The organism is Ideonella sp. WA131b (assembly GCA_023657425.1).
Lineage (GTDB): Bacteria > Pseudomonadota > Gammaproteobacteria > Burkholderiales > Burkholderiaceae_C > Rubrivivax.
The window spans coordinates 457853-513599 of sequence record JAGTJW010000002.1; the positions used below are offsets into that span (position 1 = coordinate 457853).

Below are 55747 nucleotides of genomic sequence, written 5' to 3' on the forward strand. Positions count from 1 at the left end.
GCGGTGCAGGCAGCCGCGCATCTGGTCGAGCGCATCTACGGTGCAGCGCCAATGACCGCAGCACAAGCCGAAGCACATGCCGAACAGGCGATCGATGCGCTGTTCCATGGCATGTTGGCGCGCTGATCCGCACGCCCAGCCATCACCGGCCAGCCCGTCGAACATGCCGCTGCAGACACCGCGGCAGCTTCAGGGCGGGCATCGGTTCCAAACAGGCCGTTGCAGAAGACGAAGCGGAGCATGCAGCCGTCGGGCGGTGCTGGTCGAAGAGGAGGGTTCGACCTGCATGGCCGACAACGACAGCGACTCGGAGGAAGCCCGCTCGCTCAGACCACAGCGGGCGGCGGCCTGTACCAATCGGATCGCCTTCGGTCCTCGGGCCGGCCAGAAGCTGCTGACGGTGCAGGGCGTCATGCCCCGGGCCAGGTCGTGCATGTGCGCGCTGGCCGCCTTCGCCGCCCAGCGCCAGGCGCGCGAGATCGCGCTGCGCCGCCTCATGGGCGCCAGCATCCCGCAGGTCGCCGGCCTGCTGCTGTGGCGGCTGACCCGGCCCGTGCTCCTCGCCGCGCTGATCGCCTGCCCGCTGGCCTGGTGGACGCTGGCGCTGGGGGCGGCACGCCGTCCGATCACCCCCAGGGCCGGCTCCTAGAATCCGGCGCCACTCCGCCCGCCGCCAAGGACGCCCCCGATGGATACCCGCACATCCCCGATCCGCCTGCGCCTCACCCAGCTGCGCGAGGTCATGGCAGAGGCCGGTGTACGGGCGGTGCTGGTGCCCAGCGCCGACCCCCACCTGAGCGAGTACCTGCCCGCGCGCTGGCAGGCGCGCGAGTGGCTCTCGGGCTTCACCGGCAGCATGGGCACGCTGGTGGTGGCGGCCGATGCGGCGGTACTGTTTGCCGACAGCCGCTACTGGACGCAAGCCGAGGCCGAGCTCGCCGGCACCGGCATTGCGCTGGAGAAAATCGCCACCGGGACCTCGACCGCGCATGTGGACTGGCTGGCGCGCGAGCTGCCGCGCAACGCCACGGTCGCCGTCGACGCTCAGGTGCTGGGCCTGGGCCACCACACCGCGCTGCAGCGCGCGCTGGCTGCGGCCGGTGTGCTGCTGCGCACCGACCTCGACCTCGTCGACCGCATCTGGCCCGAGCGCGCGGCGCTGCCGCCGCAGCCCGTGTTCGAGCATCGGGCGCCGCACGCCACCACGCCGCGCAGCGCCAAGCTGGCCGCCATGCAGCAGGCGCTGCACGCCCACGGCGCCACGCACCACCTGGTGAGCACGGTCGACGACCTCGCCTGGATCACCAACCTGCGCGGCAGCGACGTCAACTACAACCCGGTGTTCCTGGGCCACCTGCTGCTCGACGCCACGGCCGCGGCGCCCAGGGGCACCTTGTTCATCGGAGAAGGCAAGGTCGACGCGGCGCTCGCGGCAACGCTGGTGGCCGACGGCATCGCGCTGGCGCCCTACGCGGCGGCCGCGGCGGCGCTGGCGGGCTTGCCCGAGGGCAGCACGCTGCTCGTTGACCCCAAGCGGGTGACGCTGGGCCTGCGGCAGGCGGTGGCGGCGGGCGTGAGCGTCACGGAAGCCGTCAACCCGAGCACGCTGCTCAAGAGCCGCAAGAACGCCGCCGAGGCCGCCCACGTGCGCGAGGCCATGATCGAGGACGGCGTGGCGATGTGCGCCTTCTACGCCTGGTTCGAGGCGGCACGGTCCCGCGGCGAACACATCACCGAGCTCACGGTCGACGAGCGCCTGAGCGCCGAGCGCGCCCGGCGCCCGGGCTACATGGGCCTGAGCTTCGCGGTCATCGCCGGCTTCAACGCCAACGGCGCGATGCCGCATTACCGGGCCACGGCCGAGCACCACGCCGTCATCGAAGGCGATGGACTGCTGCTGATCGACAGCGGCGGCCAGTACCTCGGCGGCACCACCGACATCACCCGGGTGTGGCCGATCGGCACCGTGAGCGCAGCGATGAAGCGCGACTACACCCTGGTGCTCAAGGGCACCATGAACCTCAGCCGGGCACGCTTCCCGCGCGGCACGCCCAGCCCCATGCTCGACAGCCTGGCGCGCGCGCCGCTGTGGGCCGAGGGCATCGAGTTCGGTCACGGCACCGGCCACGGCGTGGGCTACTTCCTGGCCGTCCACGAGGGCCCGCAGAGCATCAGCAAGGCCGTGCCCACGCCGGAGATGGCGATGGAGCCGGGCATGATCACCAGCATCGAGCCCGGCGTGTACCGCGAGGGCCGCTGGGGCGTGCGCATCGAGAACCTGGTGCTCAACGTGCCGGCGAGCACCCCCGAAAGCACGGAAGGCGGCCCCGGCTTCGGCGAGTTTCTCGAATTCGAGACGCTCACGCTGTGCCCGATCGACACGCGCTGCATCGACCGCAGCCTGCTGCGCGCCGACGAGCGGGACTGGCTCAACGGCTACCACGCCACCGTGCGCGAGCGCCTGGCGCCGCGGCTGGCGGCGGCCGAGCACGCCGCGGCACGGGCCTGGCTGCTCGAGCGCACGCAGCCGATCTGACGGGCCGCGGGCCGGCAGGGCCGGCCCCGGACGGCCTCAGCCGCGGCCGTGCTTGGCGATCAGCGCCTTGGCGCTGGACAGCAGCTGCGCGCCCTTGAAGCCGCGCTTGTCCATGTCGGCCACCCACTCGTCGTCGATGGCGGCGGAGCGCCGGATGAAGTCCTCCGCCTCGGCCCGGGTGAAGGTGTGGATGGTGTTGCCGCGGTCGCTGGCTGCCTTGCGGCCGATGGGATCGTTGCCCTGCTGCGTGCGCCCGAGGAAGGCCGAGGCCCCCATGCCGGAGTTGGCGTCGATCACGCGCTTCAGGTCGGCCGGCAGGCCGTCGTACCGGGCCTTGTTCATGGCCATCACGAAGGTGGTGGTGTAGATCGCCGGCATGTCGGTCGGGAACTCGCTGTGGAACTTGGTGAGCTCGTGGACCTTGACCGACGGCACCACTTCCCAGGGGATGACGGCGCCGTCGATGGTGCCTTTGCTCAGCGCGTCGGGAATGCCCGGCAGCGGCATGCCCACCGGCGTGGCGCCCAGCGAGGCCAGCAGCTTGGTCACCTGGCGGGTGGGACCCCGCATCTTCAGCCCGCGCAGGTCGGCGGCGCTGTTGACCGCCTTGCCGGCGGTATGGATGACGCCCGGGCCGTGCACCTGCAGCGCGATGACCTGCGTCTCCTTGAACTCGTCCGGGCACTGGGTCTGGAAGTACTCCCAGTAGGCCTTGGACGTGGCCTCGGCGTTGTTCATCATGAACGGCAGCTCGAAGACCTCGACGCGCGGGAAGCGGCCCGCGGTGTTGCCCGGCAGCGTCCAGACGATGTCCACCACGCCGTCGCGCGCCTGGTCGTACAGCTGCACCGGCGTGCCGCCGAGCTGCATGGCCGGGTAGGCCTCGAACTTGATGCGGCCGCCGGAGTCCTTTTCGACCTTGTCCATCCACGGCTTGTGCATCGTGAGCCAGACGTTGCTCATCGGGGCCATGAAGGTGTGGAACTTCAGCGTCACGGTCTGCTGGCCGAAGGCGGCCAGCGGTGCGCCGAGCGTCGCCACCGTGGCGGCGGCGCCTTGCACGAGGGTGCGGCGTTGGATCATGGGGTCTCCTGGGCTTGGGTGATGGAGGCGGCTTGCCTGCCGGGGAAAGTTAACGCGGAGCCCTGCGCCGGGTGCTCAGGGTTCACCCGACAAAGGGCAGCACCCACAGGGCGATGGCGGGCACGAACAACACCAGCAGCGCACGCAGCGTGTCGGCCAGCAGGAAGGGCACGACGCCGCGGTAGCTCTCGGCGATGGGCACGTCGCGGGCGAGGCTGTTGACGATGTACACGTTCAGGCCCACCGGCGGCGCCAGCAGGCCAAAACCCACGGTCATGAGCACCATCACACCGAACCAGATGGCCACGCTCTCGCTCGGCAGGCCGAAGTCCAGGCCCATCACCACCGGGAAGAAGATCGGGATCGTCAGCAGGATCATGCTGAGCTCGTCCATCACCGCGCCGAGCACGACGTAGAACAGCAGGATCAAACCCACCACCGCCACCGGCGGGATGCTCCAGCCCTTGACGATCTCAGCGAGCTGCCCCGGCACCTGCGTGAGCGCCAGCGCGGCGTTCATGAGATCGGCGCCCAGGAAGATGAGGAAGATCATGCCCGAGGCCGCCGCGGTGGCGGTGAAGCAGTGCGCAAACTTGGCCCAGGTGAGTTCGCGCTTGGCCAGCGCCGCCACGAAGGTGGCCGCCACGCCCACGCCCGCGCCCTCGGCGGGCGTGAACACGCCGCCGTAGATGCCGCCGAACACGACGAGGAAGATGAGCGCGATCGGCACGATGCCCGACAGCGCCTTCAGCGTGAGCGCGGGCGCCTCGTCGTGCTCGGGCGCATGGCCGGGCACGACGCGCACGTAGATCGCGATGGCCACCATGTACATCAGCATCGCGATCAGCCCCGGCACCATCGCCGCGGCAAACAGCTTGGCGATGTTCTGCTCGGTGAGGATGGCGTAGATCACCAGCGGCACCGAAGGCGGGATCAGGATGCCCAGCGTGCCGCCGGCGGCCAGCGTGCCGGTGGCCAGGCGGCCGGAGTAGCCGTGTCTCTTCATCTCCGGCAGCGCCACCTGGGTGATGGTGGCCGCCGTGGCCACGCTCGATCCGCAGATGGCCCCGAAGGCCGCGCAGGCCAGCACCGAGGCCATCGCCAGGCCGCCCTTGAAGCGCGCCATGACGGCGGCGGCGAACACGAACAGCGCGCGGCTCAAGCCCCCCTGCGTGGCAAAGTTGCCCATCAGGATGAACAGCGGGATCACGCTGAGGTCATAACTCGCAAAGCGCGCGAAGGCCTGCGTGTTGAGGAAATTGGCCAACGGCAGCCAGCCGGCCTGCAACAGGTAACCCAGGCCGCCCGCCACGAACATCGAGGCCGCAATCGGCACGCGGATGGCCATCAGCACCAGCATCAGACCGAAGATCAGCAGCGTCAGCGCCAAAGGGCTCACGGCGCGGCCTCCGCCGCGGGCGCGCAGCCCCGCAGGCCTTGCGCCAACGCGATCACGCTGGCCAGGCCGAGGCCGGGCACGATGCCGGCATAGACGATCCACTCCGGAAAGCCCAGCATCATCGAGCCGCTCTGGGTATCCCAGGCGTTCAGGCCGCCGACGGCGCTGCGCCAGGTCATGAAGCCCAGCACCGCGGCCAGCACAAAGGCGCCGAGGCGGTCGAGCCGCTCGCGCGTGGCCTCGCTGGCGCGGGTGGTGAAGAAGTCCACGATGATGTGCCCGCGCTCCCACTGGCACCAGGGCAGGAAGAGCGCAATGGCCGCGCCGGCGGCCGAGCCGGCGAGCTCGAAGTCGCCCAGCAGCGTCCAGCCCGTGGTGTTGCGGCCGATCACGCTGACCACGGTCATCAGCGTGATCGCGGTCAGCAACAGGCCGGCGAACACGGCGCAGGCCTTGGCGAGAAGCTCGAGCACACGCATGGCGCTGGGGGCTTCAGTACTGCCGCGCCGGCAGACGCGCGACGAGCCCGTTGAGCGCAGCGTCGAGCACGATCTGGCACGACAGCCGGCTGCCGGCCTCGCGCGGGGTGGCGGTGAGTTCGAGCATGGCGTCTTCGTCGGCCGAAGGCGCGGGCAGCCGGCTGCGCCAGGGCTCGTCGAGCAAAACGTGGCAGGTGGCGCAGCTCAGCGTGCCGCCGCAGTCGGCGGCGATGGCCTCGACGCCGCCCGCCACCGCCGCCCTCATCAGGCTGCGGCCGCTGGCGTCCTCGACCGTGACGCGGTGGCCGTCGGCGTGGACGAAGTGGATCGTGGGCATCGGCGGGTGGGCTCTCGGGCTGCGGCGGATTGTCGTGGCGCCCGGCACACCGCCACCCTGCGGCATTCCCGACTAGCTGTCATGCCGCAGGGGCATGGCTGGGCGAAGGCGGCTTCAGAAACGGCCGAAGAGCTCGCGGCGGTCCCAGGCCCCGGGGTCGTCGGCCGCGGCGCGGCGCGCGATCTCGGCCCGGCGCACCGCCTCGTGCACCCGCAGCATCGTGGGGCCCAGGGCCTCGGTCAGCACGGCATCGGCGGCCAGCGCGTCCAGCGCGGCGCTGGGCGTGGCCGGAACCGGCGCGGGCTGCGGCCCGTACGGGGCGCGCACCGCGGGGCCGGGTTCGAGCTGCCGGGTCAGACCGTCCAGGCCCGCGGCCACCTGCCCGGCCAGGCACAGGTAGGGGTTGGCCAGCGGCTCGCCGAGTCGGTTCTCGATGCGCGTGGCCGCGTCGCCGGGGCCGCCGATCACGCGCAGCATCGCGCCGCGGTTGTCGAAGCCCCAATGCGCGGCCGTGGGCGCCATCGGGCTGCCCTTGAAGCGCTCGAAGCCCACCGCCGTGGGCACGCTCAGACCGGCCAAGCCCGGCGCATGCGCCAGCAGCCCGGCGAGCCAGTGCGCGCCGGCATCGGACAGCACCGCGCGCGCCTCGTGCGCCCCACCACCGGCCTGGCGCCGCACGAAGGCGTTGCTGCCGGCATGTGGGCCGCCGGCCGTGGCCAGGCTCTGGTGCACGTGCCAGCCGCTGGCCATGGCGCCGGGCAGCGGCGGCCTGGCCATGAAGGTGGCGTGCCAGCCCTCGCGCGCCAGCGCCTGGCGCACGCCATTGCGGAAGGCCAGCAGGTGGTCGGCCGCGGTGAGCGCGTCGGTGGCCGAGAACACGGCCTCGACCTGGCTGGGGCCGAACTCGACCTCCAGGCTGGTGAGCGGCAGGCCCAGGCCCGCGGCCACGCGGCGCACGGTGGCGAAGACGGCATCGCAGCGGTCGGCCCAGGCCTCGTTGAGCAGCCCGTGGCCCGGGTGCAGCGCGTGCACCGCCGCGGGCTCGGCGGGCCAGCCGTCCACGGCCGCGGGCAGCGGATCGGCGCCCTGCCGGTAGACGTGGAACTCCAGCTCCAGCCCCACACGCAGCGTGTAGCCCGCGGCGGCGAGCCGCTCGAGCGCACGGATGAGCACCTGCCGCGGATCGGCCTCCACGGCACGCCCGTCGGTCCAGCGCGGCGTGGCGCGCAGCCAGCCGGTGCGCGGCGCCCAGGGCAGCACGACGAAGCTGGCCGGTTCGGGCCACAGCAGCAGGTTGTTGGCGGCGCCGAAGCCGGCGAGCCCGTCGAGCGCGCCAGGCTCGAACACCGGCAGCGCGGTGCGGTCGGCGCTGTCCTTCAGCAGCAGCGTGCTGACCATGCCGACGCCGTGCTTCAGCGCCGCGGCCAGCGCGCGCGTGCCGAAGGCACCGCCCACCACCAGCGTCTTGCAGCGGTGGGTGCCCTGCAGATCGGCCCAGGCCACGCGCACCTGCTCCAGGCCCGCGGCCTCCACGCGGGCGAACAGCTCGCCCGCGTTCGTGGGCGCCTCGTGGGCCCGCAGATCGGCCGGCCTCATGCCGGCGCGGCCGGGGCGGGGGACGGCTCGGCCAACCAGGGCGCGGCCTCGCGCAGCGCGCGGGCCTTGTCGGCCCAGTGCGCCTCCCAGCCCTGCGCGGGCGCGATGCAGTCGATGGTGACCGGGCCCGTCAGCGCCGCCGCAGAGGCGGCGTCCAGCGCCATCGGCGGCGCGCCGCCGGCGGCCACCGTGTCGATGGCGGCCAGCAGCGTGCGCCGGTTGGCCATGATGACCTTGTCGCTGGTGCCCAGGTGCTCGCGCGTGCGGTCCTGGATCGGGCCCATGCTCTCCACAGCCCACTGATCGTGGCGGTTGATGTCGTCCTCGCCCAGGCCGAGGAAGGTGCGCGTGCGCTGCTCCTCGGGGTTGAAGCCCCAGTCGTCGTGGTGGCCGTGGCGCGGCACGTAGTCGGGCAGGGTCAGGTGTGGCAGGCGCTGCGCGCGCATCGTCTCGTGATCCAGCGGCGCGCCGAAGCTGGTGAAGAAGCTGTACCAGTAAGTGTGCGTGTCGTCCACGGGCACGTGCCACTGCGTGATGGTGAGCGTGTCCGACAGCGGGATCACGAAGGTCTGCGGGAACAGCGCGTTCGTCACGCGCACATGGGTGTGGCGTTCGTCGATATGGCGCAACGTGGTGATGCGCGTGAGCCCTGGCGAGATCTCCGGCATGACGGCCTCGTGACGGATCTCGGGGCTGCAGCGCTCGCGCATCACCCGTGTCATCGGCCAGCGCTGACCGTCGACGTCGCCCACGCTGGCACTGCGGAACTGGCGGCCGTAGGCGTCGGTGCCGGGGGCGTCGTCGAGCATGCGGTGCAGGAAGCTCGGGTGCGCGGGGTCGATGCCCACCTCCACGGCCTGCAGCCAGTTGCAGTGCCACTGGCCCTTGAAGGCAAAGGCGTGGCTGGCCGGCGCCACGAAGGCATCGAGCGCCGGCAGCGCCGGGGGCTCGCCGCCTTCGGGCCCCAGGTACGCCCACACCACGCCCGCCACCACCTGCGTGGGGTAGCGGCGCTGGCGCACGCGCTGGCACAAGGTGCTGCCGATGGGCTCGGCCGGCGTCTCCAGGCAGCGACCCTCGGCGTCGAAGGCCCAGCCGTGGAACGGGCAGCGGATGCGGTCGCCCTCGTGGCGGGCGAAGGCCAGATCGGCGCCGCGGTGCGGGCAGTCGCGGTCGAGCAGGCCCCAGCGGCCTTCGTCGTCCCGGAACAGCACGAGGTCCTGCCCCAGCAGCCGCACGGCCTTCAGCGGGCGTTGGGCCATGCGCGGATCGAAGCGCGGCTCGAATTCGTCGAGCAGCGCCGCGGGCTGCCAGTAGCGCCGCAGCAGCTCGCCACAGGGCGTGCCGGGGCCGACGCGGGTGATGCGGTCGTTGAGTTGCGCTTGCATGTTGGCGGCCAGTCTAGGAGCGTGGGCGGCACCACGGTGTGATCCGCGATGTCGGACGCTCGCCAGCGGGTGCGGGTGCCGCGGGGCGTGGACACGCGGCTGGGCGGGGGCTCGCCGCTGCGGGCGCGGATCAGCCGGGCGCCCGCAGCAGCGGGCGCAGGGCCGGCCAGACGTTGTCCAGCATCCGCGGCTGCGCCTCGGCCGTGGGGTGGATGCGGTCGGGCTGGAAGTAGCGCTCGGCATCGGGCACGTCGGCCACGCCAGCCAGGAAAAACGGCACCAGCGCCGCGCCCTCAATCCGGGCCACGGAGGCGAACAGCTGCGTGAACTGCTCGCCGTAGCGGCGGCCGTAGTTGGGCGGCACCTGCATGCCGGCGATCAGCACACGCGCGCCGGCGGCCTTGGCGGCCTGCGTCATGGCGGTGAGGTTGGCCTGGGTCATGTCCAGCGGCAGGCCACGCAGCGCGTCGTTGCCGCCGAGTTCGATCAGCACCACGCGCGGCCGGTGCTCGCGCAGCAGCGCCGCAAGCCGCGTGCGACCACCCGAGGTGGTGTCACCGCTGATGCTGGCGTTGACCACGCGCCACGGCAGCTTCTCGCGGGCCAGGCGCTGCGTGAGCAGGTTCACCCAGCCGGTGCCGCGCGCCAGGCCGTACTCGGCCGATAGGCTGTCGCCCACGACCAGGATCACCGGCTGCGTGGCCGCGGACGGTGCCGCCGCGGGTGCCCCTGGCGCCTGGGCGGCCGTCGCGGGCAGCGCCAGCCCCGCCAGGAGCAGCGCGCTACAGTGCCGCACCGCAGCAACCACCCAGCGCCGCCGCGCAGCCTGCGCCGGCCGGCACGACCCCTTCATGTCTGAACCCATCATCGCGGTGGACCGTCTCACCAAGCAGGTGGCCGACGCCACCGGGACGCTCACCATACTGCATGAGGTCGATTTCCGGCTCGTGGCGCGGGAATCCGTGGCCATCGTCGGTGCTTCGGGCTCGGGCAAGAGCACGCTGCTGTCCATCCTGGCGGGCCTGGACGTGCCCAGCTCGGGCACCGTGCGCCTGGCCGGCATCGACCTCTTTGCGATGGACGAGGACGCCCGCGCCGCCGGGCGCGCCGAACGAGTGGGCTTCGTGTTCCAGAGTTTCCAGCTGCTGGCCAACCTCACGGCGCTCGAGAACGTGATGCTGCCGCTGGAGCTCAAGGGCGACCCCGCCGCCCGCGCACAGGCCACCGAGATGCTGCAGCGCGTGGGCCTGGGCGAGCGCCTCGGCCACTACCCGCGCGTGATGAGCGGCGGCGAGCAGCAGCGCGTGGCGCTGGCGCGCGCCTTCGTCACGAAGCCCGCGCTGCTGCTGGCCGACGAGCCCACGGGCAGCCTGGACTTCGCCACCGGCGCCAAGGTGATGGACCTCATGTTCGACATGAACCGCGAGGCCGGCACGACGCTCGTGCTGGTGACGCACGACCGCGCCATCGCCGCGCGCTGCGACCGCCAGCTGCGCATGGAGGCCGGCCGCCTGAGCGAGCAGCCGCGCGCCGAGGCGCCGGCCGCCGCCTGAGCCCGGCTCAGACGCCCAGGAACTCCGCCAGCGCTGCGTCTTCGCGCAGCGCGCTGCTGCCGCCTTGCAGCACCACGGCGCCCTTCTGCAGCACCAGCGCGCGGTCGGCGTGCTCCAGCACCTTGCGGTAGTTGCGGTCGACGATGAGCGTGGCGATGCCATCGGCCCGGATCTCGCCAATCACGCGCCAGATCTCGGCCACGATCAGCGGCGCCAGGCCCTCTGTGGCCTCGTCGAGGATGATGAGCTCGGGCTGCGTCATCAGCGCGCGGCCGATGGACAGCATCTGCTGCTCGCCGCCCGAGAGCTGTGCGCCCGGGTGGCCGATGCGCTCGGCCAGCCGCGGAAAGGTGGCCAGCACGCGCTCGAGGCTCCAGCCCTGGCCGCGCGGCGCCACCTTGGCCGGCCGGGCGGCCATCACCAGGTTCTCGCGCACGCTGAGGTTGGGAAAGACGCCGCGGCCCTCGGGCACGTAGGCCACGCCGCGGCGCGCCACCTCGTGCGGGCGGCCGCGGGAGAAGTCTTCGCCGAAGAGGCGGATCTGGCCCTCGCGCTGCGCCACATGGCCCAGCAGCGTGCGGATCAGCGTGCTCTTGCCCATGCCGTTGCGGCCGAGCAGGCCCACGGTCTCGCCGCGGGCAATCTGCAAGTCCACGCCGTGCAGCACGTGGCTGCTGCCGTACCAGGCATGGATCTCGCGGGCGTCCAGGATGGGGTCGCTGGGGTGGCTCATGCTCAATGCCCGCCGAGGTAGGCCGCCTGCACCTGCGCGTCGCTGCGCACGGCCTCGGGCGTGCCGTGTGCGATGACGCCGCCGTTGACCATCACCGTGATGCGGTCGGCGACGCGGAAGACGGCATCCATGTCGTGCTCCACCAGCAGGATCGCGTGGTCGGCCTTCAACTCGACGAGCAGCGCCAGCATGCGCTCGGTCTCCTCGGCACCCATGCCGGCCAGCGGCTCGTCGAGCAGCAGCACTTGCGGCGCGGTGGCCAGGCACATCGCGATTTCCAACTGCCGCTTCTGGCCGTGGCTCAGCAGGCCGGCCGGGCGTTCGAGAAAGTCCGCCAGGCCGGTGCGTGCCGCGGCCTCGCGCGCGGCCGCCGTGCTGGGCTGGCAGCGCCCGGCGGGCTCCCACAAAGCCCACGGTCGCGGCGTGCGCGACTGCGCCGCCAGGCGGCAGTTCTCGAGCACCGAGAAGCTCGGGAAGATGGTGGTGCGCTGGTAGCTGCGGCCCAGGCCGGCACGCGCGCGCCGGGGCTGCGACCAGGCGGTGATGTCCTGGCCCAGCAGCGCCACCGTGCCGGCCGAGGGCGGGAACTCACCCGAGAGGATGTTGATCAGCGTGCTCTTGCCGGCGCCGTTGGTGCCGATGACGGCGTGCACGGCGCCGCGCCAGAGCTCGAGCGAGACCTCGTTGACGGCCACCAGCCCGCCCCAGCGGCGCGTGATGCCGCGGCCGCGGAGCAGGACCTCGCCGGGCAGACCCTCGCCGGGCGTTGGCATCGTCGCGCTCATCGCTGCTCCTTCAGGCCCGGGTTGGCCTCGGCACGCCGTGAGGCACGCCCGGCCAGCCGCGCCGCCAGCTGCCCCGGGATGCCCACCAGCCCGCGCGGCAGCAGCGCCACGCTGGCGATGATGGTCAGGCCCATGCCCAGGTGCCAGTGCCGGGCGAAGCCGCCGAAGATGGCCTCGCTCTTGAAGAACTCCTGCAGCAGCACATAGGCAAAGGCCCCGATGAGCGCGCCGCGCAGGTGGCCGATGCCGCCGAGGATGACCATGATGAGCACCGAGCCCGAGAGGTGCCAGCTCATCAGCTCGGGGTTCACGTAGCCGTCCTTCACCGCATACAGGAAGCCCGCCAGACCGGCGATGGCGCCGCTGAGCGTGAAGGCCGCCAGCTTGTACGGGTAGGTGGCAAAGCCGGTGGCGCGCATGCGCTGCTCGTTGACGCGGATGCCCGCCAGCGCGCGCCCGAAGCGCGAGCGCGACACCACCGCCAGCAGCGCAAACGTGGCCAGCAGCGCCACCCACGCGAAGCCGTACATCACCACGCCGCCCTGGAGCTCGAACACGCCGGGGATGGTCGGCTTGGCATTGAGATAGATGCCGTCGGTGCCGCCGCCCAGCGGCGTGTCGTGCACCACGTAGTAGGCCATCTGCGCGAAGGCCAGCGTCACCATGATGAAGTACACGCCCTTGGTGCGCAGGCTGAGCGCGCCCACGGCCAGCGCGTACAGCGCCGCCGCGGCCACGCAGGCCGGCAGCAGCCACAGCAGGTTGGCGGGCTCAAAGCCCGGGCTCAGCAGCACCGCGGCGTAGGCGCCGATGCCGAAGAAGGCCGCGTGGCCAAAGCACACGAGGCCGGTGCCGCCCACGAGCAGCTCCAGGCTCAGCGCAAAGATCGCGAAGATCATGATCTTGGCGACGAGGTCGAGGCCATAGCTGCCGGCGAACAGCGGGTAGACCGCCAGCGCGGCAAAGGCTCCGACAACGAAGCCGATCTGTCCACGATTCACCGTCATGGCTTGGAGTTCCAGTCAGGCGGCCGCCGCGGATCCGGCTTGGCCGGGCCGATGGCGGCGCCCCCTCGAGGGGGAGCGCCGAAGGCGCTGCGGGGGTGGTCCATCACCCCGCCTTGAACAGGCCGTCGGGCCGCCACAACAGGATCAGCGCCATCAGCACATACACCAGCACGCCGGCCGCCGAGGGCAGCAGCACCTTGCCGAAGGTGTCGACAAAACCGATCAGCAGCGCCGCCACCAGCGCGCCGCGGATCGAGCCGATGCCGCCGATGACCACCACCACGAAGCAGATGATGAGCACCGACTGCCCCATGCCGGGGTAGACGCTGCTGACGGGCGCCGCCACCATGCCCGCGAAGGCCGCCAGCGCCACGCCGGCCGCAAACACCACGCGGTACAGGAAGGAGACATCCACGCCCAGCGACTGCACCATCTCGCGGTTGGTGCTGCCGGCGCGGATCATCATGCCCAGCCGCGTGCGCGTGAAGACGACGTACATGCCGACGGCCAGCAGGATGCACACGCCCGAGATGAACAGGCGGTACACCGGGTAGGTCATCATCTCGCCCAGCGGCAGCGCCGCGCTCAGCAGCGGCGGCACGGGCACGCCGTGCACGTCGTCACCAACGATGAGGCTGCGCACCTCCTCGAATACCAGGATGAGGCCGTAGGTCATGAGCACCTGCTGCAGGTGCTCGCGCTCGTAGAGGTAGCTGTAGAAGGCCCACTCGAGCACGTAGCCCAGGAGCACCGCGAGCACCACGCCCACGGCAAGCACCGAGAAGAAGCCGCCGCCGAAGGTGGCGGCCACCGGCGGCGACAGTGCGAACGCCATGTAGGCGCCGATCATGTAGAAGCTGCCGTGGGCCAGGTTGATGACGCCCATGATCCCGAAGATCAGCGTCAACCCGCTGGCCACCAGGAACAGCAGCAACCCGTACTGCACCGCGTTCAGGCACTGGATGAGGAAGGTGGCGAGGTCCATGCGGCGCAGGGGTCGTTGGCGGAGTGCGGTGCCTCAGCGCAAGTTGCAGCCGCGCGCCGGATCGGGCAGCACCTTGACGGCGATGCCCGTCATGGCGTTTTCGCGACCCTTGGCCTCGCGGATGTAGAAGTCCTGCACCGGGTTGCCGGCGGCGGCGAGCGTGTACTTGCCGCGCGGGCTGTCGACGCTGGCCTTGCGCATGGCCGTCAGCATGGCCTCGCGCTTGGCCAGGTCGCCCTTCACGGCGTTCAGGCCGGCGGCGAGGATCTGCGCCGCGTCGTAGCCCTGCACGGCATAGACGTCGGGCTGAAGCTTGTAGCGGATGGCGTAGGCGGAGCGGAACTTGTTGTCGCGGGGCGTGTTCAGGCCGTCGGCGTAGTGCAGCGCAGTCAGCAGGCCCTGCGCCGAGGTGCCTTGCGCCTCGAGCACGCCGTCGGTCAGGAAGCCCGACCCGATCAGCGGTGTCGTCTTGCGCAGGCCGGCGGCGTCGTAGTCCTTGACGAACTTGGCCGCGCCGGCGCCGGCGAAGAACGCAAACACGACATCGGGCTTCTGTGCGGCGATCTCGGTCAGCAGCGCCTGGAACTCGACGTTCGGGAAGGGCAGCGCCAAGTCCTTGATGACCTTGCCGCCGCCCTTCTCGAAGGCCTCGGTGAAGCCCTTGGCCGACTCCTGGCCGGCGGCGTAGTTCCAGTAGATGGTGACGGCGCGCTTGTAGCCCTTCTGGGCCGCCATCACGCCCGTGGCAAAGCCCGGCTGCCAGTTGCTGAAGCTGCTGCGCACGATGTTCAGCGCGCACAGCGGACCTGTGATGGCGTCGGCCCCGGCGTTGGGCACGATCAGCGGCGTGCCGCTCTCGCGCACCGCGCGCGCCATGGCCAGCGCCACGCCCGAGTGCACGGTGCCGACGATGACGTCGACGTTGTCGCGCTTGATCAGCTTGTTGACGTTGTCGGTGGCCTTGGACGGGTCACTCTCGTCGTCCACCCGCACGAACTCGATCTCGCGGCCGGCGAGCTTGCCGCCCTGCTCGGCCACGTAGAGCCGGAAGCCGTTCTCGATGGCGGTGCCCAGCGCCGCGAAGGTGCCGGTGGCCGGCAGCATGAGGCCGACCTTGACTTTGGCCTGCGCCTGGGCGGCCAGCGGCGTGGCCAGGGCGATGGCGGCGGCCAGGGCGATGCGGGTGATGTTCAAGGTGTCGTCTCCGGGTGGTGGTGTGGGAAAAACGCGCCGCAGGCGGCGATGAGGCGCTCGGGCTGGTCGCGGTGCGGCGAGTGACCGCACCCGGGCAGCTCGAGCAGCTGCGTCTGCGGCACCCGTTCCCGGATGCCGCGGATCTGCGCCAGCGTGCCGTACTCGTCGTCCAGGCCCTGCACCGCCAGCAGCGGACACGCGATGGTGCCGATCTCGGCCGTGATGTTCCAGCCGCGAAAACGCGCATCCAGCCAGATGTCGTTCCAGCCGCGGAAGGCCGAGTCGGGGTCGTCGTGGTGGCGGGCCAGGCGCTGGCGCAGGTCGGTCGTCAGGTAGGCGGTGCGGGCCTGCTCGATGCTGGTGATCGACAGGTCCTCCACCAGGATGTGCGGCGCCAGCACGACGCAGCGGCTCACGCGCTCAGGAAAGCGGGCAGCGTGCAGCAGCGCGATCGAGCCGCCGTCGCTGTGGCCGAACAACGCGAACGGCGCCGGCATCTCCAAGGCCGCCAGCAGCGCCGGCAGCACCTCGAAGGCCTGGCGGTGCATGAAGTCGGGCGCCCAGCGCTCGTCCACCGCCCGCGGCGTGCTGCGGCCATAGCCTGGGCGCGAGTAGACGAGCCCGCGGCAGCCCAGCGCCGCGCACAGGCGCGCCGGGAAGTCGCGCCACATCGATACCGAGCCCAGGCCCTCGTGCAGGAAGACCATCGTCTCGGCGCCCTCGCCCACCCAGGCGTGCTCGATGCTCACCGGGCGGCCGGCCCATTGAACATCGACGAACGCGGGGCTCAAGCGCGGGCCTCACGTTCTCGCAGCTTGAAGCGCTGGATCTTGCCGGTGGCCGTCTTGGGCAGCTCGGTCACGAACGCGATGAGCCGCGGGTACTTGTAGGGCGCGAGCTTGTCCTTCACGAAGGCCTTGAGCTCGGCCTCGCTCGCCTCGGCGCCGGCCTTGAGCACGACGTAGGCCTTGGTCTTGGTCAGGCCCTCGGCGTCGGGCACGCCGATCACGGCCGCCTCGAGCACCGCCGGGTGCTGAACCAGTGTGGCCTCCACCTCGAAAGGGCTGACGTAGATGCCGCTGACCTTGAGCATGTCGTCGCTGCGGCCGGCGTAGGTGTAGGTGCCGTCGGCGTTGCGGATGTACTTGTCGCCGCTCTTGGTCCAGCCGCCCTGGAAGGTGTCGCGCGTCTTGGCGGCGTTGCCCCAGTACATCATCGCGGCGCTCGGGCCGTGGATGTACAGGTCACCCGGTTCGCCGTCGGGCACGGGGCCACCATCGTCACCGCGCAACTGGATCTCGTAGCCCGGCACCGGCCAGCCGGTGGTGCCGTAGCGGCAGTCGCCGGGCTTGTTGCTGATGAAGATGTGCAGCATCTCGGTGCTGCCGATGCCGTCGACGATGTCGACGCCGAAGTGCGCCTTGAAGCGCTGGCCGATGTCGGCCGGCAGCGCCTCGCCGGCGCTGCTGCAAAGGCGCAGGCTCACGTCGCCCCGCGCGGGCAGCGCGGGCGAGGCCAGCATGCCGGCAAAGCCCGTGGGCGCGCCGAAAAAGACCGTGGGCTTGAAGCCCGAAGGGCGGTCCTCGCCGCCCGGGCCGTGCACCTGGCCCTTCCAGCGCCGGAAGGTGGCCTCGGGCGTGGGCCGCTCACCCATCAGCAGCACGGTGGCGCCCACGCTCAGCGGGAAGCTCAGCCCGTTGCCCAGGCCGTAGGCGAAGAACAGCTTGGCGGCCGAGAAACACACGTCGTCCTCGCGCAGGGCGAGGACCGCGCGGCCATACAGCTCGGCCGTCCAGTAGGGGTTGGCGTGCGAGTGCACCGTGCCTTTGGGACGACCGGTGGAGCCGGAGGAATAGAGCCAGAAGGCCGGATCGTCGCGGCCGGTGGGCGCGGGCCTTTCCAGCGGCGCCTGGGCCTTGGTGAAGACCTCGAAGTCGGTCTCGGCCGGGTGCAGCGGTGCGACGGGCCGCGACACGATCACCTTCTGCACCTCGTGGTCGCTCTTCACCATCGCGGCGTTGAGCGCCGGCAGCAGCGCGCCGCTCACCAGCGCCGCCTGGGCGCGCGAATGCTCCAGCATGTAGGCATAGTCGTCGGCCGTGAGCAGCGTGTTCACCGCCACCGGCACGAGGCCGGCGTACAGCGCGCCCAGGAAAGCCACGGGCCAGTCGATCCCGTCCTGCATGAGCAGCAGCACGCGCTCCTCGCGCTTCAGGCCCAGGCCCCGCAGGCCGGCGGCCACGCGCTTCACACGGGCATCGAGCGCGGCGTAGGTGAGCAGGCCGCTGTCATCCACGAACGCGGCCTTGGCACCGCGCGCGGCGTTCAGCGCCAGCAGGTGCGCGGCGAAGTTGAAGCGTTCGGGCGGCGCTTCGACGGGGAGCTCGGTGGTCATGGGCGGGTCTCCGGGTTCTGGGTGCTTGAGCAAGGGCTTCGACAGGCTCAGCCCGAACGGTGGCTGGCCACGCCTCAGCCCAGCGCGCCCAGCACGGCGCTGCCGGCCTGCAGCGCAGCGCGACGGTGGTAGAAGTTCAGCGCGCGCAGGCCACCGAGCTCTTCGCCGCCGCCCGCGCGGCCGGGGCCGCCGTGCAGCGACTGCGGCATCACATTGCCGTGGCCGGTGTGCGTGGCCGCCACCTCGGGGCTGACGACGTGCACCCGGCCGTGGCTGGCGGCGAGCTCCAGCGCGGTGGCGGCCAGCGTGCCGGCGTCGCTGCCATACAGGCTGGCCACCAGCGAGCCCTGGCCGCGGCGGGCCAGCGCCAGCGCGTGCGGCAGGTCGCGAAAGGCCACCAGTGTGGCCACGGGGCCGAAGACCTCGTGCTCGTGCACGAGGCCCGCTGCGTCGGCGTCGCGCACGCCCAGCAGCGTGGGTGCCACGCAGCACGAGCGCTCCGGGTCGGCGTCCACCAGCACGGCGCGGGCGCCGTCGTGCAGAAGCTCGGCCTGCGTCTTGAGCCGGGCCAGGCCGTCCAGCACCGCGGCCTTCTGCGCGCGGCTGACGAGTGCGCCCATGCGCACCGACTCGTTGCGCGGGTTGCCGACCGTCGTGCGCGCCAGGCGCGCCGACACGGCCTCGGCCACGGCGCCGTAGAGCGCCGCAGGCACCAGCACGCGGCGGATGGCGGTGCACTTCTGCCCCGACTTCACCGTCATCTCGCGGGCCACCTCCTTGACGAGCAGCTCGAAGGCCTCGGAGCCCGGCGCCTCGCCGGGCAGCAGCAGCGCGCTGTTCAGGCTGTCGGCCTCGATGTTGGTGCGCACCGAGCGCTCGGCCACCGCGGCGTGGCGGCGGATGACCGCGGCCGTGTCGGCGCTGCCGGTGAACGAGAGCACGTCGAAGGGCTCCAGCGCGTCCAGCAGTCCGGCCGAGCTGCCGCAGACGATGCTCAGCGCGCCCGGCGGCAGGATGCCGGCGTCGACGACGTCACCCACCATGCGCTGGGTGAGCCAGGCCGTGGCGGTGGCCGGCTTCACCACCACCGGCACGCCGCTGAGCAGCGCCGGCGCGGCCTTCTCCCACAGGCCCCAGGCCGGGAAGTTGAAGGCGTTGATGAAGAGCGCCAGGCCCGGTGTCGAGACCTGCACGTGCTGGCTCAGGAACAAGGGCTCCTTGCTGAGCTTCGCAGCCTCGCCCTCGAGCAGGAAGCGGCGTTCGCCCAGCGCGGCCCCCCACTTCGCGACTTGCGCCAGCGTGTACATCGCACCGTCGACGTCCACTGCGGTGTCGTTCTTCACCGTGCCGCTGTTGGCCAGCGAGAGCGCGTAGTAGGCGTCGCGGTTTGCCTGCAGCACGGCGCCGATGCGGGCCAGCAGCGCGGCGCGCTGGCCGTAGCTGAGCGACCGCAGGGCTGCGCCGCCCTGGGCGCGGGCAAAAGCGAAAGCGGCGGGCAGGTCCAGGCCGGTGGCGTCCACGCGCACCAGCTCGTCGCCGGTGACGGGATCGAGCAGCGGCATACCGGCGCCAGTGCCGGCCTGCCAGCGGCCGGCTACGAAGTTGGGCAGCAACTCGCTGGCGTCACTCATCGGTCAGTCCTTCGTGAAGTCGGTGCGGCGATCCACCGGCAAACGCGTGGCGGGTTCATGACGACGACCCAGCACATCGGCTTGCGGTCGCCGGATTGATGCACTATTGTGCGTGCCGGCACCTTACGGCGACCGATCCATCATGTCAAGCACTATATTGCATCCCTCCGGGATAGACCCGACGCCGCCGGGCGACGAGGCTGACGTCAAGAACCCGTTTCTCGTGGCCCTGGGCGAGCGTGTGCGCGCGTTGCGCGCCCGCCGCGGCATGACACGCAAGGCCGCGGCCCTGGCCGCCGACGTGAGCGAACGCCACCTCGCCAACCTGGAGTACGGCATCGGCAACGCCAGCATCCTGGTGCTGCTGCAGGTGGCGCAGGCGCTGCAGTGCAGCCTGGCCGAGCTGATCGGCGACGTCACCACCTCCAGCCCCGAGTGGCTGCTGCTGCGCGAGCTGCTGGAGCGCCGCGACGAGGCCACGCTCAGGCGCGTGCGCGAGGCCGTCGGCCAGATGCTGGGCACCGGCGGCGGCAACGCCGGCCGTACGGCACGCAGCCCGCGCGTGGCGCTGGTGGGCCTGCGCGGCGCCGGCAAGAGCACGCTGGGCGCGATGCTGGCCGAGGACCTGGGCTTCCCCTTCGTGGAGCTGAGCCGCGAGATCGAGAAGTTCGCCGGCTGCAGCATCAGCGAGATCCAGGGCTTGTACGGCCAGAACGCCTACCGTCGCTACGAGCGGCGCGCGCTCGAGGAGGCGATCCAGATCTACCCCGAGGCCGTGATCGCCACGCCCGGCGGCATCATCAGCGACGCTGCCACCTTCAACCTGCTGCTGGCCCACTGCACCACCGTGTGGTTGCAGGCCGCGCCCGAGGACCACATGGCACGCGTCACCGCCCAGGGCGACCTGCGCCCGATGGCCGCCAGCCGCGAGGCGATGGACGACCTCAAGGGCATCCTCGCCGGCCGCGCCGCCTTCTACTCGAAAGCCGAGCTGCACGTGGACACCAGCGCGCAGGAGCTCGCCGCCACCTTCGCGCTGCTGCGGGCGAGCGTGCGGGCGGCGCTGGTGCTGACGCCGACTTGACCCCAACAACTGCATTAAAGTGCTTGACTGTCGAAACAACAGGCATTATTATTCATCTCACGCCGTTCCCAAGACCTGAAATCCGTTGCATCCCAGGAGCCTGCCGTGAGCACCACCGACCGCGTTGACTACCAGACCGACCCCAGCCGCTATCGCCACTGGAAGCTGAAGTTCGAAGGCCCGGTGGCCACGCTGCTGGCCGACTTCGCCGAGGACGGCGGCCTGCGCCCGGGCTACAAGCTCAAGCTCAACAGCTACGACCTGGGCGTGGACATCGAACTGAACGACGCCCTCAACCGCATCCGCTTCGAGCACCCCGAGGTGCGCACGGTGGTGCTCACCAGCGCCCGCGACAAGGTGTTCTGCTCGGGCGCCAACATCTTCATGCTGGGCGTGAGCAGCCACGCCTGGAAGGTGAACTTCTGCAAGTTCACCAACGAAACGCGCAACGGCGTCGAGGACAGCAGCGCGCACAGCGGCCTGAAGTTCCTCGCCGCCGTCAACGGCGCCTGCGCCGGTGGCGGCTATGAACTGGCGCTGGCTTGCGACGAGATCATCCTCGTCGACGACCGCAGCAGCGCCGTCAGCCTGCCCGAGGTGCCGCTGCTGGGCGTGCTGCCGGGCACCGGCGGCCTCACGCGCGTGACCGACAAGCGCAAGGTGCGCCACGACCTGGCCGACATCTTCTGCACCACCAACGAAGGCGTGCGCGGCCAGAAGGCCAAGGACTGGCGCCTGGTGGACGAGATCGCCAAGCCCGCGGCCTTTGCCGCCAAGGTGCAGGAGCGCGCGCTGGAACTCGCGGCACGGAGCGACCGCCCCGCGGGCGCCCAGGGCGTGGCGCTCGTGCCGCTGCAGCGCACGATCGAGGCGGACGCGCTGCGCTACCCGAACGTGACCGTCGCCATAGACCGCGCCAGGCGCGTGGCCACCTTCACCGTGCAGGCTCCGCAGGGCGCGCAGCCGGCCACCGTGGCGGAGATCGAATCCGCCGGCGCCGCCTGGTACCCGCTGGCGATGGCGCGCGAGCTCGAAGACGCCATCCTCGAGATGCGCACCAACGAACCCGAGATCGGCACCTGGCTCGTCAAGACCGCGGGCGATGCCGACGCGGTGCGCGCGATGGACACCGTGCTGGCCGCGAACCAGTCGCACTGGTTCGTGCGCGAGACCCTCGGCCTGCTGCGCCGCACCTTCAGCCGCCTGGATGTGTCGAGCCGCAGCCTCTTTGCGTTGATCGAGCCCGGCTCCTGCTTCACCGGCAGCCTGCTCGAGCTGGCGCTGGCCTGCGACCGCAGCTACATGCTCATCCTGCCCGACGAGCCCGGGCGCACGCCCAAGATCGGCGTGGGCGAACTGAACTTCGGCACGTACCCGATGGCCACCGGCCAGAGCCGCCTGGGCCGCCGCTTCTACGACGAGGTCGCCCCGCTGGCCACCGTGCGCGCCACCATAGGCCAGACGCTCGACGCCGACGCGGCCTTCGCGCTGGGCCTGGTGACGAGCAACCCCGACGACATCGACTGGGACGACGAGGTGCGCATCGCCATCGAGGAGCGCGTGGCCATGAGCCCCGACGCCCTGACCGGCATGGAAGCCAACCTGCGCTTCAACGGCGTGGAGACCATGGCCACGCGCGTGTTCGGCCGCCTCACCGCCTGGCAGAACTGGATCTTCCAGCGCCCCAACGCCGTGGGCGAGAAGGGCGCACTCAAGGTCTACGGCAAGGGCGACAAGGCCGCCTTCGACTGGCATCGCGTCTGAGCTTGAACCCACCACCGTTCGCGCCTTCCCCCCACCACCGTTCGCGCTGAGCCTGTCGAAGCGCCCGCACAGCACCAACCCACCACCGTTCGCGCTGAGCCTGTCGAAGCGCCCGCACACCACACATCCACCCGTTCGCGCTGAGCTTGTCGAAGCGCTCGCACGCCGGCCACAAGGCTTCGACAGGCTCAGCCCGAACGGGACCCCCACTCAACCGCACCCAGGAGACGTCCATGAGCACCATCAACTACAGCGAAAAAATCCCCAACAACGTCAACCTCGACGAAGACCGCACGCTGAAGCGGGCGCTCGAGCAATGGCAGCCCAACTTCCTGAGCTGGTGGGACGACATGGGCCCCGAGGGCAGCACCGGCAACGATGTCTACCTGCGCACCGCCGTCAGCGTCGACCCGTCAGGCTGGGCCCAGTTCGGCTTTGTCAAGATGCGCGACTACCGCTGGGGCATCTTCCTGAACCCCGGTGACGCCGATCGCAAGATCCACTTCGGCGACCACCTCGGCGAGAAGGCCTGGCAAGACGTGCCCGGCGAGTACCGTGCCAACCTGCGCCGCATCATCGTGACGCAGGGCGACACCGAGCCCGCCAGCGTGGAGCAGCAGCGCCACCTGGGCCTGACGGCGCCCAGCATGTACGACCTGCGCAACCTCTACCAGATCAACGTCGAGGAAGGCCGCCACCTGTGGGCGATGGTCTACCTGCTGCACAAGCACTTCGGCCGCGACGGCCGCGAGGAAGGCGAAGCGCTTCTCGAGCGCCGCAGCGGCCAGCAGGACAACCCGCGCATCCTGCAGGCCTTCAACGAGCCCACGCCCGACTGGCTGAGCTTCTTCATGTTCACCTACTTCACCGACCGCGACGGCAAGTTCCAGCTCTGCGCGCTGGCCGAGAGCAGCTTTGATCCGCTGGCGCGCACGACGAAGTTCATGCTCACCGAAGAGGCTCACCACATGTTCGTGGGCGAGAGCGGGGTCAGCCGCGTCATCAACCGCACCTGCCAGGTGATGAACGAGCTGAAGACCGACGACGTGAAGAAGCTGCGCGAGGCCGGCGTCATCGACCTGCCGACGCTGCAGCGCTACCTGAACTTCCACTTCTCGGTGACGATCGATCTCTTCGGCGCCGACGAGTCGAGCAACGCCGCCACCTTCTACAGCACGGGCCTGAAGGGCCGCTACGAAGAGGGCAAGCGCGTCGACGACCACCAGCTGCGCGGGCAGACCTACCGCGTGCTGCAGGCTGTCGGTGGTAAGGACAACGGCCAGCTCGTGGAGAAGGAAGTGCCGATGCTCAACGCGCTGAACGAGGTGCTGCGCGACGACTACATCAAGGACAGCGTTGCGGGCGTCGAGCGCTGGAACAAGGTCATCGAAAAGGCCGGCATCCCCTTCCGCCTGAAGACGCCGCACAAGGCCTTCCACCGCAACATCGGCGCGCTCGCCGGCGTGAAGGTGTCGCCCGAGGGCCAGGTGGTGAGCGAGGCCGAGTGGGCTGCGCGCCACAACGAGTGGCTGCCCAGCACGGCCGACCGCGCCTTCGTGCAAAGCCTGATGGGCCGCGTCACCGACGCCGGCAAGTTCGCGAACTGGATTGCGCCGCCGGTGATGGGCATCAACCGCCAGCCGGTCGATTTCGACTACGTCCGATTCGCATGATGCCCACGCAGCCAGGTGGCCAAGCGGCCGCCGCGGAACCGGCTCTGCCGGGCCGCTGGGGGCGCCCCCTCGAGGGGGAGCGGCGCAGCCGCTCCGGGGGTGGGCTATGACCGTCATCAAGCAGCATCTCATCGACCCCGAGATCTGCATCCGCTGCAACACCTGCGAAACGATGTGCCCGGTGGGCGCGATCTCGCACGACTCGCGCAACTACGTCGTCGACGCAGACAAGTGCAACTGGTGCAACGCCTGCATCTCGCCCTGCCCCACGGGCAGCATCGACAACTACCGCACGGTGATCCGCGCCGAGGCCTACTCGCTCGACGAGCAGCTGGGCTGGGACGTGCTGCCCGAAGAGAAGCCGCTGCCCACCACTCCCGCTCAGGCTGAGCCTGTCGAAGCCGCGTCGCCTGCCGAGGCGGCGGCTCCTGCAGCACCGGCCGTGGCAGAACCGGCTTTCGCGGCCACCTCTTACGGCGCCACGCTGCCGCCCTGGAGCGCCGCCCACGCCTACACCAACCTCTATGGCCCGAAGGCGGCCCAGAAGACCATCACCGCCACCGTGGTGGGCAACCACCGCGTCACCGAGGTCGGCGCGCACGGCCACCCCGACTACGACACGCACCACGTCGTGCTCGACTTCGGCGCCCTGCCCTTTCCCGTGCTTGAGGGCCAGAGCATCGGCATCGTGCCGCCGGGCGTGGATGCCAAGGGCCGGGCGCACCACGCGCGCCAGTACAGCATCGCCAGCCCGCGCAACGGCGAGCGCCCCGGCTACAACAACGTCAGCCTCACCGTGAAGCGCGTGCTCGAAGACCACGACGGCCGCCCCGTGCGCGGCGTGGCGAGCAACTTCGTGTGCGACCTGAAGGTGGGCGATCCGGTGCAGGTGATGGGCCCGTTCGGCAGCAGTTTCCTGATGCCCAACCACCCCAGGAGCCACATCGTGATGATCTGCACCGGCACCGGCAGCGCGCCGATGCGCGCGATGACCGAGTGGCGCCGCCGGCTCCGCCAATCGGGCAAGTTCGAGGGCGGCAAGCTGATGCTGTTCTTTGGCGCGCGCACGAAGGAAGAGCTGCCCTACTTCGGCCCGCTGCAGAGCCTGCCCAAGGACTTCATCGACATCAACCTGGCCTTCAGCCGCACGCCGGGCCAGCCCAAGGTGTACGTGCAGGACCTGATGCGCCAGCGCGCCGCCGACCTGGCGCCGCTGCTGGCCGACCCCGACGCGTACTTCTACGTCTGCGGCCTGAAGTCGATGGAAGAAGGCGTGGTGCTGGCCTTGTCGGAAATCGCCCGCAAGGCCGGGCTCGAATGGGACGCGGTCGGCGCCAGCCTCAAGGCCCAGGGCCGCCTGCACCTGGAAACGTACTGATGGACAGCCTGCGGATCAGCACCCGCGCCCCGGGCGTGGCCCAGATCACGATGGCGCGGCCGGCGGTGTTCAACGCCTTCGACGAGGCCATGATCGGCGAGCTCGACGCGGCCTTCGCGCAGCTGGAGGCCGACACCGCGGTGCGCGTCATCGTGCTCGCCGGTGAAGGCAAGCACTTCAGCGCCGGGGCTGATCTGCAGTGGATGCAGCGCGCCAGCGAGGCCAGCCTTGAGTGGAACGTGGCCGACGCGCGGCGCTTCGCCGGCATGCTGGCGCGCATCGAGCGCTGCCCAAAGCCCACCGTGGCGCGCGTGCAGGGCGCGGCGCTCGGTGGCGGCGTGGGCCTGACCTGCGTGTGCGACATCGCCGTGGCGGCAGCCAACGCAAGCTTCTCGGTCAGCGAGGCCAAGTTCGGCATCCTGCCCTCGGTGATCGGGCCTTACGTCACCAACGCCGTAGGCAAGCGGCAGGCACGCCGGCTGGCGTTGACGGCCGAACGCATCGGCGCCGAGGAGGCCTTGGCGCTGGGGCTTGTGACCAAGCTCGTGGCGCTCGAAGACCTGGACGCCGCAGTCGATGAAGTCGTGGGCCAGTTGCTGGCCGGCGGCCCGCAGGCGCAGCGCGAGATCAAGACGCTGTTCGCCCAGCTGCAGGTGGCGCCGGTGAGCGACGCCACGGTCGAGCTGACGGCGCAGACGATCGCGCGTGTGCGCGGCACAGACGAGGCGCGCGAAGGATTCGCGGCGTTTCTGGGCAAGCGGGCGGCGGCGTGGAATTCGGCTGGGCGGTGAGCGCTCTTTCGCAGGCGGCTGCGCGTCGCGGCGGGCGGTGTCGGGCTGGGGGGCAGGATGGGGCGGTCTGCGCTGAAGCGCCGACTCCGCTGCGGTGCTCAGGCTCGTGGCCCCACGGCAAAACTCGCTACGCGGGCTGCGCCCGCTGCGCTCAAACACTTGCCGTGAGTCAGTTGACGAAGCGCGCTGCGCGCGCGGGCCACGAACCTTCCGCTCCTCGCCGCCCCAGACTGCCCCCCAGCCCGACACCGCCCGCCGCTCAAGCACCGGCATGGGTTCTCGGTGACGACCCAAGACGGTTGTCTGCAAAGGCGGGGGCGGTGGGCCGGTGGCGCGCCTTTGCGCAGCCGAGGAGCGCAGGGCTTTCGGCCCGCGCGCGCAGCGCGCCTCGTCATCTGACTCACGGCAACTGTTTGAGCGCAGCGGGCAGAGCCCGCGCAGCGAGTTTTGCCGTGGGGCCGGAAGCCCGAGCACCGCAGGGCACCCCCGCGCAGCGGGGGCCAGCAACGAAGCGACACCGGCCCACCGCCCCCGACTTTGCTCGCGCCAACGCATCAACACCATGAACCCACAACACCCCCCCATCGCCGTCATCGGCGCCGGCATCATGGGCGCCGGCATCGCCCAGATCGCCGCGCAGGCCGGCCACCCCGTGCACCTGTTCGACGCCCGCGAAGGCGCCGCACAGGACGCCAAGGCCAAGCTCGCCAACACCCTGCAGAGCCTGGTCACCAAGGGCAAGCTCACGCCGGAAGCAGCCAACGCCACGCTGGACCGCATCCAGCCCGCCAGCAACCTGGCCACGCTGGCCGATTCGGCCGTGGTCGTGGAAGCCATCGTCGAAGACCTCGCTGCCAAGCGCGGCCTCTTCCGCGAGCTCGAAGCCCTGGTCGACGAGCAGTGCATCCTCGCCACCAACACCTCGTCGATCAGCGTCACCGCCATCGCCAACGGCTTGAAGCACCCCGGCCGCCTGGTCGGCATGCACTTCTTCAACCCTGTGCCGCTGATGAAGCTGGTGGAGGTGGTGTCGGGCCTGCAGACGGAGCCCGCCGTCGCCGCGCGCATCGAGGCGCTCAGCCGGGCCTGGGGCAAGGTGCCGGTGCACGCCAAGAGCACGCCGGGCTTCATCGTCAACCGCATCGCTCGGCCCTACTACGCCGAGGCGCTGGCGCTGCTGCTGGAGCAGGCGGCCGAGCCCGCAGTGCTCGACGCCTGCCTGCGCGGCGCGGGCTTACGCATGGGGCCCTGCGAGCTGATGGACCTGATCGGGCACGACACCAACTTCGCCGTCACGAAGTCGGTGTTTGAGGCCAACTTCTACGACAAGCGCTTTGCGCCCAGCCTCGTGCAGGCCGAGATGGTGGCCGGCGGGCTGCTCGGGCGCAAAAGCGGGCGCGGCTTCTACGCCTACCCCGCTGGTGCGCCCGCCCTGCCCTCGCCCGATGCGGCACTGGCCCAAGGCGCCCTGCAGGCGGCACGCGAAGTCGCCGTGCACGGCCGCGGCGCGATTGCGGATGCGCTGGCCTTGCGCGCGGCGGCGGCACTCGAGCCCTTCGGCTTCGGCCCGGCGCGGCTGACTTCCAGTGCCTGGACGGGGCTTGAGGTGGACGGCGCGCACCTCCGGCTCACCAGCGGCCTCACCGCCGCCGAATGGGCGGCCGAGAGCGGCATCACCGACGTGGCCGTGTTCGACCGCCCGCTGCACACCGAGCCCAGCGCACTGGCCTACGCCGTGGCGCCATCGAGCAGCGCCGCCTGGCACGAGCACGCCGCCGGCTGGCTGCAGGCACTGGGCTTTGCGCCACAGCCCGTGGCCGACACGCCCGGGCTCGTGGTGGCGCGCACGGCCGCCATGCTGATCAACGAAGCGGCCGACGCCGTGCTGCAGGGCGTGTGCACCGAGGCCGGCGCCGATGCGGCCATGAAGCTGGGCGTCAACTACCCGGCCGGGCCCTTCGAGTGGCTCGGCCGCTGGAGTGCCGCCGAGGTGGTGGCGTTGCTGCAGGCGCTGGACGGCTGCTACCGCGGCGAGCGCTACCGCGTGAGCCCGTGGCTGCAGCGCCGCGCGCGGGCCGAGGTTCAGAATCCGCGGCCATGAAGTTTGCTGAATTCTTTGCCGGGCAGGTCATCGAGGCCGGGCCCGTGGGCATCACGGCCGAAGAGATCGTGGCCTTCGCGCGCCAGTACGACCCTCAGTGGTTCCATGTGGACGCCGAGCGCGCCGAGGCCGGCCGCCACGGCAGCCTGATCGCCAGCGGCTGGCAGACCTGCGGCCTGGCCATGCGCATGGCGGTGGACACGGCGCTCGTGGGCAGCGAGTCGTTCGCCTCGCCTGGCCTTGCTGGCCTGCGCTGGCTGCACCCCGTGCGCCCCGGCGACGAGCTGCGCCTGAAGGCCACTGTGCTGGAAACCCGCCGCTCGCGCAGCCAGGCGGGCCTGGGCATCCTGCGCTGGCGCTGGCAGCTGTTCAACCAGCACGGCACCGAGGTGCTCGACCTCGAGGCCACGAGCCTGTTCGAGCTGACGCCCCAAGTGAAAGACACCCCCTGAAGGACCCCCGATGAGCCACGCCTTCATCTGCGATGCCCAGCGCACGCCCTTCGGCCGCTACGGCGGCGCGCTCAGCTCCGTGCGCACCGACGACCTCGGCGCCATCCCGCTGAGGGCGCTGCTCGCGCGCCACCCCGAGCTTGACCCGGCGGCCATCGACGAGGTGATCTACGGCAACGCCAACCAGGCCGGCGAAGACAACCGCAACGTCGCCCGCATGGCCGCGCTGCTGGCCGGGCTGCCGGTGAGCGTGCCCGGCGCCACCATCAACCGCTTGTGCGGCAGCGGGCTCGACGCCGTGGGCACGGCCGCACGCGCCATCCGCGCCGGCGAGGCGCAGCTGATGGTGGCTGGCGGCGTGGAAAGCATGAGCCGCGCGCCCTTTGTCATGCCCAAGGCCGACAGTGCCTTCAGCCGGCAGGCGCAGATCTTCGACACCACCATCGGCTGGCGCTTCGTCAACCCGGCCATGAAGGCGGCGCACGGTGTCGACGCCATGCCCGAGACGGCCGAGAACGTGGCGGTGCAGTTCGGCATCGAGCGCGAGGCGCAGGACCGCTTCGCGCTGGCCAGCCAAAGCAAGGCCGTGGCGGCGCAGCAGCGTGGCTTCTTCGATGCCGAGATCTGCCCGGTCACCGTGCCTGCGAAGAAGGGCGACGCAGTGGTCGTGAGCCGCGACGAGCATCCGCGCGAAACCAGCCTCGAGGCGCTGGCCAAGCTCAAGGGCGTGGTGCGGCCCGATGGCAGCGTGACGGCCGGCAACGCCAGCGGCGTGAACGACGGCGCTGCCGCCGTGCTGCTGGCCAGCGAGGCCGCCGCGCGCCGTTTCGGCCTCGTGCCGCGGGCGCGCGTGGTGGCCATGGCCACCGTGGGCGTGGCGCCGCGCATCATGGGCATCGGCCCGCTGCCGGCCACGCAGAAGGTGCTGGCGATGGCCGGCCTGCAGCTGGCGCAGATCGACGTGATCGAACTCAACGAGGCCTTCGCGGCGCAGGGCCTGGCCGTCACGCGCGGCCTCGGCCTGGCCGACGACGACGCCCGCGTCAACCCCAACGGCGGCGCCATCGCGCTGGGCCACCCACTCGGCGCCAGCGGCGCGCGGCTCGTGGCCACGGCGGTGAACCAGCTGCAGGCCCGCGGCGGCCGCTACGCGCTGTGCACCATGTGCGTGGGCGTGGGCCAGGGCATCGCGCTGGTGCTCGAACGTGTCTGAGATCGTCCTGGTGGCGGCCGTCGCCGCCAACGGTGTGATCGGCCGCGACAACGGCCTCGTGTTCCGCCACCCGGCCGACGCGAGGCACTTCCGCGACACGACGATGGGCGCCCCGGTGATCATGGGCCGCAAGACCTGGGAGTCGCTGCCGGCGCGCTTTCGGCCGCTGCCGGGGCGGCGCAACCTGGTCGTCACGCGGCAGCCGGGCTACGCGGCCGAGGGCGCCGAGACGGCCGCCAGCCTGGACGCCGCGCTGGCGCTGGCACAAGGCGCGCGGCGGGTCTTTGTCATCGGCGGCGGCGAGCTGTACGCGCAGGTGCTGCCGCGCGCGGCCGAACTGGTGCTCACCGAGGTGCAGGCCGAGCTCGACGGCGACGTGCGCTTCCCGGCCATCGACCCGACGCAGTGGATCGAGGTGCGCCGCGCGCAGCCGGCGCTGGAACCCTCTCCCACGCCCGCTTTCAGCTTCGTGACCTACCACCGCCGTTGATCTCCCCGGCGGATGGGCTGGGTCGAGCTGCTGGAGGTGTTTCTGGCCCTTGACGGCTGGAAGCTGGGGCGCCGCGGCCGCTTTGTGCAGCGCGTCGACTGGCCAGCGGCCATGATGGTCGTGGCGCTGCTGGGCGCCGTGCCCTGGCTGACGGCGCTGTTTGCGGCCGCGCATCGGGCCCTTCCGCCCGCTGGCTGCGTCCAGGGGGCGGCGCGGGGCGGCGCGGTTGAGCGCCGCCGCCAGGGGACGGGCGCGCGAGGTCAGGCGTCGCTGTCCGGCGGCGGCGCGGCGGCGAGATCGCCCACCGGCAGCTCGAAGCTCAAGGGTCCGGACGACGCCAGGCCCGCAGCCTGCGCACGCACCAGCTCGTCGGCCAGGCCGCGCAGGCGCTCGGCCAGCGCGCCCAGCGAGCGGGGCTTTGGCTGAACCCGGAAGCCCAACGTCAGCGCCTGTGGCGAGCCCGAGGGCTGGTCGGCCGCGCTGCGCAGGCTGACGATCAAGTCGGGCAGCTTGGGTCGCGGTCCCTTTGGCACGCTGAAGCTGGTGATGGTGAGGCGGCCTTGGTCGTGTTCGATGGTCAGCTGGGTGCTCATGGCGGGGTCTCCTGGTGGGTGGGGTGGAAGTTGGGGTTGGGCATCAGAAAGGCGTCGGGGCGGGCAGGTCGTGGTGTCGGCGGTGGGTCAATGAAACAGGGTCGGCTCGGTCAAGGCGGGCGCCGGGTCGGCCTGCAACTGCGCCAGCAGTGCGGCGGCGGCGCGGGTGGGCGCCCCGGCGTCGCCGTAGGCGCGCTGCAGCGCCGGGGTGACCTCGGCCAGCAGCGCGCGCGCCCGGCCCGCGTCGTGCAGGGCCGTGAGCAGGGCCAAGTTCAGGCGCGCCAGCATCCCAGAGGGCGCGCGCGCAGGCTCCGCAGCCACGGCCGCGGCCAGGGCGGACTCGGCCGCCGCCCGCTGGCCCAGGCGAGCCAGTGCCACGCCGCGCAGCAGGTCCCGTCGAGCGGCGTCGCCGTCGCCCACCGGGGCCAGCAGGGCGGGCACCGCCGCCGGGCGCCCCAGCGCCAGGGCGGCGTCGCGCGCGCCAGAGCCACGGCCGCGGCCAGTTCGGTGGCCGCCTCGGCGCCTTGCGGCGGCAGCCCCGCTTGGGCGCGCACGGCCGCGGCCACGGCCGCGTCGGACGCCGCGCCGTCGCCAACGTGGGCCCACACCCGGGCTGTCAGCAGATGCCAATAGACCGGCAGTTCCTGTCCGGCGCTGCGCAGGTCGTCCTCGACCAGGGCGGCCGCGCGCAGCCAGGCTGCCGCCTGCTCGGGCCGGCCGAGCATCAGTGCGTAGCGCAGCCACCACTCGCGCAGGCGCAGCTGGGCGCGGGGGCTGTCGCCGTACAGGCTGCGCGCGGCGGCCAGCGCCGCCTCGGTCACATCGCGGCCCTGGGCGAAGCGGGCCGACATGAAGTAGGCCCCGGCCAGGGCCAGCAGCGTGTCCGCGCGCACGCGCGGGGTGCTGGCGGGGTCGTGCTCGGCCAGGGCGCGCAGTTGCTCGTGGTCGGCATGCGCGTCGTCGAACTGGTGCAGCAGGGCCAGGCTGGTGGCACGTCCTTGAAGGGCGCGCAGCCGCTGCTCCAGCGGCCGCCCGGGCTCGGCGGCGCGGCCGAAAGGGGCCAGCGCGTCGGCCGGCCGCGAGGCGGCCAGCGCGATCCAGCCGCGCTGCTCGTCGGCCAGCGCACGCAGCGCGTCGCTCCAGCGCGCCGCGGGCTGGGCGCGCTCGGCCTCGTCCAGCAGATGCTGTGCGTCGAGTGGGCGCTCATCGAGCACCGTCACGCGCGCCTGTGCCACCAGGGCCTGCGCCTGCACGGCACCGTCGCTGCGGGTCGCGGCCAGCGCCGCCAGACGCTGCAGCGCGCCTTCGGCCCGAGCCAGATCGCCGTAGTTCATCCACAGGCGCGAGACGGTCTGCAGCACCTCGGCCTGGGCGGCTGGCGGCAGCGTGGCGATGGTGGCCTCGCCCTGCTCGAGCAGTTCGCGTGCGCCGACATCACGGCCGCCGCGGAGGTCGGGGTTGGCGCGCTCGAACAGGCCCACCAGGAAGGCGCTGGCCGCCTGGGCGCGCTGCGCCTCCTGGCGCGCCTGCAGGCCCTGGGCCACGGCCGCCAGCCCCGTGGCGACCAGCGCCACGATCGCCATCGCCCCAGCGGTCACGGCCGCGCGGTGGCGCAGGACGAAACGCGCCAGCACGTAGCCCGCACTGGGCCGGCGCGCGCGCACGGGGTGGCCTTCGGTCCAGCGCCGGAGGTCGTCGCTCAGGGCCAGCACCGACCCATGGCGGCGCCCCGGCTCGTGCGCCAGCGCCTGCATCAGCACGGCATCGAGGTCGCCGGCCAGGGCGCGGCGCCAGGCCGCCGGCCGCAGGCCACGCTCGGCCGCACCGGCTTCGTCGAACACGCCCGCGCTGGGGCGCGGCGGGTCGTCGGCAAGGCGGCTGCGCCGGCGTTCGCCACCGGCTTCGGGGCGGTCGTCGAAGGGACGCCGGCCACACAGCAGCTCGTGCGCCACCACGCCCAGCGAGTACACATCGCTGGCCGTGCCCAGGGGCTCGCGGCGCAGTTGCTCGGGGCTGGCGTAGGCGGGCGTGAAGGCCACCAGCGTGGGCTCGGCCGGGCCCTGGCCCGCCTGGCCATTGGGCTCGGCCAAGCGGGCGATGCCGAAGTCCAGCAGCTTCACGCGGCCGTCGTCGGTGACGAGGATGTTTGCAGGCTTGAGGTCGCGGTGGATGACGAGCCGGCCATGGGCGTAGACCACCGCGTCGCACACCTGCAACAGCAGCCCCACGCGCTCGCGCAGCGTCAGCCGGTGCGTCCGGGCATGGGCGTCCAGCGTCTGGCCCTGCACGTACTCCAGCGCCAGCCAGGGCCGGCCCTGCGCGTCCACGCCGGCGTCGTACAGCCGCGCGATGTTCGGGTGTTCCAGCGTGGCCAGAATGTCTCGCTCGCGCGCCATGCGCTCGGCCAGGCCGCGCACCCAGGTCAGGCGCGGCAGCTTCAGCGCCACCGGGCGCCGCAGCTGCCCGTCCGCGTGCTCGGCCAGCCACACACTGCCCATGCCGCCTTCGCCCAGCTCGCGCAGCAACCGCCAAGGGCCGATCACGGCGCCGGGTTGGGGTTCGGATCCGGTCTGCGCCGCCGCCGCAGGCACCAGCCGGGGCAGCGTGCCCAGCAGGTCGCTCGTCTCCAGGCGGGCCCGCAACGCCAGCAGCCCCGCGAGCGAGTCGCGCAGCGGCAGGTCCTCGGCCGGCAGCGACTGCAGCCACGCGCTGCGGTCCGGGCTCGGCAGGTCCAGCGCTTGGTCGAGCAGCGCCTCCAGGCGCGGCCACTCGGCCGCCAGGGCGGCCAGCGGGGAAGGGGGGGCGATCGAGGTCATGCGGCGGACGGTGCCATCGGATCGGAGGCCGGTTGTCGCAGGCCGGAGCATGCCGGCTGTCGCCGCGCGCGGCCAGCCCTTATGTCCATCCAGATGTTTACGTCGCGACCCGGGCTGACCGGACATGACACCCCCTTCGGGGGCTTCGCGCTCGTGCGCCGGTCGGTGGTGAGCGTCCTCCCCGCGGCCAGGCGCGTGCAAGCCCCGTGGCCGCAAAGACGGGCGGGTGCCCCGTGGGTCGGCGGGCACAATGGCGCAAGGCGGTGAACGGTGGCCCAGCGAAACGGGCCGCCGAGCATCAAGGCCTGATCGCCAGCCCCTGATCCACGCCGGACCCCATGAAACTCGCCACCTGGAACGTCAACTCGCTGGCCGTGCGCCTGCCGCAACTGCTGGATTGGCTGGCCGCCAACCCTGTCGACGCGCTGGTGCTGCAGGAAACCAAGCTCACCGACGACAAGTTCCCCGTCGCCGAGCTGCAGGCCGCCGGCTACGCCGTGGCCTTTCATGGCCAGAAGACCTACAACGGCGTGGCCCTGCTCAGCCGCGGCGAGGCGGCGGCAGGCGTGCGGAAGAACATCCCCGGCTTTGCCGACGAGCAGGCGCGCGTCATCACGGGCACGGTCGGCGGCGTGCGCTTGATCGGCGCCTACTTCCCCAACGGCCAGGCCCCCGACAGCGACAAGTTCGTCTACAAGATGGCCTGGCTCGATGCCTTGCGCGGTTTCGTGCAGGCCGAGCTGGCGGCGCACCCGCGGCTCGTGCTGATGGGCGACTTCAACATCGCGCCCGAAGACCGCGATGCCTGGGACCCCGTGGCGCTGGCCGGCACCATCCACCTCACGCCCGAGGAGCGCGCGCACTTCCAGGCGCTGCTGGGCCTGGGCCTGGTCGATGCCTTCCGGCTGTTCGAGCAGCCACCGAAGTCGTACTCGTGGTGGGACTACCGCATGCTCGCCTTCCGCAAGAACCAGGGCTTGCGCATCGATCACATCCTGGTCAGCGACGCGCTCAGGCCTGCGGTGCGGGCCTGCACCATCGACCGGCTGCCGCGCAAGAACGAGCGCCCGAGCGACCACGCGCCGGTGGTCGTCGAACTGGCCGGCTGATCAATCCGGGAGCCCGAGCTCCTGGATCTTGCGCGTGATGGTGTTGCGGCCGATGCCCAGGCGCTTAGCCGCTTCGATGCGGCGGCCGCGGGTGATCTCCAGCGCCGTCTGGATGAGGCCGGCCTCGAATTGCTGCGACAGGTTCTCCCAGACCGCGGGCTCGTGGGCCTCGAGCCGGCGCCGCGCATCGCGCCGCAGTTCGGCCAGCCAGGCGGGCACGGGCACGTGCGCCGCCGCGGCGGGCGCGGCGTGGGCGTCGCCCGCCGGCAGCGGGGCATCGGACAGCGGCATCGGTGGCAGGCCCGAGCTGCCGGGTGGCAGGCCCGCGGCAAGCAGGCCGGCCGTGGGCGCCGCGGCACCGTCCAGAATCTCCGGCGGCAGGTCCTTCACCTCCACCACCTGCGCCGGCGCCATCACCGTGAGCCAGTGGCACAGGTTCTCGAGCTGGCGCACGTTGCCTGGGAAATCGAAGCTGGCGATGCGCGCCAGCGCCTCGTCGGTGATGCGCTTGGCGTCCACGCCCAGTTCGCGCGCGCTCTTGGCCAGGAAGGTGCGCGTCAGCATCGGGATGTCTTCGCGGCGCTCGCGCAGCGCCGGCAGCCGCAGGCGGATGACGTTGAGGCGGTGGAACAGGTCTTCGCGGAACACACCCTGGCGCACGCGCTCTTCGAGGTTCTGGTGCGTGGCGGCGATCACGCGCACATTGCTCTTCAGCGGCTGGTGGCCGCCGACGCGGTAGAACTGCCCGTCTGAGAGGACACGCAGCAGGCGCGTCTGCAGGTCGAAGGGCATGTCGCCGATCTCGTCGAGGAACAGCGTGCCGCCGTCGGCCTGCTCGAAGCGCCCGCGCCGCGTGGCCTGCGCACCGGTGAAGGCGCCACGCTCGTGGCCGAAGAGCTCGCTCTCCAGCAAGTCCTTCGGGATGGCGGCCGTGTTGATGGCGACGAACGGCCCCTTGCTGCCGGCGTCGCCCCGCGGGCTGTGCTTGTGCAGCGCGCGCGCCACGAGTTCCTTGCCGGTGCCGCTCTCGCCGGTGATCAACACCGTGACAGTGCTCTGGCTCAGCCGCCCGATCGCCCGGAACACGTCCTGCATGGCGGGCGCCTGACCCAGCATCTCGGGCGTCGCCGCGGGGATGGCGTCGCCAACTTCGTCGCGCAGGCTCTCCTGCACGGCGCGGCGGATCAGCTCCACCGCAGCGGTGACGTCGAAGGGCTTGGGCAGGTACTCGAAGGCTCCGCCCTGGAAGGCGCTGACGGCGCTGTCGAGGTCGGAGTAGGCGGTCATGATGATGACCGGCAGATCCGGATGCCGCTGCTTGACGGCGTTGAGCAGCTCGATGCCACTGCCGCCAGGCATGCGGATGTCGCTCACCAGCACCTGCGGGGCGTCGTCGTCCAGGGCCTTGAGCACGTCGCGCGGGCTCGCGAAGGCCCGCACCGGGAACTGCTCGCGCGCCAGCGCCTTCTCGAGCACGAAGCGGATCGATTGATCGTCGTCGACCACCCAGATGGGTTTCATCAGCCTGCCGCGCCCTGTGGTTGCGCCCCCGGCGGCCCGCGCTCGCCTAGGGCAGTGGAATGAGGATTTTGAACACCGTCCGCCCCGGCACGCTGTCGCAATCGATCGTGCCGCTGTGCTGCTGCACGAAGGTCTGCGCCAGTGTCAGGCCGAGTCCGCTGCCGCCCTCGCGCCCGCTCACCAGCGGGTGGAAGATGCGATCGCGGATGTCCTCGGGCACACCGGGACCGTTGTCCTCAATATGCAATTCCAGTGCCAGACGAAATCGCTGCCGACCGAAGGTGACCTGCCGGGCCACGCGCGTGCGCAGCAGCAATTGCGCCGTGCCGGCGGCGATCTTGCCTCCAGGCTGAGCCCAATCACTCCCGACAGCGGCGAGGGCCTGCGTCGCGTTCTGGGCGATGTTCAGCACGGCCTGAATGAGCTGCTCGCGGTCGCCGCGGAACTCGGGGATGCTGGCGTCGTAGTCGCGCACCACCGCCAGGCCGCGCGGGTGCTCGGCCATCACCAGCGCGCGCACCCGCTCGCAGACCTCGTGGATGTTGACGTCGGCCACCACGTGCGGCCGCCGGTGCGGCGCAAGCAAGCGGTCGACCAGGCTGTGCAGGCGGTCGGCCTCGTGGATGATGACTTGCGTGTACTCGGTGAGCTCCCTGGAGTTGACCTCCATCTGCAGCAGCTGCGCCGCACCGCGGATGCCGCCGAGGGGGTTCTTGATCTCGTGCGCCAGATTGCGCACCAGGTCCTTGCTGCTCTGCGCGAGGGTCTGCGCGCGCTCCTCGCGGTCGAGCCGCGTCTGCTGCTCGATCTCGATCAGCTCCACCAGCACGCGACCGGGCCGGCCCGACTGCGTCACGATCGCGTGCACCGGCAGGTCGGTGGCGCCCCCGCGGCGCAGGTGCGTGTCGAAGCGGCTGGTGGCCACCAGGTTGTTTGTCACGGCGGCCAGGGTGTCGCGCATCGGCGCGGGGTCGACGAGCCAGTCCAGCAGCGAGCTGCGCTGCAGGGCGCGCCGCGACACCGCGAGCGTGTTCTCCAGTGCGCCGTTCACGCGCAGCACGTGACCGTCGGCCTGCACCAGGGTCACCATCGAAGCCAGCAGATCGAAGGTTTCGAAGTGGTCGATTTCGGGGTCGTCGGGGGTCATCGGCAGGTCCGCCGTGTGCGGCGGCTCTTGGCCCTCAGGACGGCGGCAGCTTGGCCAGCTCGCGCTTGAGGGCCGCGATGTCGGCCTCCTTGCGCTGGATCGCGGCACGCATCTCGGCCACACGCTCCTGGTAGCGCGCGAAATTGCGCTCGTCGCCGCGGCGTTCGGGCTCGCCGTTCCTGAACTCGGCCCGCATCTGGGACAGTCGCTCCTCCTCGCGCTGCAGTTCGTCCTGCAGGATGCGGCGGGCGTCGCTGTCTCGCGCGCGCTGCACGGCGGGGTCGACGCGGGTCTCTCCAGCGGGACGCGCCGCGGGCGCCGAGGCCGCAGCAGGGGCGGGGCGCCGCGGGGTTTGGACGACCGTCACGGTGGCGCCCTCGATGCTTCGGCAGTTGCGGCTGCGCGCCTCCTCGGGCGTGAGCGCATCGGTGTAGAGCACCGACGGACCCGGGCAGCGGTAGACCGTTCGGGCCTCCTGGGCCGCCGTCTGCAGGGCGCTCAGCGTCAGCAGCAACGCGGCGGCGTGGCGGTCGGGTGGACGCATGAGGAGATTGTGGCGCAGCGGCAGCGTCCCCCTCAAGGAACGAAGCGGCCCTCTGGGCCGCTTCGGTGGGATCCTTGGATCCGTCGGTCGGGCCACGGGCCGGCAGAGCGCCGGCCCGCCGCCATCACAGCGAGTAGTACATGTCGAACTCGAGCGGGTGGGTGGTCATGCGGAAGCGCGTGACTTCCTGCATCTTCAGGTCGATGTAGGCGTCGATGTAGCTGTCGGTGAACACGCCGCCCTTGGTCAGGAAGGCGCGGTCCTTGTCGAGGTAGTCGAGCGCCTGGTCGAGGCTGTGGCAGACGGTCGGGATCTTGGCGTCCTCTTCCGGCGGCAGGTGGTACAGGTCCTTCGTCGCGGCCTCGCCCGGGTGGATCTTGTTCTCGACGCCGTCCAGGCCGGCCATCAGCATGGCCGCGAAACCGAGGTACGGGTTGCACAGCGGATCCGGGAAGCGCGCCTCGATGCGCCGGCCCTTGGGGTTGCTGACGTAGGGGATGCGGATCGAGGCCGAGCGGTTGCGCGCCGAATAGGCCAGCTTGACCGGCGCTTCGAAGCCGGGCACCAGGCGCTTGTAGCTGTTGGTGCCGGGGTTGGTGATGGCGTTGAGCGCGCGGGCGTGCTTGATGATGCCGCCGATGTAGTAGAGCGCGAACTCGCTCAGACCCGCGTAGCCGTCGCCAGCGAACAGGTTCTTGCCGTCCTTCCACACGCTCTGGTGCACGTGCATGCCGCTGCCGTTGTCGCCCACGATGGGCTTGGGCATGAAGGTGGCCGTCTTGCCGTAGGCGTGGGCCACGTTGTGCACGACGTACTTCTGCAGCTGCAGCCAGTCGGCGCGCTGCACCAGGGTGCTGAACTTCGTGCCCAGCTCGTTCTGGCCCGGGGCCGCCACCTCGTGGTGGTGCACCTCGACCGGGATGCCCAGGCTCTCGAGGATCAGGCACATCTCCGAGCGCATGTCCTGGAAGCTGTCGACCGGCGGCACCGGAAAGTAGCCGCCCTTGACGGCCGGGCGATGGCCCATGTTGCCGCCCTCGAAATCGGCACCGGTGCTCCAGGGCGCCTCTTCCGAGCTGACCTTGACGAAACAACCCGACATGTCGACGTTCCACTTCACCTGGTCAAAGATGAAGAACTCGGGCTCGGGCCCGAAGTAGGCGGCGTCACCGATGCCGCTGGCCTTGAGGTAGGCCTCGGCGCGCTTGGCCAGGCTGCGCGGGTCGCGCTCATAGGGCTTGCCGTCGCCCGGCTCGAGCACGTCGCAGGTCAGGATCAGCGTCGGCTCCTCGAAGAAGGGGTCGACATTGGCGGTGTTGGGGTCGGGCATGAGCAGCATGTCCGACGCCTCGATGCCCTTCCAGCCGGCGATCGACGAGCCGTCGAAGGCGTGGCCGGCGGTGAACTTGTCTTCGTCGAAGTGCGAAACGGGCACGCTGACGTGCTGTTCCTTGCCGCGGGTGTCGGTGAAGCGGAAGTCGACGAACTTGACTTCGTTCTCCTTCACCATCTTCATCACGTCGGCAACGGTTTTTGCCATTCAGATCTCTCCTAGCGGGGCTCGATGGGTTGGGTTTGGTGTGGGATTCAGCGCGCCGGCCACAGCCGTGCGCGGCCTGCAAAGGGTTGTAGCAGAAACCATGCCCTGACCAGTCGACACGCGCCCCAGCCTGATGCATGGCTGAACGCACCGAGGTCGTGCGCACTCTCGGATGTCAACGCACCATTTCGGGGCCTAACTGGGCACCACATTGCAGCAGGCCTTCGCGAAGCGCCGCGTAGGCCGCCAGGTCGTCGCCGTCGCCGGGCTGCGCCGGCTTCACACCCAGCTCGATGTGGCGGCCGTGCTGCGGGTGGTCGACGCTGGGCAGGCTGAAGACCTTGATGCCGGCGAACCGCGCCTCGATGGACTCCATCAGCGGCGTCAGCGCGGCCTCCATCGCACCGTAGACGATCACCGAGCGCTCGCGCACCGTCGTGGCGCGGTGCAGGTGGCGGTAGCGCGTGTCGAGCACCCACTCGATCATCGGCCAGGCCATCACCGGGAATCCGGGCACGAAGTGCACATGGCCGCAGCTGAAGCCGGGAATCTTGTTGTACGGGTTGGGGATGATGGCGCTGCCCACCGGAAACACGCCCATGTTCAGGCGGTGCACGTTGTCCGGCCGCTCGGGCTCGAAGGGCTGACCTTGCTCGCGCGCGACATCGGCCATGCGCTCCAGGATCAGTGCGCGGGCCTCGGGGTGCAGCGCCAGCTCCACGCCCCAGGCGGAAGCGGCGCACGGGCGGGTGTGGTCGTCGGGCGTGGCGCCGATGCCGCCGCAGCTGAAGACGAGGTCGCCACTCGCGAAGGCATCGCGCAGGTCGGCGGTGATGCGCGCGCGGTCGTCGCCGGCATAGCGAGCCCAGGCCAGATCCAGGCCCCGGGCGGCCAGCAGCTCGATGACTTTGGCCAGGTGCTTGTCGGCGCGCTTGCCGGAGAGGATCTCGTCGCCAATGATGATCAGGCCGATGTTCATGGCGATGCACTTTCAGCGATGGGCAAGGGCGGCGGCTCCAGCGCCCGCAGCGCGGCCAGTTCGGCCAGCACCAGGTGCGCGAACCACGCCGCGGCGAAGACGAAGACGACGACGAACAGAAAGGCCGCCGCAAGCAGGAAGAACGGCGCCAGCACGAAGGCCACGCTGCCCAGGCTCCACAGCAGCGCCGGCAGCAACGCCAGGTAGCCGGTGCCCACCCCCATGGCCCACAGCGCCATGCGGCGGCCACGGCGAACGCGGCGACGTTCCTCGGCCGTGGCGTGGGTGGCCAGCGCGTGGTAGCCCAGAACGCGCGCCGCCAGCCAACCCCAGATCAGCGGCGGCAGCACCAGCGCCAGCGGGGGCACCAGCCACAGCGGCAGGCTCAGCACCAGGGCCAGCAGCGCCGCCAGCGTGGTGGCGGCCGTCCACAGCAGCCGTCGCCCGAGGCCGCAGCCTACGCGCACCTCCAGGGCCGGGTGGCGCCGGCCGGCCACGTGCCGCGCGATCCCCGGCGCGGCCAGCAGCGCCACCGCCAGCAGCGCCAGCAGCAGCACCAGCGGCAGCGCCAGCACCACCACCACCATGGGCGCCAGCATGGCGCGCCACGAGCCCAGCCCGGCGTCGTGCATCCAGCGCCACACCCCATTGGCCAGCTCGAAGCGGCCCACCAGCGCGCGCACGGCGTCCAGCGCCGGCTCCCACAGCGCCCCGCCGAGGGCGCCCACCACCAGCAGCACCAGCAACAGCGGCGGCAGCGCCCAGGCCCACACCCGGGGCTGGGTGACGGTGGCCAGCGCGCGCCAGAAGGCCTCGAAGAGCGACACCGCGGGCGTGCCCGGGCTTCAGCGGCGGTCGCCGCCGAGGATGTCGCCGAGCAGGGACCCCGCCGAGCCCAGCCCGCCGAGGGAGCTCTCCTCGGAGCGCCCGCCCATCTGCGGCGCCGCGGCGAAGACGCGGCTGGCCAGGCGGCTGAAGGGCAGGCTCTGCAGCCACACCGTGCCCGGCCCGCTGAGCCGGGCGAAGAACAGACCCTCGCCGCCGAACAGGGCCGTCTTGATCTTGCCGACGTACTGGATCTCGAAGTTCACGCTGCCCGTGTAGGCGACGACACAGCCGGTGTCGACGAAGATCGTCTGTCCGGGCTGCAGGTCGCGCCTCAGCACGGTGCCGCCGGCGTGCACGAAGGCCATGCCGTCGCCCTCGAGCTTCTGCATGATGAAGCCCTCGCCACCGAAGAAACCGGTCGACAGCCGCCGCTGCAGCGCGATGCCCAGGCTCACGCCCCGTGCGGCACACAGAAAGGCATCGCGCTGGCAGATCAGCAGGCCGCCGTGCTGGCGCAGGTCCATCGGCAGGATCTTGCCCGGGTAAGGTGCCGCAAAGGCGACGCGCTGCTTGCTGGGCGCGTTGTTGCTGTAGACGGTGGTGAACAGGCTCTCTCCGGTGACCAGCCGCTTGCCGGCGCCCAGCAGCTTGGCAAACAAGCCGCCCTGCTGCGCGCTGCCGTCGCCGAACACGGTGTCCATGCCGATGCCGGCGTCCATCCAGAACATGCTGCCGGCCTCACCGACCGCTGCCTCGCCGGGGTCGAGCTCGACCTCGACGAACTGCATCTCGGCGCCCTTGATCTCGTAGTCGACGACGTCCATGCCCATGCGCGCTTCTCCGGCTGTAGATGCACCCTGTGGTGCCGGGGCGCGATGCTACCCAAGCGCTGCGGCGCGGCTCCTAGAATCTCGCCGCCCGAAACCCAGCGGCTGCGCCACGGTGCCGCCCGCGCCCTGCAGGAGAGCCCCCCGCCATGAACCCCGCCGAGATCCTGGCTGCCCACGGCCCCCGCGAGGCCATGGCATACGACGTGATTGTCGTGGGTGCTGGGCCTGCGGGGCTGGCCACGGCGATCCGGCTCAAGCAGCTCGATGCCAACCTGTCGGTCGTGGTGCTGGAGAAAGGATCGGAGCCGGGCGCGCACATCCTGAGCGGCGCGGTGATGGACCCACGTGCGCTGAACGAGCTTTTCCCCGACTGGCAGGCCCGTGGCGCGCCACTGAACCAGCCGGTGACCCGCGACGAGGTGCTGTTCCTCGACGACACCGACGCCCGCCAGACGCCACAGTGGCTGATTCCCGGCTGCCTGCACAACGAAGGCAACTACGTCATCAGCCTGGGTTCTGTGGCCAAGTGGCTGGGCGAGCAGGCCGAGGCGCTGGGCGTGGAGATCTTCCCCGGCTTCGCCGCGGCCGAAGTGCTGTACGCCGAGGACGGCGCGGTGCGTGGGGTGGCCACCGGCAACCTGGGCGTGGGCAAGGACGGCCAGCCGCACGAGGGCTTCCAGCTGGGCATGGCGCTGCTGGCCAAGTACACCGTGTTCGCCGAGGGCGCGCGCGGCCACCTGGGCAAGCAGCTGATCGAGAAGTTCGAGCTCGACAAGGGCCGTGATCCGCAGAGCTACGCGCTCGGCGTGAAGGAGCTGTGGGAGATCCCCGCCGACAGGGCCCGCCCCGGCCTCGTGGTCCACACCGCCGGCTGGCCGATGGACGAGCACACCTATGGCGGCGGCTTCCTGTACCACCTCGAGGGAAACAAGGTCACGCTGGGCTTCGTCACCGGCCTCGACTACCAGAACCCCTGGATCAGCCCGTTCGAGGAGATGCAGCGCTGGAAGACGCACCCGGCCATCCGCGCCCACCTCGAAGGCGGCAAGCGCATCGGCTACGGCGCGCGCGCCATCACTGCCGGCGGCCTGCTGAGCCTGCCCACGCTGGTGTTCCCCGGCGGCTGCCTGGTGGGCTGCGAGGCCGGCACGCTCAACGCCGCGCGCATCAAGGGCAGCCATGCGGCCATCAAGACCGGCATGCTGGCCGCCGAGGCCATAGCCCCGGCGCTGAAGGCCGGACGTGCGCACGACGAGCTGGCCGCCTACCCCGAGGCCTTCGAGAAAAGCTGGCTGTTCGAGGAGCTGCACGCCACGCGCAACTTCAAGCAGTGGTTCAAGAAGGGCAACACCATCGGCACCCTGATGACGGGCATCGAGCAGTGGTTCCTGCCCAAGCTCGGCATCAAGAGCCCGCCCTGGACGGTCCACCGCCACACGCCCGACCACGCGCGGCTGCACGCCGCCAGCCAGGTGCCGAAGATCGCCTACCCCAAGCCCGACGGCAAGCTCACCTTCGACCGCCTGTCCTCGGTGTTCATCAGCAACACCAACCACGAGGAGAACCAGCCCGCCCACCTGACGCTGAGGGACGCGTCGGTGCCCGTGGCCCTCAACCTCGAGCGTTATGCCGGCCCCGAGAGCCGCTACTGCCCGGCCGGGGTGTACGAGTACGTGCAGAAGGACGGCGCCGAGCAGCTGGTGATCAACGCGCAGAACTGCGTGCACTGCAAGACCTGCGACATCAAGGACCCGACGCAGAACATCGTCTGGATCACGCCCGAGGGCGGCGGCGGGCCCAATTACGCCGGCATGTAGGGCCCGTGCGCGCACAGGCCGGGGAGGCGGGGGGCGCGGTCGGTCATGGACCGATGCTATCGGGCCGCCCTCCCGGCATGCCCCGCCTCAATTGGCCTCCAGGCCCGCCTTCTTCACGAGCTGCGCGTACTTGGCCAGCTCGCGCCGGAAGGCCTGCACCGCCTGCTCGGGCGTGGAGATGGCGATGGTGTTGCCCTGACGGGCCATCGTCTCCTTCACGCCCGGGTCGTTGAAGGCGGCCGCCAGGGCGTCGTGGATGCGCTTGACATCGGCCGCCGGCAGGCCCTTGGGGCCGAGCACCGCGAACCAGGCCTCCACCACGTAGCCCGGCAGTCCCTGCTCCACGAAGGTGGGCACGTTGGGCGCCGCGGCGATGCGCTGCGCCGTGCCCACGCCGATGGCCCTGAGCGCGCCGCTGGCGATGTGCTGCTGCACGCTGGGCAGGGCCACGGTGGCGAACTCGATCTGGCCGCCGATGAGATCGCTCACCATCGGACCCACGCCCTTGTACGGGATGTGCTTCGCCGTCGCGCCGGCCTCGTCGAGGAACATCTCGCCGGCCAGGTGCAGGATGGTGCCGTTGCCGCCGGAGCCGAAGTTCAGCTGGCCCGGCCGGCTCTTCAGCAGCGCGACGAACTCCTTGGAGTTGTTCGCCGGCACGTTCTTGTTGACCACGAGCACGATGGGCGTGCTGCCGACGATGGCGATGGGCGTGAAGTCGCCCGGCATGTCGAAGGGCAGGCTCTTGATGACGCTCGGGAAGATGACGACGTTGTTGCTGACCACGCTGAGCGTGAAACCGTCGGGCGCCGAGCGCGCCAGCTGCTGCAGGCCGATCACGCCGCCGGCACCGGGTTGGTTGTCCACCACCACCGGGTGGCCCAGTGCCTTGGCCAGCGCCGGTTGCGCGGCGCGTGTGATCGCGTCCACGCCCGAGCCGGTGGCGTTGGGCAACACGAAGCGGATGGTCTTCTCGCCGGGGGTCTGGGCCCAGGCGGGCAGTGCGGCGGCGGCCATCGTGGCGGCCAGGATCTGGCGGCGTGTCGTCGGGTGCGTCATCGTGTCTCCGTGTCGTGGGGTGGGTGGTGAAGGAAAGCTCAGGCCACGTATCCGGCGGCCTGCATCGCATCGATCTCGGCCTCGGTCTTGCCGAGGGCGGCCAGGGTCTCGCGCGTGTGCTGGCCCACGCGCGGCGGGTCCAGCCGCACGCCCGGGCGCGTGCCGCCCAAGGTGAAGGGCAGCAGCGTCGTGCCCACGGTCTGCCCGGCGCGCTCGCCGTCGGGCAGCACGATGGGCGCCAGGCCGCCGGTGGCCTGCAGGTGCGGGTCGTCGTAGAGGTCTTCGGGCCGGCGGATCGGCGCGTAGGGCAGCCCGGCGGCCTCCATCGTGGCCGCGAGTTCGTCGGCGCGCCGCCCAGCCAGCCGCTCGCGCAGCGCCGGCATCATCGTGGCGCGGGCCTTGACGCGCTGGTTGTTGGTGGCGAGCGCCGGGTCGGTCTTCAGGTCGGCGTATCCCAGCACTTCGCAGAAAGTCAGCCACTGCGCGTCGGACACTGCGGCCAGGAAGATCTGCTCGCCGCCGGCCACGGTGAACACGTCGTACACCGCCCAGGGGCTCTCGCGTGCGGGCATCGGCGCCGGCTTGCGGCCCGTCACCGCGTACTGCAGCATGTGCTGGCCGACCAGGAACACGTTGTTCTCAAAGAGCGCGCTCGTGACCTCCTGGCCGCGCCCGGTGATGCCGCGCTGCACCAGCGCCGCCAGGATGCCGATGGCGCCGAACAGGCCGCCCATGATGTCGTTGACGCTGCTGCCGGCGCGCAGCGGGTCGCCGGGGCGGCCGGTCATGTAGGCCAGGCCGCCCATCATCTGCACCACCTCGTCGAGTGCCGTGCGGAGCTCGTAGGGGCCGGGCAGGAAGCCCTTGAGGCTGGCGTAGATGAGCCTCGGGTTGACGGCCGACAGTGCCGCATGGTCGAGCCCGTACTTGGCCATCGTGCCCGGCTTGAAGTTCTCGATCACCACGTCGGCCGTGCCGCACAGCTCACGCGCCAGGGCAGCGCCGCGGGCATCGTGCAGGTCCAGCGTGATGCTGCGCTTGTTGCGGTTGAACATCGGGAAGAAGCCCGCCCCGGCGCCGAGCAGCGTGCGTGTGCGGTCACCGCCCAGCGGTTCCACCTTGACGACGTCGGCGCCCAGGTCGGCCAGTACCATGCCGCAGGTGGGGCCCATCACCATGTGCGTGAACTCGACGACGACCAGGCCCACCAGGGGCAGCGGGGCCGTCATGCCGCCACCGCCGCGGGCTGCAGGGTCTTGGGCAGCCCGGCGCGGACGATGGCGCCGCGCAGCCCATCGATCTTGTGCGCCGTCGGCGCGGTGCGGGCCAGGATCTGCAGGCCGTCCCGCAGGCCCACCTCACGCGCGATCGCCCAATCGGGGTGATGGATCATGCGCGGCACTGTAGCCTGGCCTGATGGGCACGCAATCGGGGATACGGCAACGCCGACCCGGCCCGGCAGCCGCGCCGACAATGCCCGTCCACCACCCCGCTTTCGATGGAGACCCGCTGATGATCAGCCGCCGCACCGCCACCACCGCCCTGGCCTCGCTGGCCGCCGCCACGCTGCCCGGCCGGGCCGTCGCGCAGACAGCGGCCACGCGCCGCATCGTCGTTCCCTTCGCGCCCGGCGGCCCGATCGACATCACCTCACGGCTGCTGGCCGAGCGGGTGAAGGACAGCCTGGGCCCGGTGGTCATCGAGAACAAGCCGGGTGCCGGCGGCAACCTGGGCGTCGACCTCGTCGCCAAGGCGCCGGCCGACGGCCTGACCATCGGCATCGCTGCCCCCGCCATGCACGCCATCAACCCCTGGCTGTTCAACAAGCTGCCCTTCGACCCCATCAAGGATTTCGCGGCCGTGGTGCAGATGGTGCGCATCCCCAACGTGCTGGTGATCAACGCCGAGGTCGCGCAGCGGCTGAAGATCGCCAGCCTCAAGGACTTCCTGGCCTACGCCAAGGCCCACCCGGGCAGGCTCAACTACGGCAGCGGCGGCATGGGCAGCGCCGGGCACCTGGGCGGCGAGATCCTCAAGCAACGCGGCGGCTTCTTCGCCGTGCACATCCCGTATGCCGGCGCCGCGCCGTCGCAGCAGGCGCTGGTGGCCGGCCAGGTGGACTACACGCTGGACAACCTGGCGGGCGCTGCGGTCAACATCCGCGGCGGCCGCATCGTCGCACTGGCCGTCACCAGCGCGAAGCGCAGCCCGCTGATGCCCGAGGTGCCGGCGCTGGCCGAGGTGCTGCCGGGCTTCGAGATCGACACCTGGTGGGGCCTCGTCGTGCCCGCGGCCACGCCGCGCGGAGAGGTGGCCAGGCTCAACGCCGCCTTCAAAGCCGCGCTGGACACGCCCGAGGTGAAGTCGCGCTTCGCGCAGCTGATGGCCGAGCCGGTGGGCGGCACGCCAGAGCAGTTCGCGGCGCTGATCCAGCGCGAGTACAAACGCTACGAGGGCGTGGTGAAGGCCTCGGGCGCGAAGGTGGAGTGAGCGCCGTCGGCGCGGCGCTGCCACGCGACATCGGCCCGGCCGCGCTCGACGCCTTGCAAGCCGAGCCCGCGCGCTGGCTGCCGGTGGTGGCCGCGCTGGCGGCACGCTTCACCGACGCGCCCTGCACCGCCGCCGACACAAGCACCGTGCTCGTGGGTCTGGCCGGCGGCGTGGTGCTGAAGGTCTACCCGCCCTTCCTGCACGATCACTTCCTGTTCGAGCGCGCGGCGCTGGCCCACGTACACGGCCGGCTGTCAGTGCCAACGCCGCGGCTGCTGGCCGACGGCGACCTGGGCGGCTGGCCCTGGCTGGCGATGACGCGGCTGCCCGGCACTGCGCTGCTCGGCCTCTGGCCGGTGCTGGCCGAAGGGCAGCGCCTTGCGCTGCTGCAGCGCATCGGCAGGGTCGCGGCGGAGCTCCACGCCTTGCCACCCGGGCCCCTGCGCGCCGTGGCGCCGGCCTGGCCCACATTCCTGGCGCAGCAGCGCCAGGCTTGCGAGGCCCGGCAGCACCGAACCGGACTGCCCGCCCACCTGCTGGAGCAGCTGCCTGGCTTTCTGGACGGCCCCGTACCCGAGGGCCCCGATGTCGCCCTGACGGGCGAGTTCACGCCCTTCAACCTGCTGGTCGACGCGGAGGGCCTGCTCGCCGGCATGATCGACTTCGGCGACGGGCTCGTGGGCCCGTGCGCCTACGACTGGCTGGGCCCGTTGTGCTTCTTCGTCGAGGGCCGGGCCGAGCGCCTGGACGCGTTCTTTGCCGGTTACGGCAGGGCCACGCCGCGCGCCGACCGCGAGGCGCTGCTGCGCCTGTTGCTGCTGCACCGCTACAGCTGCCTGCCGGCGCAACTGAAGCTGCCGGGCTGGTCCGACGCACCGGACTTCTCCACCCTGGCGGCGCAGTGGTGTCCGTGAGCCCACGCTCCTAGGAGCGTGGGCGGCTCGCCCCATCATCTCCGGACACGCCGCTGGTCTGCCGCGCATCCTGATGAACCCCGAGCGACCCGAGACCGCCGCCCCGTCGAGCGCCCCTGGCGACGCGGAGCGCCCGGCTGCGCCTGTGGCCCCGCGCCTGGCGCTGCAACTGGAAGACAGCCCGCTGCGGCGCGAGTTGGTCGGCAGCGGCGCCGCGTACTTCCGCATCTGGGTCGTGAACCTGCTGCTGACCTTGCTGACTTTGGGCGTGTACTCCGCCTGGGCGAAAGTGCGCAAGGCCCGCTGGTTCGCCCAGCACACCGAGCACGATGGCGACCGCTTCGACTTCCATGGCGAGCCCCGGCGCATCCTCGTGGGCCGCGTCGTGGCCCTGCTGCTGCTGGCGGTGTGGAGCTGGTCGTTTGCGATCGCCCCCTGGGTCGGGCTGGCGGTGCTGGGCCTGTTCTGCGTGCTGGGCCCGCTCCTGTTCGCCAGCGCGCAGCGCTTCCGTTTGGCCAACACCAGCTGGCGCGGCATGCGCTTCGGGTTCGCGGTGCCCCGAGCGCGGCTGTATGCAGTCTGCGTGCCACTGCTGCTGCTGTGGACGGCCGGGAGCGTGGCCCAGGCCCAGGGCATCGAGGGTGGTTGGCTGGTGGCGATCGGCCTGCTGCCGTTGCTGGGCCTGCCCTGGGCACACGCGCGCCTGAAGCACCTGCAGCACAGCCACGCGAGCTTTGGCGACCGTCGCTTCGAGTACCAGCGCAGCGCGCCCGAGTTCTACGGCGTGTATGCGACAGCCGTCGCACTGTTCATCGTGGCGCTGGTGATCGGCGTTCTTCTGGGCGCGGCCTGGGCTGCGGTGCAAGCCTCGGGGCCGGCGCAGGGCGGCGTGTCGCCTGCCCCCGACAGCAGCCTGCGGCCGCAGCTGGCAGGGCTGCTGGCCGGCGCCTGGTGCTGCTGATCTGGCTGATGGTCTGGCCCTGGTTCGCCGCCCGGCTTCAGCAAGTGGTGTGGGGCCACACCCGCTACGGCGACATCGGCTTCCGCGGCGAAATGGAAGGCCGCGTCTTTTGGCTGCTGCTGCTGCGCCACATGGCGGGCGTGCTGCTGAGCTGCGGGCTGTGGTGGCCTTCTGCCGCGGTGGCCGTGGCCCGCTACCGAAGCTGGACCTGCGCCTGGAGCGCGGCCCTGCAGCGGCTGAGCTGCACATCGGGGGCTGGCCCTCGGGGCCCCAGCGGGTGTCCGTGGCAGCGCTGGCCCTGGGGGCCGCGCAGACCGGCGTACCTTGTCCCGTCGGGCTGCCCGAAGGCGGCACGCTGTGGGTCGACGACACCGCCTTCGCGCAGGCGCTGCGCGCGGCGCAGGGGCGTACAAGCTGGGTCGAGCGCGCCATTGGCGACGCGCGTGCAGTGGCGGCGGCGGTGCTGCTGCTGGTGCTGCTGGTGGGCTGGTTCGTGCAGACCGGGGCCGGCCAACTGGCGACGGCGGTGCTGCCGCTGGTGCCGTCCCGGGTGGACCAGGCGATCGGCAACCAGGCCTGGGAGATGATCGACAAGCAATGGTTCGTGCCGACCCAGCACGGGGCGCGCTGCGAGGCCCTGGGCCGGCGCTTCGAGCACTCCGCGCACAGCTTCGCCCCCACGGTGACGCTGCGCCCCCTGGCCTGCCGCCGCAGCCAGGACGGTGCCAGCGGCTTCAATGCCTTTGCCCTGCCCAACGGGCAGATCGTGCTGATGGACGGCCTGATCGAAGCCTTCAACGACGACCAGCTGATGGTGATCCTGGGCCACGAACTGGCCCATGTGCGCCACCGCCACGGCATGCAGGCGCTGATGCGCCAACTGGGCGTGCTGGCCGTAGCCGGCGCGGTGCTGGGCGACTTCTCCACCGTCGCCGCAACCACGCTGGCCACCCTGCGCGGGCTTGCCTACAGCCGCGACGCCGAACGCGAGGCCGACACCGAGGCACTGCGCTTCATGGCCAGCGCCGGCTTGCCGCCTGCGCTGTGGATCGAGGTCTGGGACCGCATGGCCCTGGAGGTGGCGCGCAGCGGCAGCGAGCCGCCGACCTGGCTGTCGACACATCCGCAGATCAGCGAGCGTCGCCGGCTGGCGGAGTGAGGGCTTGGCAAAGCGCGACTCCGTCGCAGGCCAGCTCATGCTTCAGCCTCGAAACGACAAGGCCCTGACTTCGCTGGAATTCAAGGCCTTGTGCGTGCGCCAACGGGTTTCGGTGGGGTGGCTGATGGGATACAAAACGGCGACCTAAGCTGTTGGTCTCATTGGGAAAAACTGCGGAAGCGAGCGTTTCGTTCCCCCACCTGTTCCCCCACCCTGACCCGGATGTCCTGAGACCCTCCACCTCCAGATTGTGGCGGTGGAGCCGACTGTCATCAACTCCACGCAGAAGCCCCATCACTCTAGGCTGCCACCTGATACGGCAAGTCCCTCGACCAGTGGTGATGGATGTACCCGTTGTTGAGTAGCAGGTTGGTCACTACCTGCTCGCTGACCTCGAACTTGTCGGCTGCTTCATCGATTGCATAAGACGAGAAGTCACCGCCCAAGAACGACGTGAGCGAATCAAGCGGGCACAAGAACTCAGCGGCGAAGGCGCGTTGATACTTCTGGCGTGAGGTAGCCAGATCAGTCGAAGCCAGCCAACCCTTCCTATCCCCCGGAAAGCGCAGGTACTCGCCCAGGAAACGCGCGAACTCGAATCGCTGTCCTACAGGATTGCGCCGGCGAGGGACGAACTTCATCCGTTGCCCATCCAAGGGGATTGCAACCGCAACAGGGACCCGGCCGTCAGGCACGCTCAGATGTCCCCGATCTGCCACGGGCAGGCCCAAGAGGTCAAACAAAGTCCTGCTGGACAGAGGCTCTCCGATGTTGCCCAGCGCCCGGCGCAGGGCACGCGCATCGTGGACGGCCCGTTCCCAAGGCGCACCGTGATCGAGATGATCAATGGCGTCGGGCGAAACAGTGGGAGTTCCGACAACCCCATCTCCCATTTCGAGCTGCGAAAGGGAGGTCAGATCAGGACTGCCTCCTGACGATGCAATGGCTGGAGCCAACTCCGTGAGAGCCTCGTCTCCAATCTTCTGCTCCCAAAGCAACGCAGCGTTCAGCGCATCCTCCGGACACTCCTCGGGATCGAAGCCCAGTTCGGCTTCTAGCTTCCTTCGGCGAACGGCCTCCGGATCCGCCAGATCCTCCTGGAGCACTGCCCAAAGCTGAGCCAGGTCAGATCCCGCGAGGTCCTTGGCATCAAGTCGAGCAAGCACGCTATGCAAAAAACGCTGAACACCCTGCTGGAAGTCGCCCAAAGCAAGCACCCTCGGCACCTCCAGTGACTGCAGGTACTGCACCGATTGATCAGGTGTCAAGGACGCAGCCGCCCAGAGGTGTATTGACTCGCCGTCAGGAACGCAGATGACCCGCGGCCAGACGAATCCGTGGTTCGCTGCGCCAAGTTCATGGACCATCCGCCAGTCGTGGCCAGGCTGTTGAGCCGGCAACGGCTCGTAGTTCAGGCGCCACCACGATGCCGCAAACCACATGGCCAGCGGGTAGGCCGACACAAACACGTTGTCTCGTACCGTCTCGGCCCAGATGTCTTGGTTCCGAGTCAAGCAAACACCATCGACGTACATGTCGACGAGCGCAGCCGTCGCTCGTACTTCTGCCTCACCAGAAGCCGAGGCCATCCACTTCGCGTTGATGCGGAACTCAGCCATCGACACGTGCCCACCGACGAAGTACTTCCTGGGACAGAGGATCCGTCTCGGGCATGGGATAGCCGTGATACGACCCAAGTTCAGGGTTCTCTAGCTGGGCCTCTATCGCGATGCCATCTTCAGTGACTGACCAGACGTTCTTCGGCCACTCGCCCTCCATCCTGTCGCTGACCGTGCCACGCTCAAGTCCCCCCTTGAGGATTGCCTCGGCGTCAGCATGTCTGAACACCTTTGCAGCATCACACAGCGACTTGCCTTGTCGAGAATCAGACGGCGGGGTCAGACCGAAGTCACCTGGGTTCTTCTTGTGCTCCGGGTTGCCGCCATAACGTGCACGCTCAGCAAGAGCCTTCAGTTCATCCGAACGAGCTTGCGCCTGCGCAGGCGTAATCAACCTTCGCTTTGGATTGAACTGGGCGTATCGACGCTTCATGGCGAGCAATTGAACTATTCGCAGTTTACCGGGGCACCACGTCAAGACTGGGGTCGCACGCAGATGGCCGCTTCGTCAGACCACCGAAGTCACGAACCTGGAAGTCAAGCCTGCTGGCTTTGATGCAGCCGCATAGCCGCCTTGGGGCAAGGCTGATGTACCCTGATCGGACCGCAGTCGGGTGCCGCGGGACACTCATACCCACAGGCTCTGCCGCTGCACGGCCAGTGACCTGGCCAACTTCGCGACGTTCCGCCATACGGCCTTGGGTGAGACACCCTCGCTAAGGGCGGCTTCCTCTACGGCCAACACCACCAGGGGCACCGGCGCCTCGTCCAGCAGATGCGTCAGATGGGCCGCGTAGCCCTTCGGTACGCTGCCGCTGACCAGCGCATGGCCGAGCGTGTCGGGCGGCACCTCCTGGACGTAGCTCACGCTGGCGTTCTTCGCCGCCATCCACAGGCCCCGCTTCCGGGAGCGCGCCGCCGCGCTGGGCGGGTCGAGATCCAGCCCCAGCACGGCCAGTACCTGGGCCACCCGGTTGAATCCCAGATCGCTCAGAGCGCCCGCCTCCAGGCCGACCAGCGTCTGCCGCGAAAGCCCGCTCAGCTGTGCGAGCCGGGACTGCGTCAGTCCCAGCGCCTCGCGCCGCTCGCGGATGATGGTGCCCAGGTTGGAGAGGTCCACGGCTTGACCCGAAGAATTGTCGAATATTTTTGACATTCTATCGCCCCAGGACCGAACCCGCCAGGTGCTCGCCTGCGGCGCCGCAGGCCGCGCGGTGGCCACAGCCGTGACAGATGTGCTCGCTGTCGGGGCCTCCGCTGCGTTCCGCCAACATGCCTCCTCACTGCTTGGCCGACGCTTTGACGGCAATCGCTCAGGCCGAATCCCGAGCGATTGCCTCCCATCAGCATCGCGTCCGCGCTCACCAACAATCGCGCCCAAGCCTTTTGCATGCTGGCTGATATGCGCCTGCTCGTCCCGGCCCATCGACGCGGCGTGCCACAGGACGCAAGCTCAGTCTCCTGCCCTGAAGCCGCTGCGCACCAGATCCGCGATGCGAACCGCCATGCTGCGCGCAGGATCGAACGGCAAGTCTTCGAATCCGAAGGCCGCATAGAGCGCCCGCACATCGTCATCCAGCGGATGCGTCAGCACGCAGAAGCAGCCGACCTGGTCGGACAGGCGCACCGCCGTGGTGAGCGCATAGAACATCAGCGATCGTGCGATGCCTTGCCCCTGCCACCGCAGGTCGACCGCCAGCTGGCCCAGCAGGATGGCGGGAAGCGGATCGGGTCGATTGCGTTGCTGCGCCTTCGGCAACCAGGCTCGCTCGACCTGCGCCGTCGACAGGCTAACGTAGCCAATGAGGCCGCCAGTTTCCACTTCGCAGATCACGCTGGTCCGCGAAACTCCCAATTCCTGGTTGCGCACCGCGTGGCGACGGAACCAGTGGTTCAACGCGTCGCGCCCGCAATCGAACGCCGCTGTGTCGTCATCGGCCACCAGGGGTCGCGGCGGTGTGAAGGCGGCAGCTGTGTCTGAACTCACTTCTGCCAGACGGGGCGAGACTTGGACAGTTTTCGAAGCGCCGGTGCTTCCCTCGCCGGCGCACTGGCCCAGGCCTCAAACCTGGCCCAGTCCTTCGCCGCAATCGTCACGATGCGGCGATTGAGCAGATCGGTCTCAGCGGCTTCGAGGGCGCGCCGCCTCACGAAGTCACTGAGACTGGTACTGGCCTGTTCGGCTGCGGCCTCCAGCAAGGCACGTTCGCTGGCATTGACGCGAACACTCAGAACGGCGGCGGAGGCGGTTGGCATAAGGACATCTCTCAACGGATGTATGACAATAGCATACAAGGCCGCGCGGCGCCACGCTCCTGGCATGCCCATCGCCTACGACGAGCGCCGTGCCCTGACTTCGTTCGGCAACAGCTCGCCCAGCCTCACACACCGCACCGGATTCCGACCATGAACATTCATTCCCTGCGCCCGCGCGATCACGAAGACGCGGCCCTCCTCGCGATCTCGTGGTTGGCCGAGCGGCATCGCAAGTGCTGGCGCAGCGCTTTCGAGGCCTTGCTGGACCTTTGGCGGCCCGAAGGTCCGCGTGATGGCTGGCAGCTGGACGAAGACGGCATGACCATGGTGTCAATCAACGCCGGCGAGTGGTTGATCGCCCGAGGAGAGATCCACGCCCGAGGTGGCCTGCGAGAGATCAACGCCTACCTGCGGGGACGAGAGGGCCCGTTTCTCACGCCCGGCCAGCGCGACTGGATCGCTCAACTGCGCGCACGGCCCCTGCGCCTGTACCGGGTCACAGACGTGCAGCCCGGCGCCGGCATGACCCTGATCGACGAGTTCGACCCGCAGGCCCAGCCTCAGCAGGTGGGCGAGATCAGCGGCAGCCGCAGTGCGAGGCCGGGCAAGCTGCTGGGCGCGCGCATCATGGAAGTCGCCACCGGCGTGGGCATCGACGGGCATCATGAACTCTCGGGAGCCATCTATCCCTTTTCCAAACTGGCGGAAGCGGCCGTGCTGGCGCAGGCCCGCCAGGCAATGGCCGGCTCTGCCGAACGCAAGCTCCAGGTCGACAAACAACGCGATCTGCTCGAGCTGGCCATCGCCCGCGCCTGGCTGGACCAGTGGTTCGCACCCGCGCCGCTGCCGCAGATACAGGATGCGTCGACCGGCGATCCCGTGCTCCTGGTGACCGACCACTACCGCGTACATGATGCGGCGGCGCTTGCCGCCTCAGTGGCGTCTCAGCCCGATGTCAGCGGCGATGCGGCGCAGGGATGGCATCGCCAGGTCGAAGGCAGTGACGGCGCGCAGCGCAGCCAGTCGACCTTCAACCCGGGACGCAGCACCGACCGCGTCGAACGCTTCCACCGCACGCAGCGCCTGGCGGATACCGGCCGTGCCTGGTTCCAAGGCGTGGCCGGCGCGGGCGGGCGGCAGCGACGCGAGCCGCACTCCCCGAGCTTTCTCCAAAAGCACACCTGAACTGCCGCCCGAGGCCATCGCGCAGGCCATCGAGCAAGTGCTCCATCGCCGCTACGCCAACTGGGCCGACGAGACGATTCCGGCTTTGGGCGGTCGCTCTCCGCGTCAGGCCATCGTCACCCCGGCGGGCCTGGAACGCGTGAAGGGCCTGCTGCGCGAGTACGAGGACGGCGAGCGCCAACAGTCCGCCGCCCAAGGGCGGCCCGCCGTGTCCTACCAGTTCTTGTGGGACACCTTGGGGATATCGAGGTGAGCACGGACGGCACCCCGCCCGCCCGCGGTGGCGATGCCGCACGGGTGTTGACCATCGACCTCGAGGAGCTGAGCTGGGCC

The 55747-nt window shown here is 70.7% G+C and carries 55 protein-coding genes (2 of these 55 cut by a window edge); 22 read left to right on the forward strand and 33 right to left on the reverse strand.

Annotation, left to right across the window (positions count from 1 at the left end; translation table 11 throughout):
* The 3 genes from KA711_12105 to KA711_12115 form a co-directional block, all read left to right on the forward strand.
* On the forward strand, positions 1 to 126 hold the final stretch of the coding sequence (locus KA711_12105) for a TetR/AcrR family transcriptional regulator (protein ID MCM0609712.1). It extends 570 nt beyond the left edge of the window; the window shows 126 of its 696 coding nt (coding positions 571-696); its start codon lies beyond the left edge, outside the window; it ends in the stop codon at positions 124 to 126.
* A gap of 160 nt (positions 127 to 286) precedes the next feature.
* On the forward strand, positions 287 to 649 hold the full coding sequence (locus KA711_12110) for an ABC transporter permease (protein ID MCM0609713.1): 363 nt from the start codon (positions 287 to 289) through the stop codon (positions 647 to 649).
* A 39-nt stretch (positions 650 to 688) separates the two neighbouring features.
* A complete protein-coding gene (locus KA711_12115; GenBank protein MCM0609714.1) occupies positions 689 to 2536 on the forward strand; it encodes an aminopeptidase P family protein in 1848 nt (615 codons plus the stop codon).
* 36 nt (positions 2537 to 2572) lie between these two features.
* On the opposite strand, the gene KA711_12120 is transcribed toward KA711_12115, so the two are convergent.
* The 7 genes from KA711_12120 to KA711_12150 all read right to left on the reverse strand — a co-directional run bounded on the left by KA711_12120 (position 2573) and on the right by KA711_12150 (position 9788).
* Positions 2573 to 3619: a TRAP transporter substrate-binding protein gene (locus KA711_12120; protein MCM0609715.1), complete on the reverse strand. Its 1047-nt coding sequence runs from the start codon at positions 3617 to 3619 to the stop codon at positions 2573 to 2575.
* Positions 3620 to 3701: 82 nt separating this feature from the next.
* Positions 3702 to 5018: a TRAP transporter large permease gene (locus tag KA711_12125; GenBank protein MCM0609716.1), complete on the reverse strand. Its 1317-nt coding sequence runs from the start codon at positions 5016 to 5018 to the stop codon at positions 3702 to 3704.
* Positions 5015 to 5497 carry a TRAP transporter small permease gene (locus KA711_12130; GenBank protein MCM0609717.1) on the reverse strand — a complete coding sequence of 161 codons (483 nt, stop codon included), beginning with the start codon at positions 5495 to 5497 and terminating at the stop codon, positions 5015 to 5017. Before KA711_12130 ends, KA711_12125 begins: the two co-directional genes overlap by 4 nt.
* A gap of 13 nt (positions 5498 to 5510) precedes the next feature.
* Positions 5511 to 5834 (reverse strand): 2Fe-2S iron-sulfur cluster binding domain-containing protein, encoded by a 324-nt coding sequence (locus KA711_12135; GenBank protein MCM0609718.1) that lies wholly within the window; start codon positions 5832 to 5834, stop codon positions 5511 to 5513.
* 114 nt (positions 5835 to 5948) lie between these two features.
* Positions 5949 to 7430: a glutamine synthetase gene (locus KA711_12140; protein ID MCM0609719.1), complete on the reverse strand. Its 1482-nt coding sequence runs from the start codon at positions 7428 to 7430 to the stop codon at positions 5949 to 5951.
* Positions 7427 to 8818, reverse strand: a complete 1392-nt coding sequence (locus tag KA711_12145; GenBank protein MCM0609720.1) for a Rieske 2Fe-2S domain-containing protein — start codon at positions 8816 to 8818, stop codon at positions 7427 to 7429. The genes KA711_12140 and KA711_12145 overlap by 4 nt, the downstream gene beginning before the upstream one ends.
* A gap of 130 nt (positions 8819 to 8948) precedes the next feature.
* Positions 8949 to 9788, reverse strand: a complete 840-nt coding sequence (locus KA711_12150; protein MCM0609721.1) for an arylesterase — start codon at positions 9786 to 9788, stop codon at positions 8949 to 8951.
* Here KA711_12150 and KA711_12155 point away from each other — a divergent pair.
* Entirely contained in the window at positions 9670 to 10371 is a 702-nt protein-coding gene (locus KA711_12155) for an ABC transporter ATP-binding protein (GenBank protein MCM0609722.1), read from the forward strand. The two genes, KA711_12150 and KA711_12155, sit on opposite strands and share 119 nt — an antisense overlap.
* Before the next feature lie 7 nt (positions 10372 to 10378).
* Here KA711_12155 and KA711_12160 read toward each other — a convergent pair whose 3' ends face one another.
* From KA711_12160 to KA711_12195, 8 genes are all read right to left on the reverse strand, one after another.
* The gene (locus KA711_12160) at positions 10379 to 11104 is read right to left on the reverse strand and encodes an ABC transporter ATP-binding protein (GenBank protein ID MCM0609723.1); all 726 of its coding nucleotides are present in this window, start codon (positions 11102 to 11104) and stop codon (positions 10379 to 10381) included.
* A gap of 2 nt (positions 11105 to 11106) precedes the next feature.
* Positions 11107 to 11877, reverse strand: coding sequence for an ABC transporter ATP-binding protein (locus KA711_12165; protein MCM0609724.1), 771 nt, complete (start codon positions 11875 to 11877; stop codon positions 11107 to 11109).
* An 8-nt stretch (positions 11878 to 11885) separates the two neighbouring features.
* Positions 11886 to 12896 (reverse strand): branched-chain amino acid ABC transporter permease, encoded by a 1011-nt coding sequence (locus KA711_12170; protein MCM0609725.1) that lies wholly within the window; start codon positions 12894 to 12896, stop codon positions 11886 to 11888.
* A gap of 103 nt (positions 12897 to 12999) precedes the next feature.
* Positions 13000 to 13881, reverse strand: coding sequence for a branched-chain amino acid ABC transporter permease (locus KA711_12175; GenBank protein MCM0609726.1), 882 nt, complete (start codon positions 13879 to 13881; stop codon positions 13000 to 13002).
* A 33-nt stretch (positions 13882 to 13914) separates the two neighbouring features.
* Positions 13915 to 15075 (reverse strand): ABC transporter substrate-binding protein, encoded by a 1161-nt coding sequence (locus KA711_12180; GenBank protein MCM0609727.1) that lies wholly within the window; start codon positions 15073 to 15075, stop codon positions 13915 to 13917.
* Positions 15072 to 15782, reverse strand: coding sequence for an alpha/beta hydrolase (locus KA711_12185; protein MCM0609728.1), 711 nt, complete (start codon positions 15780 to 15782; stop codon positions 15072 to 15074). The genes KA711_12180 and KA711_12185 overlap by 4 nt, the downstream gene beginning before the upstream one ends.
* Before the next feature lie 80 nt (positions 15783 to 15862).
* On the reverse strand, positions 15863 to 17470 hold the full coding sequence (locus tag KA711_12190) for a benzoate-CoA ligase family protein (GenBank protein MCM0609729.1): 1608 nt from the start codon (positions 17468 to 17470) through the stop codon (positions 15863 to 15865).
* Between the two features lie 74 nt (positions 17471 to 17544).
* Positions 17545 to 19101, reverse strand: coding sequence for a 3,4-dehydroadipyl-CoA semialdehyde dehydrogenase (locus KA711_12195; protein ID MCM0609730.1), 1557 nt, complete (start codon positions 19099 to 19101; stop codon positions 17545 to 17547).
* 142 nt (positions 19102 to 19243) lie between these two features.
* Here KA711_12195 and KA711_12200 point away from each other — a divergent pair, with 142 nt between their 5' ends.
* From KA711_12200 to KA711_12240, 9 genes are all read left to right on the forward strand, one after another.
* Complete coding sequence (locus KA711_12200) at positions 19244 to 20185, forward strand: helix-turn-helix transcriptional regulator (GenBank protein ID MCM0609731.1); 942 nt, start codon at positions 19244 to 19246, stop codon at positions 20183 to 20185.
* Between the two features lie 105 nt (positions 20186 to 20290).
* The gene (locus KA711_12205; GenBank protein MCM0609732.1) at positions 20291 to 21949 is read left to right on the forward strand and encodes a benzoyl-CoA-dihydrodiol lyase; all 1659 of its coding nucleotides are present in this window, start codon (positions 20291 to 20293) and stop codon (positions 21947 to 21949) included.
* A gap of 233 nt (positions 21950 to 22182) precedes the next feature.
* Positions 22183 to 23622, forward strand: a complete 1440-nt coding sequence (gene boxB / locus KA711_12210; GenBank protein ID MCM0609733.1) for a benzoyl-CoA 2,3-epoxidase subunit BoxB — start codon at positions 22183 to 22185, stop codon at positions 23620 to 23622.
* Positions 23623 to 23728: 106 nt separating this feature from the next.
* Positions 23729 to 25000, forward strand: coding sequence for a benzoyl-CoA 2,3-epoxidase subunit BoxA (gene boxA, locus KA711_12215; protein ID MCM0609734.1), 1272 nt, complete (start codon positions 23729 to 23731; stop codon positions 24998 to 25000).
* Positions 25000 to 25791: an enoyl-CoA hydratase/isomerase family protein gene (locus KA711_12220; protein ID MCM0609735.1), complete on the forward strand. Its 792-nt coding sequence runs from the start codon at positions 25000 to 25002 to the stop codon at positions 25789 to 25791. Before boxA ends, KA711_12220 begins: the two co-directional genes overlap by 1 nt.
* A gap of 562 nt (positions 25792 to 26353) precedes the next feature.
* On the forward strand, positions 26354 to 27892 hold the full coding sequence (locus tag KA711_12225; GenBank protein MCM0609736.1) for a 3-hydroxyacyl-CoA dehydrogenase: 1539 nt from the start codon (positions 26354 to 26356) through the stop codon (positions 27890 to 27892).
* Positions 27889 to 28344, forward strand: a complete 456-nt coding sequence (locus tag KA711_12230; GenBank protein MCM0609737.1) for a MaoC family dehydratase — start codon at positions 27889 to 27891, stop codon at positions 28342 to 28344. Before KA711_12225 ends, KA711_12230 begins: the two co-directional genes overlap by 4 nt.
* A gap of 10 nt (positions 28345 to 28354) precedes the next feature.
* Complete coding sequence (pcaF, locus tag KA711_12235) at positions 28355 to 29557, forward strand: 3-oxoadipyl-CoA thiolase (GenBank protein MCM0609738.1); 1203 nt, start codon at positions 28355 to 28357, stop codon at positions 29555 to 29557.
* A complete protein-coding gene (locus KA711_12240; protein ID MCM0609739.1) occupies positions 29550 to 30047 on the forward strand; it encodes a dihydrofolate reductase in 498 nt (165 codons plus the stop codon). Before pcaF ends, KA711_12240 begins: the two co-directional genes overlap by 8 nt.
* 260 nt (positions 30048 to 30307) lie before the next feature.
* On the opposite strand, the gene KA711_12245 is transcribed toward KA711_12240, so the two are convergent.
* The 3 genes from KA711_12245 to KA711_12255 all read right to left on the reverse strand — a co-directional run bounded on the left by KA711_12245 (position 30308) and on the right by KA711_12255 (position 33456).
* Entirely contained in the window at positions 30308 to 30640 is a 333-nt protein-coding gene (locus tag KA711_12245) for a hypothetical protein (GenBank protein MCM0609740.1), read from the reverse strand.
* Positions 30641 to 30727: 87 nt separating this feature from the next.
* Complete coding sequence (locus tag KA711_12250) at positions 30728 to 30910, reverse strand: hypothetical protein (protein MCM0609741.1); 183 nt, start codon at positions 30908 to 30910, stop codon at positions 30728 to 30730.
* Positions 30911 to 30912: 2 nt separating this feature from the next.
* Positions 30913 to 33456: a protein kinase gene (locus KA711_12255; protein ID MCM0609742.1), complete on the reverse strand. Its 2544-nt coding sequence runs from the start codon at positions 33454 to 33456 to the stop codon at positions 30913 to 30915.
* A 338-nt stretch (positions 33457 to 33794) separates the two neighbouring features.
* Between KA711_12255 and xth the strand changes: the two genes are divergently transcribed.
* Positions 33795 to 34565, forward strand: a complete 771-nt coding sequence (gene xth, locus KA711_12260; GenBank protein ID MCM0609743.1) for an exodeoxyribonuclease III — start codon at positions 33795 to 33797, stop codon at positions 34563 to 34565.
* Here xth and ntrC read toward each other — a convergent pair whose 3' ends face one another.
* The 7 genes from ntrC to KA711_12295 all read right to left on the reverse strand — a co-directional run bounded on the left by ntrC (position 34566) and on the right by KA711_12295 (position 41954).
* Entirely contained in the window at positions 34566 to 36086 is a 1521-nt protein-coding gene (ntrC, locus tag KA711_12265; GenBank protein MCM0609744.1) for a nitrogen regulation protein NR(I), read from the reverse strand. It lies immediately after the preceding gene.
* A 46-nt stretch (positions 36087 to 36132) separates the two neighbouring features.
* A complete protein-coding gene (locus tag KA711_12270) occupies positions 36133 to 37233 on the reverse strand; it encodes a PAS domain-containing sensor histidine kinase (GenBank protein ID MCM0609745.1) in 1101 nt (366 codons plus the stop codon).
* A gap of 34 nt (positions 37234 to 37267) precedes the next feature.
* A complete protein-coding gene (locus KA711_12275; protein MCM0609746.1) occupies positions 37268 to 37777 on the reverse strand; it encodes a hypothetical protein in 510 nt (169 codons plus the stop codon).
* 124 nt (positions 37778 to 37901) lie between these two features.
* The gene (gene glnA / locus KA711_12280) at positions 37902 to 39317 is read right to left on the reverse strand and encodes a type I glutamate--ammonia ligase (protein ID MCM0609747.1); all 1416 of its coding nucleotides are present in this window, start codon (positions 39315 to 39317) and stop codon (positions 37902 to 37904) included.
* Between the two features lie 175 nt (positions 39318 to 39492).
* Positions 39493 to 40296 carry a competence/damage-inducible protein A gene (locus tag KA711_12285; GenBank protein MCM0609748.1) on the reverse strand — a complete coding sequence of 268 codons (804 nt, stop codon included), beginning with the start codon at positions 40294 to 40296 and terminating at the stop codon, positions 39493 to 39495.
* Positions 40293 to 41123 carry an EI24 domain-containing protein gene (locus KA711_12290; GenBank protein ID MCM0609749.1) on the reverse strand — a complete coding sequence of 277 codons (831 nt, stop codon included), beginning with the start codon at positions 41121 to 41123 and terminating at the stop codon, positions 40293 to 40295. Before KA711_12290 ends, KA711_12285 begins: the two co-directional genes overlap by 4 nt.
* Positions 41124 to 41141: 18 nt before the next feature.
* A complete protein-coding gene (locus tag KA711_12295) occupies positions 41142 to 41954 on the reverse strand; it encodes a TIGR00266 family protein (GenBank protein MCM0609750.1) in 813 nt (270 codons plus the stop codon).
* A 146-nt stretch (positions 41955 to 42100) separates the two neighbouring features.
* On the opposite strand from KA711_12295, the gene KA711_12300 reads away from it, so the two are divergent.
* On the forward strand, positions 42101 to 43771 hold the full coding sequence (locus KA711_12300) for an electron transfer flavoprotein-ubiquinone oxidoreductase (protein ID MCM0609751.1): 1671 nt from the start codon (positions 42101 to 42103) through the stop codon (positions 43769 to 43771).
* 87 nt (positions 43772 to 43858) lie between these two features.
* On the opposite strand, the gene KA711_12305 is transcribed toward KA711_12300, so the two are convergent.
* Genes KA711_12305 through KA711_12315 form a run of 3 tightly spaced genes read right to left on the reverse strand, consistent with a single transcriptional unit; the run spans position 43859 to position 46223 of the window.
* The gene (locus KA711_12305) at positions 43859 to 44830 is read right to left on the reverse strand and encodes a tripartite tricarboxylate transporter substrate binding protein (protein MCM0609752.1); all 972 of its coding nucleotides are present in this window, start codon (positions 44828 to 44830) and stop codon (positions 43859 to 43861) included.
* Positions 44831 to 44868: 38 nt separating this feature from the next.
* A complete protein-coding gene (locus KA711_12310; protein MCM0609753.1) occupies positions 44869 to 46059 on the reverse strand; it encodes a CoA transferase in 1191 nt (396 codons plus the stop codon).
* Positions 46056 to 46223, reverse strand: a complete 168-nt coding sequence (locus tag KA711_12315) for a hypothetical protein (protein MCM0609754.1) — start codon at positions 46221 to 46223, stop codon at positions 46056 to 46058. Before KA711_12315 ends, KA711_12310 begins: the two co-directional genes overlap by 4 nt.
* A gap of 119 nt (positions 46224 to 46342) precedes the next feature.
* Here KA711_12315 and KA711_12320 point away from each other — a divergent pair, with 119 nt between their 5' ends.
* From KA711_12320 to KA711_12335, 4 genes are all read left to right on the forward strand, one after another.
* A complete protein-coding gene (locus KA711_12320; GenBank protein ID MCM0609755.1) occupies positions 46343 to 47320 on the forward strand; it encodes a tripartite tricarboxylate transporter substrate binding protein in 978 nt (325 codons plus the stop codon).
* A complete protein-coding gene (locus tag KA711_12325; GenBank protein MCM0609756.1) occupies positions 47317 to 48234 on the forward strand; it encodes an aminoglycoside 3'-phosphotransferase/choline kinase family protein in 918 nt (305 codons plus the stop codon). The genes KA711_12320 and KA711_12325 overlap by 4 nt, the downstream gene beginning before the upstream one ends.
* A gap of 73 nt (positions 48235 to 48307) precedes the next feature.
* Positions 48308 to 49195, forward strand: coding sequence for a DUF898 family protein (locus KA711_12330; protein ID MCM0609757.1), 888 nt, complete (start codon positions 48308 to 48310; stop codon positions 49193 to 49195).
* 460 nt (positions 49196 to 49655) lie between these two features.
* Positions 49656 to 50354 carry a M48 family metallopeptidase gene (locus KA711_12335; GenBank protein MCM0609758.1) on the forward strand — a complete coding sequence of 233 codons (699 nt, stop codon included), beginning with the start codon at positions 49656 to 49658 and terminating at the stop codon, positions 50352 to 50354.
* Between the two features lie 299 nt (positions 50355 to 50653).
* Here KA711_12335 and KA711_12340 read toward each other — a convergent pair whose 3' ends face one another.
* The 5 genes from KA711_12340 to KA711_12360 form a co-directional block, all read right to left on the reverse strand.
* A complete protein-coding gene (locus KA711_12340; GenBank protein ID MCM0609759.1) occupies positions 50654 to 51973 on the reverse strand; it encodes a hypothetical protein in 1320 nt (439 codons plus the stop codon).
* A complete protein-coding gene (locus KA711_12345) occupies positions 51966 to 52406 on the reverse strand; it encodes a hypothetical protein (GenBank protein MCM0609760.1) in 441 nt (146 codons plus the stop codon). Before KA711_12345 ends, KA711_12340 begins: the two co-directional genes overlap by 8 nt.
* 195 nt (positions 52407 to 52601) lie before the next feature.
* The gene (locus KA711_12350) at positions 52602 to 53129 is read right to left on the reverse strand and encodes a helix-turn-helix domain-containing protein (GenBank protein ID MCM0609761.1); all 528 of its coding nucleotides are present in this window, start codon (positions 53127 to 53129) and stop codon (positions 52602 to 52604) included.
* Positions 53130 to 53426: 297 nt separating this feature from the next.
* Positions 53427 to 53915, reverse strand: a complete 489-nt coding sequence (locus KA711_12355; GenBank protein MCM0609762.1) for a GNAT family N-acetyltransferase — start codon at positions 53913 to 53915, stop codon at positions 53427 to 53429.
* Between the two features lie 41 nt (positions 53916 to 53956).
* Positions 53957 to 54229: a DUF1778 domain-containing protein gene (locus tag KA711_12360; GenBank protein ID MCM0609763.1), complete on the reverse strand. Its 273-nt coding sequence runs from the start codon at positions 54227 to 54229 to the stop codon at positions 53957 to 53959.
* Positions 54230 to 54379: 150 nt separating this feature from the next.
* Here KA711_12360 and KA711_12365 point away from each other — a divergent pair, with 150 nt between their 5' ends.
* The 3 genes in view from KA711_12365 to KA711_12375 are tightly spaced (at most 37 nt apart) and all read left to right on the forward strand, a layout consistent with a single transcriptional unit that may run on beyond the window.
* The gene (locus tag KA711_12365) at positions 54380 to 55414 is read left to right on the forward strand and encodes a hypothetical protein (GenBank protein ID MCM0609764.1); all 1035 of its coding nucleotides are present in this window, start codon (positions 54380 to 54382) and stop codon (positions 55412 to 55414) included.
* A 37-nt stretch (positions 55415 to 55451) separates the two neighbouring features.
* The gene (locus KA711_12370; GenBank protein ID MCM0609765.1) at positions 55452 to 55667 is read left to right on the forward strand and encodes a DUF2384 domain-containing protein; all 216 of its coding nucleotides are present in this window, start codon (positions 55452 to 55454) and stop codon (positions 55665 to 55667) included.
* Positions 55664 to 55747: the 5' portion of a hypothetical protein gene (locus tag KA711_12375; GenBank protein MCM0609766.1), read on the forward strand. Its footprint extends 408 nt past the window's final position; only the first 84 of its 492 coding nucleotides appear in the window; the start codon lies at positions 55664 to 55666; its stop codon lies beyond the right edge, outside the window. The genes KA711_12370 and KA711_12375 overlap by 4 nt, the downstream gene beginning before the upstream one ends.

What these genes read in the sequence shown, in the direction of transcription:
- KA711_12110 (MCM0609713.1), top strand. Translation starts at nt 287, where the DNA reads ATGGCCGACAACGACAGCGACTCGGAGGAAGCCCGCTCGCTCAGACCA.
- KA711_12115 (MCM0609714.1), top strand. Translation starts at nt 689, where the DNA reads ATGGATACCCGCACATCCCCGATCCGCCTGCGCCTCACCCAGCTGCGC.
- KA711_12120 (MCM0609715.1), bottom strand. Translation starts at nt 3,619, where the DNA reads ATGATCCAACGCCGCACCCTCGTGCAAGGCGCCGCCGCCACGGTGGCG.
- KA711_12130 (MCM0609717.1), bottom strand. Translation starts at nt 5,497, where the DNA reads ATGCGTGTGCTCGAGCTTCTCGCCAAGGCCTGCGCCGTGTTCGCCGGC.
- KA711_12135 (MCM0609718.1), bottom strand. Translation starts at nt 5,834, where the DNA reads ATGCCCACGATCCACTTCGTCCACGCCGACGGCCACCGCGTCACGGTC.
- KA711_12140 (MCM0609719.1), bottom strand. Translation starts at nt 7,430, where the DNA reads ATGAGGCCGGCCGATCTGCGGGCCCACGAGGCGCCCACGAACGCGGGC.
- KA711_12145 (MCM0609720.1), bottom strand. Translation starts at nt 8,818, where the DNA reads ATGCAAGCGCAACTCAACGACCGCATCACCCGCGTCGGCCCCGGCACG.
- KA711_12155 (MCM0609722.1), top strand. Translation starts at nt 9,670, where the DNA reads ATGTCTGAACCCATCATCGCGGTGGACCGTCTCACCAAGCAGGTGGCC.
- KA711_12150 (MCM0609721.1), bottom strand. Translation starts at nt 9,788, where the DNA reads ATGGCCACGGATTCCCGCGCCACGAGCCGGAAATCGACCTCATGCAGT.
- KA711_12160 (MCM0609723.1), bottom strand. Translation starts at nt 11,104, where the DNA reads ATGAGCCACCCCAGCGACCCCATCCTGGACGCCCGCGAGATCCATGCC.
- KA711_12165 (MCM0609724.1), bottom strand. Translation starts at nt 11,877, where the DNA reads ATGCCAACGCCCGGCGAGGGTCTGCCCGGCGAGGTCCTGCTCCGCGGC.
- KA711_12170 (MCM0609725.1), bottom strand. Translation starts at nt 12,896, where the DNA reads ATGACGGTGAATCGTGGACAGATCGGCTTCGTTGTCGGAGCCTTTGCC.
- KA711_12175 (MCM0609726.1), bottom strand. Translation starts at nt 13,881, where the DNA reads ATGGACCTCGCCACCTTCCTCATCCAGTGCCTGAACGCGGTGCAGTAC.
- KA711_12185 (MCM0609728.1), bottom strand. Translation starts at nt 15,782, where the DNA reads ATGGTCTTCCTGCACGAGGGCCTGGGCTCGGTATCGATGTGGCGCGAC.
- KA711_12190 (MCM0609729.1), bottom strand. Translation starts at nt 17,470, where the DNA reads ATGACCACCGAGCTCCCCGTCGAAGCGCCGCCCGAACGCTTCAACTTC.
- KA711_12195 (MCM0609730.1), bottom strand. Translation starts at nt 19,101, where the DNA reads ATGAGTGACGCCAGCGAGTTGCTGCCCAACTTCGTAGCCGGCCGCTGG.
- KA711_12200 (MCM0609731.1), top strand. Translation starts at nt 19,244, where the DNA reads ATGTCAAGCACTATATTGCATCCCTCCGGGATAGACCCGACGCCGCCG.
- boxB (MCM0609733.1), top strand. Translation starts at nt 22,183, where the DNA reads ATGAGCACCATCAACTACAGCGAAAAAATCCCCAACAACGTCAACCTC.
- boxA (MCM0609734.1), top strand. Translation starts at nt 23,729, where the DNA reads ATGACCGTCATCAAGCAGCATCTCATCGACCCCGAGATCTGCATCCGC.
- KA711_12220 (MCM0609735.1), top strand. Translation starts at nt 25,000, where the DNA reads ATGGACAGCCTGCGGATCAGCACCCGCGCCCCGGGCGTGGCCCAGATC.
- KA711_12225 (MCM0609736.1), top strand. Translation starts at nt 26,354, where the DNA reads ATGAACCCACAACACCCCCCCATCGCCGTCATCGGCGCCGGCATCATG.
- KA711_12230 (MCM0609737.1), top strand. Translation starts at nt 27,889, where the DNA reads ATGAAGTTTGCTGAATTCTTTGCCGGGCAGGTCATCGAGGCCGGGCCC.
- pcaF (MCM0609738.1), top strand. Translation starts at nt 28,355, where the DNA reads ATGAGCCACGCCTTCATCTGCGATGCCCAGCGCACGCCCTTCGGCCGC.
- KA711_12245 (MCM0609740.1), bottom strand. Translation starts at nt 30,640, where the DNA reads ATGAGCACCCAGCTGACCATCGAACACGACCAAGGCCGCCTCACCATC.
- KA711_12255 (MCM0609742.1), bottom strand. Translation starts at nt 33,456, where the DNA reads ATGACCTCGATCGCCCCCCCTTCCCCGCTGGCCGCCCTGGCGGCCGAG.
- xth (MCM0609743.1), top strand. Translation starts at nt 33,795, where the DNA reads ATGAAACTCGCCACCTGGAACGTCAACTCGCTGGCCGTGCGCCTGCCG.
- ntrC (MCM0609744.1), bottom strand. Translation starts at nt 36,086, where the DNA reads ATGAAACCCATCTGGGTGGTCGACGACGATCAATCGATCCGCTTCGTG.
- KA711_12270 (MCM0609745.1), bottom strand. Translation starts at nt 37,233, where the DNA reads ATGACCCCCGACGACCCCGAAATCGACCACTTCGAAACCTTCGATCTG.
- KA711_12275 (MCM0609746.1), bottom strand. Translation starts at nt 37,777, where the DNA reads ATGCGTCCACCCGACCGCCACGCCGCCGCGTTGCTGCTGACGCTGAGC.
- glnA (MCM0609747.1), bottom strand. Translation starts at nt 39,317, where the DNA reads ATGGCAAAAACCGTTGCCGACGTGATGAAGATGGTGAAGGAGAACGAA.
- KA711_12285 (MCM0609748.1), bottom strand. Translation starts at nt 40,296, where the DNA reads ATGAACATCGGCCTGATCATCATTGGCGACGAGATCCTCTCCGGCAAG.
- KA711_12295 (MCM0609750.1), bottom strand. Translation starts at nt 41,954, where the DNA reads ATGGGCATGGACGTCGTCGACTACGAGATCAAGGGCGCCGAGATGCAG.
- KA711_12300 (MCM0609751.1), top strand. Translation starts at nt 42,101, where the DNA reads ATGAACCCCGCCGAGATCCTGGCTGCCCACGGCCCCCGCGAGGCCATG.
- KA711_12305 (MCM0609752.1), bottom strand. Translation starts at nt 44,830, where the DNA reads ATGACGCACCCGACGACACGCCGCCAGATCCTGGCCGCCACGATGGCC.
- KA711_12310 (MCM0609753.1), bottom strand. Translation starts at nt 46,059, where the DNA reads ATGACGGCCCCGCTGCCCCTGGTGGGCCTGGTCGTCGTCGAGTTCACG.
- KA711_12315 (MCM0609754.1), bottom strand. Translation starts at nt 46,223, where the DNA reads ATGATCCATCACCCCGATTGGGCGATCGCGCGTGAGGTGGGCCTGCGG.
- KA711_12320 (MCM0609755.1), top strand. Translation starts at nt 46,343, where the DNA reads ATGATCAGCCGCCGCACCGCCACCACCGCCCTGGCCTCGCTGGCCGCC.
- KA711_12330 (MCM0609757.1), top strand. Translation starts at nt 48,308, where the DNA reads ATGAACCCCGAGCGACCCGAGACCGCCGCCCCGTCGAGCGCCCCTGGC.
- KA711_12340 (MCM0609759.1), bottom strand. Translation starts at nt 51,973, where the DNA reads ATGGCTGAGTTCCGCATCAACGCGAAGTGGATGGCCTCGGCTTCTGGT.
- KA711_12345 (MCM0609760.1), bottom strand. Translation starts at nt 52,406, where the DNA reads ATGAAGCGTCGATACGCCCAGTTCAATCCAAAGCGAAGGTTGATTACG.
- KA711_12350 (MCM0609761.1), bottom strand. Translation starts at nt 53,129, where the DNA reads ATGTCAAAAATATTCGACAATTCTTCGGGTCAAGCCGTGGACCTCTCC.
- KA711_12360 (MCM0609763.1), bottom strand. Translation starts at nt 54,229, where the DNA reads ATGCCAACCGCCTCCGCCGCCGTTCTGAGTGTTCGCGTCAATGCCAGC.
- KA711_12365 (MCM0609764.1), top strand. Translation starts at nt 54,380, where the DNA reads ATGAACATTCATTCCCTGCGCCCGCGCGATCACGAAGACGCGGCCCTC.